51 protein-coding genes (1 of these 51 only partly in view) are annotated in these 57276 nt (G+C 64.2%); 19 read left to right on the top strand and 32 right to left on the bottom strand.

All coding sequences use genetic code 11. From position 1 onward, the window contains the following. The 3 genes in view from IEV62_RS13395 to IEV62_RS13385 are tightly spaced (at most 52 nt apart) and all read left to right on the top strand, a layout consistent with a single transcriptional unit that may run on beyond the window. Positions 1 to 246, top strand: partial view of an alpha/beta fold hydrolase gene (locus IEV62_RS13395; protein ID WP_188448306.1) — the 3' end only. It extends 822 nt beyond the left edge of the window; only the last 246 of its 1068 coding nucleotides appear in the window; its start codon lies off the left edge, out of view; it ends in the stop codon at positions 244 to 246. Then, positions 243 to 779: a GNAT family N-acetyltransferase gene (locus IEV62_RS13390; RefSeq protein ID WP_188448304.1), complete on the top strand. Its 537-nt coding sequence runs from the start codon at positions 243 to 245 to the stop codon at positions 777 to 779. The genes IEV62_RS13395 and IEV62_RS13390 overlap by 4 nt, the downstream gene beginning before the upstream one ends. 52 nt (positions 780 to 831) lie before the next feature. Next, the gene (locus tag IEV62_RS13385; RefSeq protein WP_188448302.1) at positions 832 to 1623 is read left to right on the top strand and encodes an esterase/lipase family protein; all 792 of its coding nucleotides are present in this window, start codon (positions 832 to 834) and stop codon (positions 1621 to 1623) included. A 455-nt stretch (positions 1624 to 2078) separates the two neighbouring features. Here IEV62_RS13385 and IEV62_RS13380 read toward each other — a convergent pair whose 3' ends face one another. From IEV62_RS13380 to IEV62_RS13360, 5 genes are all read right to left on the bottom strand, one after another. Continuing rightward, positions 2079 to 2522, bottom strand: coding sequence for an ExbD/TolR family protein (locus tag IEV62_RS13380; RefSeq protein WP_188448300.1), 444 nt, complete (start codon positions 2520 to 2522; stop codon positions 2079 to 2081). A gap of 93 nt (positions 2523 to 2615) precedes the next feature. Then, entirely contained in the window at positions 2616 to 3089 is a 474-nt protein-coding gene (locus tag IEV62_RS13375) for a phosphate-starvation-inducible protein PsiE (protein WP_229733133.1), read from the bottom strand. Positions 3090 to 3147: 58 nt separating this feature from the next. Continuing rightward, positions 3148 to 3477: a phasin family protein gene (locus tag IEV62_RS13370; protein WP_188448298.1), complete on the bottom strand. Its 330-nt coding sequence runs from the start codon at positions 3475 to 3477 to the stop codon at positions 3148 to 3150. Next, complete coding sequence (locus IEV62_RS13365) at positions 3474 to 4979, bottom strand: WS/DGAT/MGAT family O-acyltransferase (protein ID WP_188448296.1); 1506 nt, start codon at positions 4977 to 4979, stop codon at positions 3474 to 3476. The genes IEV62_RS13370 and IEV62_RS13365 overlap by 4 nt, the downstream gene beginning before the upstream one ends. 333 nt (positions 4980 to 5312) lie before the next feature. Further along, positions 5313 to 8519, bottom strand: a complete 3207-nt coding sequence (locus IEV62_RS13360; RefSeq protein WP_188448294.1) for a bifunctional cytochrome P450/NADPH--P450 reductase — start codon at positions 8517 to 8519, stop codon at positions 5313 to 5315. Between the two features lie 97 nt (positions 8520 to 8616). Between IEV62_RS13360 and IEV62_RS13355 the strand changes: the two genes are divergently transcribed. Together IEV62_RS13355 and IEV62_RS13350 are read left to right on the top strand one after the other, a co-directional pair. Beyond that, a complete protein-coding gene (locus IEV62_RS13355; protein WP_188448285.1) occupies positions 8617 to 9420 on the top strand; it encodes a hypothetical protein in 804 nt (267 codons plus the stop codon). A 73-nt stretch (positions 9421 to 9493) separates the two neighbouring features. After that, positions 9494 to 10000, top strand: coding sequence for a bactofilin family protein (locus IEV62_RS13350; RefSeq protein ID WP_188448283.1), 507 nt, complete (start codon positions 9494 to 9496; stop codon positions 9998 to 10000). A gap of 79 nt (positions 10001 to 10079) precedes the next feature. Here the strand turns inward: IEV62_RS13350 and IEV62_RS13345 are convergent, their stop codons facing one another. The 5 genes from IEV62_RS13345 to IEV62_RS13325 are packed head-to-tail and all read right to left on the bottom strand — an operon-like array spanning position 10080 to position 14859. Beyond that, complete coding sequence (locus IEV62_RS13345) at positions 10080 to 11495, bottom strand: hypothetical protein (protein WP_188448281.1); 1416 nt, start codon at positions 11493 to 11495, stop codon at positions 10080 to 10082. A gap of 40 nt (positions 11496 to 11535) precedes the next feature. Then, positions 11536 to 12930, bottom strand: a complete 1395-nt coding sequence (gene lpdA, locus IEV62_RS13340) for a dihydrolipoyl dehydrogenase (protein ID WP_188448279.1) — start codon at positions 12928 to 12930, stop codon at positions 11536 to 11538. A gap of 13 nt (positions 12931 to 12943) precedes the next feature. After that, positions 12944 to 13327, bottom strand: coding sequence for an acyl-CoA thioesterase (locus IEV62_RS13335; protein WP_188448278.1), 384 nt, complete (start codon positions 13325 to 13327; stop codon positions 12944 to 12946). Continuing rightward, on the bottom strand, positions 13320 to 13532 hold the full coding sequence (locus tag IEV62_RS13330) for a hypothetical protein (protein WP_188448276.1): 213 nt from the start codon (positions 13530 to 13532) through the stop codon (positions 13320 to 13322). Before IEV62_RS13330 ends, IEV62_RS13335 begins: the two co-directional genes overlap by 8 nt. Position 13533: 1 nt before the next feature. Beyond that, the gene (locus tag IEV62_RS13325; protein ID WP_188448275.1) at positions 13534 to 14859 is read right to left on the bottom strand and encodes a pyruvate dehydrogenase complex dihydrolipoamide acetyltransferase; all 1326 of its coding nucleotides are present in this window, start codon (positions 14857 to 14859) and stop codon (positions 13534 to 13536) included. Positions 14860 to 14994: 135 nt separating this feature from the next. Here IEV62_RS13325 and IEV62_RS13320 point away from each other — a divergent pair, with 135 nt between their 5' ends. After that, on the top strand, positions 14995 to 15450 hold the full coding sequence (locus IEV62_RS13320; RefSeq protein ID WP_188448273.1) for a universal stress protein: 456 nt from the start codon (positions 14995 to 14997) through the stop codon (positions 15448 to 15450). Positions 15451 to 16101: 651 nt separating this feature from the next. After that, positions 16102 to 17421 carry a M20/M25/M40 family metallo-hydrolase gene (locus IEV62_RS13315; protein WP_188448271.1) on the top strand — a complete coding sequence of 440 codons (1320 nt, stop codon included), beginning with the start codon at positions 16102 to 16104 and terminating at the stop codon, positions 17419 to 17421. A 108-nt stretch (positions 17422 to 17529) separates the two neighbouring features. Here the strand turns inward: IEV62_RS13315 and IEV62_RS13310 are convergent, their stop codons facing one another. Both IEV62_RS13310 and msrC read right to left on the bottom strand, forming a co-directional pair. Further along, positions 17530 to 18426 carry an RcnB family protein gene (locus IEV62_RS13310; RefSeq protein ID WP_229733130.1) on the bottom strand — a complete coding sequence of 299 codons (897 nt, stop codon included), beginning with the start codon at positions 18424 to 18426 and terminating at the stop codon, positions 17530 to 17532. A 142-nt stretch (positions 18427 to 18568) separates the two neighbouring features. Beyond that, positions 18569 to 19054, bottom strand: coding sequence for a free L-methionine (R)-S-oxide reductase MsrC (msrC, locus tag IEV62_RS13305; protein ID WP_188448267.1), 486 nt, complete (start codon positions 19052 to 19054; stop codon positions 18569 to 18571). Positions 19055 to 19117: 63 nt separating this feature from the next. Here msrC and arfB point away from each other — a divergent pair, with 63 nt between their 5' ends. Further along, positions 19118 to 19540, top strand: a complete 423-nt coding sequence (arfB, locus tag IEV62_RS13300) for an alternative ribosome rescue aminoacyl-tRNA hydrolase ArfB (protein ID WP_188448265.1) — start codon at positions 19118 to 19120, stop codon at positions 19538 to 19540. Positions 19541 to 19581: 41 nt separating this feature from the next. Here the strand turns inward: arfB and IEV62_RS13295 are convergent, their stop codons facing one another. Beyond that, positions 19582 to 20232 (bottom strand): RluA family pseudouridine synthase, encoded by a 651-nt coding sequence (locus IEV62_RS13295; RefSeq protein ID WP_188448263.1) that lies wholly within the window; start codon positions 20230 to 20232, stop codon positions 19582 to 19584. Between IEV62_RS13295 and IEV62_RS13290 the strand changes: the two genes are divergently transcribed. Beyond that, complete coding sequence (locus IEV62_RS13290) at positions 20223 to 21113, top strand: M15 family metallopeptidase (RefSeq protein ID WP_229733129.1); 891 nt, start codon at positions 20223 to 20225, stop codon at positions 21111 to 21113. The two genes, IEV62_RS13295 and IEV62_RS13290, sit on opposite strands and share 10 nt — an antisense overlap. On the opposite strand, the gene wrbA is transcribed toward IEV62_RS13290, so the two are convergent. Further along, positions 21103 to 21705, bottom strand: coding sequence for an NAD(P)H:quinone oxidoreductase (gene wrbA, locus IEV62_RS13285; protein WP_188448261.1), 603 nt, complete (start codon positions 21703 to 21705; stop codon positions 21103 to 21105). The two genes, IEV62_RS13290 and wrbA, sit on opposite strands and share 11 nt — an antisense overlap. Positions 21706 to 21835: 130 nt before the next feature. After that, entirely contained in the window at positions 21836 to 22534 is a 699-nt protein-coding gene (locus tag IEV62_RS13280; protein WP_188448259.1) for a pirin family protein, read from the bottom strand. 192 nt (positions 22535 to 22726) lie between these two features. Between IEV62_RS13280 and IEV62_RS13275 the strand changes: the two genes are divergently transcribed. Together IEV62_RS13275 and ctrA are read left to right on the top strand one after the other, a co-directional pair. Continuing rightward, positions 22727 to 23632, top strand: a complete 906-nt coding sequence (locus tag IEV62_RS13275; protein WP_188448257.1) for a LysR family transcriptional regulator — start codon at positions 22727 to 22729, stop codon at positions 23630 to 23632. A gap of 147 nt (positions 23633 to 23779) precedes the next feature. Then, on the top strand, positions 23780 to 24484 hold the full coding sequence (ctrA, locus tag IEV62_RS13270; RefSeq protein ID WP_188448255.1) for a response regulator transcription factor CtrA: 705 nt from the start codon (positions 23780 to 23782) through the stop codon (positions 24482 to 24484). An 892-nt stretch (positions 24485 to 25376) separates the two neighbouring features. On the opposite strand, the gene IEV62_RS13265 is transcribed toward ctrA, so the two are convergent. Beyond that, complete coding sequence (locus IEV62_RS13265) at positions 25377 to 27038, bottom strand: amidohydrolase (RefSeq protein WP_188448253.1); 1662 nt, start codon at positions 27036 to 27038, stop codon at positions 25377 to 25379. A 56-nt stretch (positions 27039 to 27094) separates the two neighbouring features. On the opposite strand from IEV62_RS13265, the gene IEV62_RS13260 reads away from it, so the two are divergent. Beyond that, positions 27095 to 28333, top strand: coding sequence for a threonine ammonia-lyase (locus IEV62_RS13260; protein ID WP_188448251.1), 1239 nt, complete (start codon positions 27095 to 27097; stop codon positions 28331 to 28333). Between the two features lie 231 nt (positions 28334 to 28564). Further along, a complete protein-coding gene (locus tag IEV62_RS13255) occupies positions 28565 to 29368 on the top strand; it encodes an arginyltransferase (RefSeq protein ID WP_188448249.1) in 804 nt (267 codons plus the stop codon). 111 nt (positions 29369 to 29479) lie between these two features. Here IEV62_RS13255 and IEV62_RS13250 read toward each other — a convergent pair whose 3' ends face one another. The 4 genes from IEV62_RS13250 to IEV62_RS13235 form a co-directional block, all read right to left on the bottom strand. After that, entirely contained in the window at positions 29480 to 30286 is an 807-nt protein-coding gene (locus tag IEV62_RS13250) for a transglutaminase family protein (RefSeq protein ID WP_188448247.1), read from the bottom strand. A gap of 27 nt (positions 30287 to 30313) precedes the next feature. Next, the gene (locus IEV62_RS13245; RefSeq protein WP_188448245.1) at positions 30314 to 31249 is read right to left on the bottom strand and encodes an alpha-E domain-containing protein; all 936 of its coding nucleotides are present in this window, start codon (positions 31247 to 31249) and stop codon (positions 30314 to 30316) included. Between the two features lie 4 nt (positions 31250 to 31253). Then, the gene (locus IEV62_RS13240; protein WP_229733127.1) at positions 31254 to 32801 is read right to left on the bottom strand and encodes a circularly permuted type 2 ATP-grasp protein; all 1548 of its coding nucleotides are present in this window, start codon (positions 32799 to 32801) and stop codon (positions 31254 to 31256) included. Positions 32802 to 32940: 139 nt separating this feature from the next. After that, the gene (locus tag IEV62_RS13235) at positions 32941 to 34992 is read right to left on the bottom strand and encodes a protein-disulfide reductase DsbD family protein (RefSeq protein WP_188448243.1); all 2052 of its coding nucleotides are present in this window, start codon (positions 34990 to 34992) and stop codon (positions 32941 to 32943) included. Positions 34993 to 35078: 86 nt separating this feature from the next. Between IEV62_RS13235 and IEV62_RS13230 the strand changes: the two genes are divergently transcribed. Beyond that, positions 35079 to 36734 carry an alkaline phosphatase family protein gene (locus IEV62_RS13230; protein ID WP_188448241.1) on the top strand — a complete coding sequence of 552 codons (1656 nt, stop codon included), beginning with the start codon at positions 35079 to 35081 and terminating at the stop codon, positions 36732 to 36734. Between the two features lie 178 nt (positions 36735 to 36912). Continuing rightward, positions 36913 to 37707, top strand: a complete 795-nt coding sequence (locus IEV62_RS13225; RefSeq protein ID WP_229733125.1) for a phytanoyl-CoA dioxygenase family protein — start codon at positions 36913 to 36915, stop codon at positions 37705 to 37707. A 4-nt stretch (positions 37708 to 37711) separates the two neighbouring features. Here IEV62_RS13225 and IEV62_RS13220 read toward each other — a convergent pair whose 3' ends face one another. The 5 genes from IEV62_RS13220 to IEV62_RS13200 form a co-directional block, all read right to left on the bottom strand. Then, complete coding sequence (locus tag IEV62_RS13220; protein WP_188448239.1) at positions 37712 to 38644, bottom strand: right-handed parallel beta-helix repeat-containing protein; 933 nt, start codon at positions 38642 to 38644, stop codon at positions 37712 to 37714. Positions 38645 to 38724: 80 nt separating this feature from the next. Continuing rightward, positions 38725 to 41319, bottom strand: coding sequence for a methionine synthase (gene metH / locus IEV62_RS13215; protein ID WP_188448237.1), 2595 nt, complete (start codon positions 41317 to 41319; stop codon positions 38725 to 38727). Between the two features lie 118 nt (positions 41320 to 41437). After that, positions 41438 to 42484 carry a homocysteine S-methyltransferase family protein gene (locus IEV62_RS13210; RefSeq protein WP_188448235.1) on the bottom strand — a complete coding sequence of 349 codons (1047 nt, stop codon included), beginning with the start codon at positions 42482 to 42484 and terminating at the stop codon, positions 41438 to 41440. Between the two features lie 115 nt (positions 42485 to 42599). Next, positions 42600 to 43547: a methylenetetrahydrofolate reductase [NAD(P)H] gene (metF, locus tag IEV62_RS13205; RefSeq protein ID WP_188448233.1), complete on the bottom strand. Its 948-nt coding sequence runs from the start codon at positions 43545 to 43547 to the stop codon at positions 42600 to 42602. Then, positions 43544 to 44503, bottom strand: a complete 960-nt coding sequence (locus IEV62_RS13200; protein ID WP_188448231.1) for an ArsR/SmtB family transcription factor — start codon at positions 44501 to 44503, stop codon at positions 43544 to 43546. The genes metF and IEV62_RS13200 overlap by 4 nt, the downstream gene beginning before the upstream one ends. A gap of 133 nt (positions 44504 to 44636) precedes the next feature. Here IEV62_RS13200 and IEV62_RS13195 point away from each other — a divergent pair, with 133 nt between their 5' ends. The 3 genes from IEV62_RS13195 to IEV62_RS13185 are packed head-to-tail and all read left to right on the top strand — an operon-like array spanning position 44637 to position 46056. Next, positions 44637 to 44915 (top strand): hypothetical protein, encoded by a 279-nt coding sequence (locus IEV62_RS13195; RefSeq protein ID WP_188448229.1) that lies wholly within the window; start codon positions 44637 to 44639, stop codon positions 44913 to 44915. Further along, positions 44912 to 45109: a hypothetical protein gene (locus IEV62_RS13190; protein ID WP_188448227.1), complete on the top strand. Its 198-nt coding sequence runs from the start codon at positions 44912 to 44914 to the stop codon at positions 45107 to 45109. The genes IEV62_RS13195 and IEV62_RS13190 overlap by 4 nt, the downstream gene beginning before the upstream one ends. Next, positions 45106 to 46056 (top strand): aldo/keto reductase, encoded by a 951-nt coding sequence (locus tag IEV62_RS13185; protein WP_188448225.1) that lies wholly within the window; start codon positions 45106 to 45108, stop codon positions 46054 to 46056. Before IEV62_RS13190 ends, IEV62_RS13185 begins: the two co-directional genes overlap by 4 nt. Here the strand turns inward: IEV62_RS13185 and IEV62_RS13180 are convergent. The 7 genes from IEV62_RS13180 to IEV62_RS13150 form a co-directional block, all read right to left on the bottom strand. Continuing rightward, a complete protein-coding gene (locus IEV62_RS13180; protein WP_188448223.1) occupies positions 46053 to 46913 on the bottom strand; it encodes an ATP-grasp fold amidoligase family protein in 861 nt (286 codons plus the stop codon). The genes IEV62_RS13185 and IEV62_RS13180 overlap by 4 nt on opposite strands. Positions 46914 to 47077: 164 nt before the next feature. After that, entirely contained in the window at positions 47078 to 48673 is a 1596-nt protein-coding gene (locus IEV62_RS13175; protein ID WP_188448221.1) for an isocitrate lyase, read from the bottom strand. A gap of 271 nt (positions 48674 to 48944) precedes the next feature. Beyond that, positions 48945 to 49766: a Crp/Fnr family transcriptional regulator gene (locus IEV62_RS13170; RefSeq protein WP_188448220.1), complete on the bottom strand. Its 822-nt coding sequence runs from the start codon at positions 49764 to 49766 to the stop codon at positions 48945 to 48947. 217 nt (positions 49767 to 49983) lie between these two features. Next, on the bottom strand, positions 49984 to 51369 hold the full coding sequence (locus IEV62_RS13165) for a helix-turn-helix domain-containing protein (RefSeq protein ID WP_188448218.1): 1386 nt from the start codon (positions 51367 to 51369) through the stop codon (positions 49984 to 49986). A gap of 295 nt (positions 51370 to 51664) precedes the next feature. Further along, a complete protein-coding gene (locus IEV62_RS13160) occupies positions 51665 to 51922 on the bottom strand; it encodes a CBU_0592 family membrane protein (RefSeq protein ID WP_188448217.1) in 258 nt (85 codons plus the stop codon). After that, positions 51919 to 54591 (bottom strand): aconitate hydratase AcnA, encoded by a 2673-nt coding sequence (acnA, locus tag IEV62_RS13155; RefSeq protein WP_188448215.1) that lies wholly within the window; start codon positions 54589 to 54591, stop codon positions 51919 to 51921. The genes IEV62_RS13160 and acnA overlap by 4 nt, the downstream gene beginning before the upstream one ends. 227 nt (positions 54592 to 54818) lie before the next feature. After that, positions 54819 to 55853, bottom strand: coding sequence for an O-methyltransferase (locus IEV62_RS13150; protein ID WP_229733140.1), 1035 nt, complete (start codon positions 55851 to 55853; stop codon positions 54819 to 54821). Positions 55854 to 55886: 33 nt separating this feature from the next. Between IEV62_RS13150 and IEV62_RS13145 the strand changes: the two genes are divergently transcribed. Next, positions 55887 to 57128: an ATP-binding protein gene (locus tag IEV62_RS13145; RefSeq protein ID WP_373868595.1), complete on the top strand. Its 1242-nt coding sequence runs from the start codon at positions 55887 to 55889 to the stop codon at positions 57126 to 57128. Positions 57129 to 57276: the final 148 nt, after the last annotated feature.

Raw genomic sequence — 57276 nt, 5'->3', positions numbered from 1 at the left:
ACGATGCACGTCGGCGGGCGCCGGGTCGATCTGGGCGCGATCACCGCGCCGTTCCTGCACGTCACCGCCGAGCATGATCACATCGTCCCCTCCGCCGCGTCCGCGCCGCTGATCGACATGGTCGGCAGCACGAGCAAGGAACAGGTGACATTGAAGGGCGGCCATGTCAGCCTCGTCGCCGGCGGCAATGCGATCAAGCGCTTGTGGCCGAAACTGGTCGACTGGCTCGGGGAGCGTTCGGAATGAGCCATCACATCCGCCGGTTCGAGGCCAAGGATGCAGCAGCGATGCTCGCCTTTGCGGAAACCCTGCCCGAGCATGATTTGCTCTTCCTCGGCCGCGACCTGAAGCATCCGCGCGTGATCGCGGCCTGGGTCGAGGCGATTGCTGAGGGTTGGATCGACAGCCTCATCGCCGAGGAAAATGGCCAGTTCGTCGGCACCGCTGCGTTGGTGCGCGATCCGCTCGGGTGGAGCGCGCATGTCGGCGAGGTGCGACTACTCGTATCCCCCTCGAAACGCGGCGCCGGGCTCGGGCGCGATTTGCTCGAGGGGATGTATTCGATCGCAATGGAGCGCGGCATCGCCAAGCTGACCGCGCAAATGACGCCCGATCAGGTCGGGTCGGTCATGCTGTTCGAAAGCCTCGGGTTCCGCGCCGAGGCGCTGCTGAAAGATCAGGTGCGCGATCGCGCCGGAAATGCCTTCGATCTCGCTATATTAAGCCATGATGTCGCGCGCGTCGCGGCGCAACACCGCGCGTTCGGGGTCGAGGATTGAAACATATTGCAATGCAGCACGTTTAGACTGCAATTCAAGGAAGGAACGCCCGATGCCCACCCCCCATGCGACGACACAGGTCGCCCCGCCCTCCGCGTTGCTGGCGCTGACCGAATTGCCGCGCGCGCTGGCGGAATTGTCGAGCCTCGGCATGGCGGCCCCCTTCCTCGCCAGCGCGCCGCGCGGCGACGGGCATCCGGTGATGGTCCTGCCGGGCTTCGTGACGAGCGACATTTCGACCACCGTCCTGCGCCGCTATCTGACGCAGATCGGCTATGATGCGCATACCTGGGATCTCGGGCGCAATCTCGGCCCCAAGGCGATCGGGATGCAGGGCGAGAAATTGATCGCGCGGTTGCACGCGATCCACGAGGCGACGGGACAGAAGGTCAGCTTGATCGGCTGGAGCCTCGGCGGCGTGATGGCGCGCCAGCTCGCGCGGCGCGCGCCCGATGCGGTGCGCCAGGTCATATCGCTCGGATCGCCCTTCACCGGCACGCCCAAGGCGACCAATGTCTGGCGCGCCTATGAAATGCTGACCGGCCAGAAGATCGACGATGCCGACGTGACCGAGCAACTCCGCGAAAGCGCCAGCCCGCCGCCCGTACCCTCGACCTCGATCTACACGCGCGAGGACGGCGTCGTCGCCTGGCAGAACTGCGTCGAGCCACGCTCGGCCGAGACCGACAATATCGAAGTCCATGGCAGCCATTGCGGCCTCGGCGTCAACCCGGCGGTGCTCTACGCGGTGGCCGACCGGCTGGCGCAAGCCGAGGGCGATTGGCACCCGTTCTCGCGCCGCGGGTTGCGCGCGTTGGTCTATCCGTTTGCGGGGCATGCCTGAGGGCGGCGCGTAAAGTCACTAAAGTTAGGGCATTGACGAACATTCGTACGGCCGATCGCTGACGTTCAGCGGTCGGCCGCTGTCGTTTGCGAGGGGGTGATCGACGGTGGAAAGAGCACGTCGAGGGTCTCGCAAATCAGGTGCGTGTAGGAAAGGCTTGTGCGTGACTAAAACCACCCACTCGCGCGCCTCGTTTGCAAACGTGGTTCGCTGTCACCCCGGCCTTGTGCCGGGGTCCACCGCGCGGCAAAATACTGCCCATGACGATCGATCGCGATTCGGCGTGGACTGATCTTGTACCTGGGTTCGGCCTACCGCCGCCGACTGTGCGATCGCGGCATGGTGGACCCCGGCACAAGGCCGGGGTGACGATTCTTACGTCCCCTGGGACCCGCCACTGCTCTTCGTTCAAGCACCGCCGTGGCGATCATACCGCCCAAAAGCTGAAAGGCTGCTTATTGCTTTGGCGGCAAGGTTGGTTGCGGATCGTATGCTTCGAAGGGCGGTCCGACATCGCCAATACGCCACCATCTCCCACTACCCTCTGCGCACTGACCGAACTTGCAATCTAGAGTGTCGGATACCAGCCGACGCAGCCGAGCCACTGCATCGCAATCAACGTCCGGCGCAAACCTGATCTGCACCACCGGCACGGGGTTCAGCGTCGCTGTTTCCTGTAGATAAGTTTTGAGCGTGGTGTCCGAAACGCTCTTACCGTTCCATTGTAATGAGCCGTCCGCGCGAACGGTGATAACGCTTAGAAGCGACATAATGCCCCGTCCATCACGCGGAGTTATCCAGTTCGAAGACAAACCACCACATCCCTTGGCGTAGGTCGTCTGGTGATGACAGCCGCCCAAGAACATCATCGCGATAAGGAAGAAACTGATGCGCTTCATAGCCAGAGCTAGTCCCGCTTTGACGGCTACGCCACAGCATCTGCTTTCCAACTTGTCCGGCCGTTCAGCGCCTCGCCCGACGCCCTGCCCCACTCACCCCACCTTCTCCCCCACCGCCCCCGGCCGACTGATCCGCGTAATCACCACCGCCGCGACCGCGAGCAGCAGGATCGCGCTCGCTTCGAACACGATATTCTCCGGCGCCATTTCCTTGCTTTGCAGCACGATCAGACGGGCGAGCGCGGTCATCGCGATGAAGATCGGGTAGATGAAGGTCGCGCCCTTGCCGGTGTAGAACACGCTGACCATGCCGATCACCTCGGTATAGAGGAACATCTGCAAGATGTCGGCGAGCGTAATCGAGCGCGTCTGGTAAATCCCGACAATCTCGGTCAGCGCGCCGCCGATCGTCATCAGCGCGACGAGGATCAGCAGGACGCGCTCGACCAGATGAAACGCCGCTGCGGCGACGACGTGTTCGGTGCCGCTGACCGTCGGCTTGAACGAACTGTCGGCGATCATGTCGTTCGCGGGCGGCGTCGGGTCGGGCGGGGTGGGTGCGTTCATCGTCAGGATCGTAGCATGCGGCGCGGATCGGCACGAGGGCCGGTCCGCGCATCCCTCGTTATTTCTCGCCGCGCACCGTGCTCACCGCGTCACGGCCGAATTGCATGATCAGCTCGCCGATTTCGCGCGCCTGGCCCATGCTGCGCGTGCCCTGTTCGCGGATGAAATCGCCCTGGATTTTCATCACTTCGGACAGGTCCTTGGCCCCGGCGGCGGCGCGCATCGCCTGGAACGCTTCGCGCGTATTGGCTTCGGCCTGATCGAGCATCTTGAGCCCGACGGTCGAGGTGGATTCGCTCATCTTGCTCCCGGCATCGCGGAGCGCTTCGCCGGCTTTCTTGACGGGGTCGGCCATTTTTTCGAACGTATCGCGGATCTTGTCGGTCATGCGGTCAGTTCCTTCTGCTTGGATGCCTTCGCCTTTTTGGGCGCAGGCGGGGGGGATTTGGGGGGCTTGGGCGCCACCGGTTTTGGAGCGGCGGCGGCGGCCTTCAACGCCTCGAACGCGGCGGTCAGCGCAGCAGCATAGGCCTCCGGATCGGGCATCATCGCGCGGTCGCTGGTGAAGCTGATCGCGATCGTATCGGTATAGGAGTAGATCGTGTTGATCAGGCCCATCCCGTCGAACACCGGCCCGGTGCCGTACATCGCGACCATCTTCGCCCCGCCGAAATAAAGCGGGATGCGGCTGCCCGGCACGTTCGTCACGACGCAATTGAACACCGGGGCGTGGGCATTCGCCGCGCCCACGCGGGTGTAAAGCCGCGCGGCGAGCCCGGCGAGGCCGGAGGGGATCAACTGGCTGTAATCGGTCAGCGTGCGCGCGCCGACCGCGCCGGTCATCGCCTTGGAATTGGCGGCCTCGCCATGGACGAAGCGCAGCCGTACGAGCGGGTCTTCGATCTGCGTCCCCAAGCCGACCACCATCGCCGAGACGAGGTTGCCGAGCGCGGCTTTCTCCCCCTCCCCGCGCACCGAAATCGGCGCCATCGCGGTCAGCGTGTCTTTGGGCAGTTCACCCTTGGCTTCGAGATATCCTCGGAGGCCGCCACCGACGATCGCGAGGATGACGTCGTTGACGGTGGCACCCGGCACTGCGTCCTTGATCGCGCGGATGTCGGCGAGTTTGAACGCGGCGGCATCGAACACGCGATGCGCCGAGACCTTGGCGTTGAAGCGCGTCTTCGGTGCGAGCTTGGTGCCGGCCAAGCTGACGTCGCCCTTGGTCACGCTGGCGGTGAGCTTGGCCATGCCGGGGAGCGAGCGCCCGATCGTCTCGACCACGCGCATCGGTTGCAGCAGCGAATTGAAATAGCTGCGCGTCAGCAGATCGGCGACACCCGGCATGTGCTCGGGCCGCCAGTCGTCGGTCGCGGTCGGCGGCGTCATGTTGGCGTCGATATCGTGGAGCGCCGCCGACATCTCGACCCCCGACATGCCGTCGATCGCGGCGTGGTGCACCTTGGCGATCAGCGCGAAACAGCCCGGCGGCAAACCTTCGACATTGTCGAGCCCTTCGAGAATGGTGAATTCCCACAGCGGCTTGCTGAGGTCCATCGGCCGCGCATGCAGCCGCGCGACCTGGATGCAGAGCTGCCGCCAGTCGCCCGGCTTGGGCAGCGCGATGTGGCGGACGTGGAATTCGATGTCGAATTCGGGGTCCTCGATCCAGTACGGATGATCAAGATCGAACGGCACGCGCACCAGCCGCTGCCGGAAACTCCGCGCGCCGCCGAGGCGGCTCTGGATGAAGCTCAAAATGTCCTTGAAGCGGACGAACCCGCCGGGTGCGGTGGACGGATCATAGATGCCGACCGAGCCGATATGCATCGGCGTATGCGGCGTTTCGAGGTAGACGAACGACGCGTCCTGCCCGCTGAGTTGTAGCATCGGTGGCTCTCCACTGCTGGGCGTCTTCGTGCGCCGCTGGGGAGATGGTGGACCGGCGACGCGAGCAAGGCAAGCCTTGCACATCACCGTCACCCCGGCCTTGTGGCGGGGTCCGCCGGGCCCCAAGCACTCCGTCGGGGCGCTAAGCCGAGTCGACCGCAAGATTCTTCCACGTCGGATGCTCATACTCGGTGAGATCGCTTTTCCAGTCTCGCCGACAGCGCTCCAACTGCTTTGCGCGCACTTGCTCCGCGGTGGACCCCGGAACAAGGCCGGGGTGACGGAAGATCGCTTGCAAATGACCTCGGCGGCATCGGCAATATCCGCCAAGCCCTACTTCCCAAACCCGAAGACGTCCTGATGGAAGCGCCCATCCTCGATCATCGCGTTGAGCCAGTCCGAGCCCTGCGCGTGTTCGTCGCCGACTTGCTGCATCTGGATGCGGATCAGCGTGTCGCGCACAGCCGGCGCCATGAACTTGCCGTCGCCGCACAGGAAGATGTGCGCGCCCGCCTCGATCGCCGCCCAGACGCGCTCCTGTTCGGCCCAGAGCGCGTCCTGCACGAACTTCCACGGATGGCTCGGGACGGCGGAGAAGGCGAGGTACGGGTCGACGATCCCCGCCGCCGCCCAGCGCTCCACCTCTTCGCGGCAGAACCAATCGTGGTCGGGGTGGCGGCAGCCGAAAAACAGCAGGCTCTTTGCGATCGCCTGGCCCGCTGCGGCTTGCGCGGCGCGTTCGGCGAGGAAGCCGCGTAGCGGGGCGAAGCCGGTGCCGGGGCCGATCAGGATCATCGGCACCGACGGGTCGGCGGGCGGCGCAAAAGGCGGGTTGGGGCGGCGGATATAGCCGAACACCTGATCGCCGGGCGCAACATGCTGCATATAGCCGCTCGCGAAACCGCGATGCTCGCCGAGGCCAGACCAGGCGGGTGCGGCCATCGTGCCGACGATCAGATCGGCGATGTGCGGGTCATCGAGCGGGCTCGACGCGATCGAATAAAAGCGCGGTGCGATCGCGGGCGAGAGTTCGACCAGACTGTCGAGCGACAGTTCTGCGGCGGGATGCTGTTCGAGCACATCGAGCAACGACAGGCGTTTGCCCGCGACCTCGGCGTCGTACGCCGCTTCCAGCGCGGCCAGCTTGCTCTTGGTATCCGGGCATCGCGTCTGCGCCGCCACCACCGCGAGCGCGCGTTTGGGGAGCGTGTCGGAAAGTTCGACGAAATCGGTGAGCAACTGCCGCACCGTCACCGTCTGCCCTAACGGAAGGTGATGGAAACGCCCGCCCTGCCCGTCGAGCCGTACCTGCGTGGCGCCCGCGAGCCCGAGCCGTTCGATCGCGCGCGTCACCAGTTCGGGCCGGTTGTGCGCGTAAATCGCGACATGGTCGCCGGTGTGATAGCGCTGCCCCTCGGGCAAGCGGATGCGGATGAAGCGGGTCGAGGGGCGCGGTGGCTCGATCGCGAAATCCCACAGCCCGTCGGCGGGCTGCACCATCTCGTCATTGGCGACGATTTCGAGCTGTTGCGCATGTTCGGGCAGCGCCTGCGCGCGGACGTCGGCGGTATCGACCAGGTGCAGCGACAGCGTGGATTTCGTGACGCTCGGCTCGGCGACGCTGCCCAGCGCCTTCCACAAATCGCGCACGAACTGCGCCACCGCGCCGTCGAAATCGCCCAGGCCATCGGCCTCGGCGCGCGGGAGCAGCCGCTCGGCGCCGGTCGCCTCCAGTGCTGCATCGACGCGCTTGGGGAAATGCTGGTAGTTCGGCCATTGCGAATTGCCGATGCCGAGCACCGCGAATTTTGCACCGACCCAATCGGCGTCCTTGAAGGTATCGGCATCCATCGCGCGTTCGAGCGCGATCGCGGTGTCGGGCGCGCGGCCGTTATAGGTCGCAGTGACGACGACGATCACCTTGTCCTCGGGCAAATGGCCCTGCAGCAGCGCCTCGTCCATCGATCGCACTGCGGTTTCGAACCCGTCGAGATTGGCGCGCTCGGCGATTTCCTCGGCAATGTCGCGCGCGGTGCCGAGCGATGAGCCATAGAGCACGGTAAAACGCTGGCCAGTGCCGGACACCGCCGCGACCGGCGCGTCCTCGGGCGTTGCGCCGGCCGACCCGAAGCGCATCCGCTCATGCTCGCCGCGCAGCCGGATGCGCATCGTGAAATCGTCGGGCTTGATCGACAGTGTCTCCTTGATCCGCAGCCGGTAACCGTGCGGATCGCTGATCGCGAAGTTTTGCAGGATCATCGCCAGCGCCATCTTCGCCTCGACCATTGCGAATTGCCGCCCGATGCACGCGCGCATCCCGTTGCCGAAGGGTTTGTAGGCATGCGGGTGGCGCGCCGCCTCGGCATCGGGCAGCCAGCGGTCGATGTCGAATTCGTCAGGGCTCGGCCACACCTGCGGGTTACGATGAAGTCCGGGTGAGAAGACGTTGATCGGACGGTCTTTCCGCAGCGTCCAGGTCCCGCCGACCAGCGTATCCTCATACGGCGCGAGGCTGAAGATCGGCGCGGTCGGCCACAGCCGCTGCGCCTCTTTCAGGATGCGTTCGATCACATCGAGTTGCGCAATATCGGCATAATCGGGGCGCTTGTCGCCGGGCAGGACGCGATCGACCTCGCCATAAGCCTGCGCCAGCACGTGCGGATGCCGCAGCAGCAAATGCTGCGCGAAGGTCAGCAGGCCGCTGGTCGTCTCATGCCCGGCGATCAGGAAAGTCAGCACCTGATAGCGGATGTTGAGATCGTCGAGTCCCTCCCCCGTCTCGGGATCGACCGCCGAGAGCATCAGATTGAGCAGATCCTTCCCGTCATTGGGGTTCGCGCGCCGTTCCGTGATGATCCCATCGACGAGGGCATTCATCTCGGCGATGTCGGCCTCGAACTGGCGCGCCGATTTCTTGGCAAAGCGCTGCTGCAGCGGCATGCGCGTGATCATGTTGAGCGATTCACCAAGCGCGCGGCCGAGTGCTTCGAGGAAGCTGTCCAATTCCTCACGCTCGAAACTGTCGAAGCGGTGCCCGAAGCCAGCGACCGCGATCGAATCGAGCGTGAAGCGCGTCATGTCGTCGGCGACGAGCACGTCGGTGCCCGACAGCCGCGACCATTTCGCCACCAACTGATCCGCCACTTCGAGCATCATCTCGAAATAGCCCTTCATCGCGCGCTGGCTGAAGGCCGGGAGCAGGATGCGGTGCGCCTTGCCCCAATTGGGCTCCTCGCTGAACGCGGTGAACAACCCGTCGCCAGCGAATTTGCGCACGACGCGCAGGCCCGGCCCCGGCATTTTGCGGAAGCGCGTCTCGTCGCACAATTCGGCGACGAGATCGGGATCGGTCACGAACACCGCGACGCGGCTGCCGAATTTGAGCTTGAAGATGCCTTGCGGAAAATCGCGGCTGACATGGAGCAAATGGCCGATCAGCCCAGCGCGCGCGATCTGGTGGAGATGGCCGACGACGGGCAGGCCCTTAGGCGCGGGGATTTGACCAGGAGTACCCGGCCGCTCGATCGCCGATGTCGCCATCCTCACCTCCTGTTTTTGCTGATCGATATCTGACCACAGCGCCGCGGCGCAAGCAACCTTAACGCCGCCGCAACCAGCAGCAGTGCAGGGAAGCGGGATGACCTTTGGTTTCCCCGCCAGCCGCGCCACCCGGCACGCTGCGTTACCGCTGCTGCTGGTGCCGTTCGGCCTTGTGCTTGGCGGCGCCTGGGTGTGGCCGATCGCCTGCCTGATGGCGGTGCTGGCGGCGACCGAGGACGATACCCGCGCGCTGCTGATCTGGTACGGAGTCGCTCTGGGCTGCGATCCGCAAGCGCTGCTGCTCGCCCCCTTTGTTCTTGCTTTGGCGATCCAACGACGGACGTCGCCGATGCTGCTGGCGTGCGCCGCGCTGGTTGCAGCGGCAATCCTGCTGGCGCGCGCTTTCGGTGGCGATGCCCCTGCATTCCCCTTCCCGCTCGATCTGCCGCTGTCGCGCGGCGCGCCGAACCTTTGGGTACTGGCGCAGGCTTTGCCGGGAATTGGTGCCTTGCCGCTGACCGGCCTCGCGCTCGCCGCGACCGTGGGGGCGGGCGCGGCCTATGCCGCGTGGTTTTCGGTGCGCAAACTGTATCGGCACACGGTGCCGGACGCCGCTTTGCTGTGCGCGCTGGTCATGGCGGCGGTGCTGCCGGGGGCAGATATCGCGGTCCTTGCCGTCGTTGACCTACTCGCGTTGATGCTCGCGATGGGCACCCGCCGCGATCCGGCGCGCTGGCGCGTCGCAGGATTGGCGCTGGGGGGCAGTACCATCGCGCTGTTCGCGACGCCGGACGCTGCGCCGCTCGCCGCTGCCGTGCTGGTCGTCGCGACGCTGCTGCAGGCGCGCGCGGTGCTGAAACCCGCCGCAAACGACAATCCCCTTATGGCACGCACGGCCTGACGAACTTCGCTGCGGCGGACGCGCGCGATATGCTACCCGGTGCTGCGAATCGGGCATGCGGGGAGCTGTCAAAATGTCGATGTTCAACAACGGGTCGCGCGGTGGGCGCGACGGCGGTAATTCGGGGCTGCCGTCCGCACCGCCAACGATGGCGCAGGCGTCGGGGGGCAAGCGCGGCATGTTTTCAGTCATCGGGTCCGACATGGTCATCACCGGCAATGTCGCCGCCACCGCCGATCTCCACATTGACGGCCGCGTCGAAGGCGACATTGCGTGCGGCAATTTCGTCCAGGGCAATGACAGCCACATCAAAGGCGCGGTCCGCGCGGAGAGCGCGCGGCTCGGCGGATCGATCGAGGGATCGGTCTCGGTCCGACAGCTAACGATCGAGCGCGCTGCCCGGATTACCGGCGATGTCGAATATGAATCGATCGCGATCGAAACCGGCGCGTCGATTGATGGGCGTCTGAAGCATATCGCGGCCGACTCCGGCGCGCGGACCTTCGATGGCCCTCCATCTGTTGCCGCGCACCGCGACGACGACGTGGTGCAGTTTACGACGGCACCAACTGCCGCCTGATCGACTTCCCCCGGCCCAAGCAACGCTATCCGAAGGCTTCGTTTGCTTGGCCGGGCGCCGTGATCATCCGCTGCGTTTCCTACCGCAGCAAATCGCGATGGCCGGTTGGCGGACTCGGCAGGGTCAGCCGCGCCACCGTTCCAGCGACCAGAACCACGGCAAGCGCCAGTCCGCCGATCCGCACGACGCGCTGACTCCGCCACCAGTCCCCCCACAACAAAACCGTCGCCAGCGCCGTCGCGACCATCGGCCACAAATGATAGCGCAAGTCCGAGGCGATGCTCAGCACGCCGAAGCTCAGCTCCAGCGTGATCGCCGACACCAACAGCGCCAGCGCGAGATCGCGCGGCGGGGCGCTTGCCCGGGGCGCTGCCGCCGCCAGCCCGATGATCGCGACGATGAGCCACACAACGGGCCACCCGAGCGGCGTTTCTGCCATCCACCCGGCTGTCACCTGCCACCCGCGCGCCGCCGCGCCGGGATTGCCCAAGCCAAGGCTGTTTGGCTCGCTCCGCGCCGGTGGAGCAGCCCCTGGTAAGCCAGCCAGCACGAGCCAGCGTTCGGTCGAATTGAAATGCGCCAGCCGATGCGCCGCATAGGCAAAGGGGTGTCGGACGATCGCAGCGACCAGCATTCGGTAGAGCTCGCCCGCAGGCCGGCTTCGCAGGCGCGCCATAATCGGCGCGCAGCGTGGTTCCTCACCTAGCGGATCCCAGAAATACGGTTTGACGCAATGCCCGCTCATCAACGCGCGTGCTTCAAACGGCGTAAAGCCAATCGCCGCATCGGGCGCACGGACCGCTATGCCAGCAAGATCGTAGAGCGCCTCGGTCCGCTCGACCCCGCTCGACGCCGCCCCCAGCGGCCCATGATTGAGGAGCGGCGCGACCATCAGCACCGCCGCCACCCCCGCCAGGCCGAGCGCGAGCCGCGTCCACCAGCGCCCCGAACCGAACAGCATCACCGCCAGCGGCACAGTTGCGAACACCGCGTTCGCGCGCAGCAGCGTGGCATAGGCCAGCAACGCCGCCACCGCGATCAAGGCCCAGACCGGCACGCGTGCAGCCCGGAGCCGCCACCACGCCATCGCGCCACAGGCCGCGAGCACCGCGCCCAGCATTTGCGTGTCCTTGAGCACTACCGCTTGCCAGCCAAGGAACAAGGGCAGCGCGCCGATTGCGAGCACGGCGGCTGCCGCACGCCTCCGCCCCAGCCGCGCGAGCGCCGCAGCGATCAGGCCGAATCCGGCCCAATACAGCGCCATCTGCAGCCCGAACATCGGCTCGCTCGTACCACCGACGGCAGCGTGGAGCCCGCTCCACGTCCGCGCCATTGCGGGCGGATGCCAATCTTCATACGCCCCGGCCAGCGCCTGCGCGAACTGGCGGACGCTATCGTACATGGCGATGCCCGGCCAGAACAGCGCCAGCGACCCCACCAGCAACATCAGCGTCACCCCGGCAACCGTCCAGATGCGGGGCAACTGAGTCGTCACATCGGTCGCCGACGTCCCGCGACTGACGGGCGAACCCCCATCAGATATGGATCGCGCGGCCATACGCGCCGAGCACGCTTTCGTGCATCATTTCGCTGAGCGTCGGGTGCGCGAAGATCGTTTCCATCAGTTCGGCCTCGGTCGTCTCGAGCTGGCGCGCGATGACATAGCCCTGGATCAGCTCGGTCACTTCCGCGCCGACCATATGCGCGCCGAGCAATTCGCCGGTTTTCGCGTCGAACACCGTCTTCACAAAACCCTCGGCCTCGCCCAGCGCGATCGCCTTGCCATTGCCGATGAAGGGGAATTTGCCGACCTTCAGCTCATGCCCGGCTTCTTTGGCCTTCGCTTCCGTCATACCGACCGAGGCGACTTGCGGGCGCGAATAGGTGCAGCCCGGGATATTCCACTTCTCGAATGGATGCGGGTTCAGCCCCGCGATCGCCTCGACACACACCACGCCCTCATGGCTCGCTTTGTGCGCCAGCCACGGCGCGCCGGTCACGTCGCCGATCGCGTAGATGCCCCCGACATTGGTGCGGGCATAGCCATCGACCTTGATATGGCCGCGCTCGGTCTCGATCCCCAGCGCTTCGAGGCCGATATTCTCAGTATTGGGCACGATGCCGATCGCGACGATGACGTGGCTGAACTCTTCGGACGTGACCTTGCCGTCCTTGCCCTTGATCTTCGCGGTCACGCCCTTCGCGGTCGCATCGAGCGCTTCCAACCCGGTCGCGGTGCGCAGCGTGATCCCTTGCTTGGTCAGCGCCTTGTCCATGAACGCGCTGACCTCCTCATCCTCCACCGGAAGGATGCGCGGCAGCATCTCCACAATCGTAACATCCGCGCCCATATCATTGTAGAAGCTCGCGAATTCTACCCCGATCGCGCCCGATCCGATGACGAGCAGCTTGGTCGGCATTTCGGTCGGCACCATCGCGTGGCGATAGGTCAAAATCCGCGCGCCATCGGCCTTGGCAAAGGGCAGATCGCGCGCGCGGGCGCCGGTGGCGATGATGATGTGCTTGGCTTCGAGGTCGCTGGTCTTGTCGCCTTGCGTGACCGTCACCTTGCCCGCTGCGGTAATCGTGCCGGTGCCTTCGAACACGGTCACCTTGTTCTTCTTCATCAGGCCCTTGACGCCCATGTTGAGCTGGCCTGCGACCTTGCGGCTGCGCTCGACCACTTTGGTCAAGTCGAAGCCGACGTTATCGGCGCTAAGGCCATAATCGGCGGCATGCTGCATGTAATGATAGATTTCCGACGTGCGCAGCAGCGCCTTGGTCGGAATGCAGCCCCAATTGAGGCAGATACCGCCCAGCCGCTCGCGCTCGATGATCGCGGTCTTGAGCCCGAGCTGCGCCGCACGGATCGCGGCGACATAGCCGCCGGGGCCCGAACCGAGGATGACGAGGTTAAAAGTGTCGGCCACTGGGGAGTTCCTTCTATACCAGCTCTTGCAAGAGCCGCGGTCGATCGTCCGCGCCCATCGAAACCAACGTGAAGCGCCCGTTCGCGGCAAGTTCGGTGCCCTCACCGTGCCGGTCGCGCCGCCACACGGCCACCGCGACCGTCATCGAGCTGCGCCCGGTGCCGACGATCTCGGCGTAGAACGACACTTCATCGCCGATGCTCACGGGCGCGGTGAAGCTGAAGCCGTCCGCGGCGACGACCGGCGCGCGCGCGCCGCAATGCCGCGACGCGACCGATCCGGCGGCCAGCGCCATCTGCCCCATCAGCCAACCGACGAAAATCTTGCCGTACGGATTGGCATCGCGCGCCATCGCGGTCGCGCGGATCGCGGGCATGGCTTCGGGGGCATCATGCATCGGTCGAGCGACGGTCTGCTTTTGCCGCCGCGGCGATTGGCCGCAGACTCATCGCCACCACCACCGCCATGACGCCGTAGGTGACGGCCCAGATCGTATCGTGGGCATGCGGCAGCGACCACACCGCGCCATAGGCAAGCACCGCGGCCCCGGCGATTCCGATCACCAGATGCAACACCTCGACAAGAGTGCGCCGCCCCAGCATGTCAGGCCAGCATCGCCAGCGGCGCTTCGACCAGCGCCTTGAACACTTGCATCAATTCGGCACCGTCCGCCCCGTCGATCGCGCGGTGATCGAAGCTGCCCGTCGCCGACATCACCGTCGCCACGCCGAGCGCATCGTCGATGATATAGGGCCGCTTCTCGCCCGCGCCGATCGCCAGGATCATGCCCTGTGGCGGGTTGATGACGGCGTCGAACTGCTTGATGCCGTACATGCCCATGTTGCTGACGCTAGCGGTGCCGCCCTGATATTCTTCCGGCTTGAGCTTCCCGTCGCGCGCCCGCGCGGCCAAGTCCTTCATCTCGGTCGAGATCGCGGCCACGCCCTTGCTGTCGGCCCCGACGATGATCGGCGTGATCAGGCCGCTCGGCGTCGAAACCGCGACCGAAATGTCGGCACGGCTGAAGCTGATGAGCTGATCCGGCGTGAACATCACGTTGCACTTCGGCACTTGAATCAGGCTGACCGCGAGCGCCTTGATGATCAGATCGTTGACCGACAGCTTCACGCCCCGCGCGGCGAGCCCGACGTTCAGCTCGCCGCGCAGCTTGAGCAGCGCATCGAGCCGGATATCGACCGTCAGATAGATATGCGGGACGGTCTGCTTCGATTCGGTCAGGCGGCGCGCGATCGTCTTGCGCACGTTGGAGAGCTTGGTCGCTTCGTGCGGGATGTCGGGGATTGCGGCGGGCTTCGGTGCGGGCGCTGGTGCTGCCGCAGCTTCCTCCTGCTTCGCCGGCGTCGGCCGCGGCCCAGTATCGATGGCCTGCGTAACCGGCGATGCATCGAGATCCGCCTTGACGATCCGCCCGTTGGGGCCGGAACCGGTCAGCGTGGCAAGATCGATGCTCTTCTCCGCCGCAATCCGCCGCGCGAGGGGGCTGGCCTTGATGCGTTCGCCCTTCTCCCTCTCCCCGCTTGCGGGGAGAGGGGCAGTGGGAGCGGGCGCCACCGGGGTCGGGGCGGGTGGAGACGTCCCCTCTCCCCGACCCTCTCCCCGCGGGGGAGAGGGAGAAGAAGGTGCAGGTGCAGCTTCAGCTTCAGCAGCCGGGGAAGAAGCCTCCTCCCCCTCCATCAGCAACGTCGCGATCACCGTGCCGACCTTCACATTATCGGTGCCCTCGGCGACGAGAATCTTGCCGATCACGCCTTCGTCGACCGCTTCGAATTCCATCGTGGCTTTGTCGGTCTCGATCTCGGCCATCAAGTCGCCGGACTTTACGGTGTCGCCCTCTTTCACCAGCCATTTCGCCAGCGTGCCTTCCTCCATCGTCGGGGAAAGCGCTGGCATCTTGATCTCGACCGGCATCAACACGTCCTTATTTGTCCGAATCCGTAGCGTGTCTCTCGCCCCCGCGCTGCCGCGGGTCAAGACCACGACTTGCGCGCAGGCACGCTTGGCCTCACGATGTAGGGCATAATCTCCATGGAGGGGAGAGCCCGCATGCGCATCTATCTGGTGGTCGTCGACGAGACGCCCGAAAGCGGCATCGCCTTGCGCTTTGCCGCACGCCGCGCGGTGAAGACCGGCGGCGGCGTCGAAATCCTCGCGCTCGTACCCCCGACCGAATTCACCACCTTCGGCGGCGTACAAGCGACGATCGAGGAAGAGGCGCGGCTCCATGCCGAGGGGCTGGTGACGGGCGCGGCGGGTACGCTGGTCGAGGAATCGGGGCTGAAACCGATCATTACAGTGCGGCAAGGCGAAGGCCCCAAGGTGATCCGCGAGATGATCGCCGCCAATCCCGACATCGCCGCGCTCGTGCTGGCAGCGGCGGCGAGCGGCGCGCCGGGGCCGCTGGTCACACACTTTGCCGGGACGGATGCCGGGTGTTTGCCGATTCCGTTGATGATCGTGCCGGGGAGTTTGGATCGGGAGGCGATTGATCGGTTGAGTTGAGGGGGCGGGATGAGTGTATCCTCGATTATTGCTCTCACCGTCGCTTTATTCATCGTTATGATTGTGGCGGCCGGGTTCGCGAGCGGAAATATGCCCAACAGTCTGAGCGGATTAGATGCTCGCCGGGACACAGCGCCGTTTGCCTTTTGGTTGTTTACAACTGTCTACCTCCTAGGCGCTTGCCTTTTCACAACCCTCGCAATCGCAGGGCGGGGCAATTGATTGTCCTTTGCCACAACCCGTCACCCCGGCCTTGTGCCGGGGTCCACCAAGCGGCTTGATGCACCGGTAGCAATGGTGCGGCGGCGGTGCGGTTGTGGCGCGGTGGGCCCCGGCTCAAGGCCGGGGTGACGAAGGGGGGGCGTAAGCGCAGACCTCGACAATCCTCCCCCGCCAGGGGGAGGTGGCGCCGAAGGCGACGGAGGGGGCGGTTAGCGGCTAACTATCAAACTTTCTCGGTGGCGCAGTTGCGACAGCCACGACTCGCTGTTCGCGTTGCATCTGCCGCTTGCTCGACCTTCCAAGCGTTTCGCCGACCTCCCCCTCCGTCACGCTTCGCGTGCCACCTCCCCCTGGCGGGGGAGGATCTACCGAGACCGAAGGGGCATCGAACCCCTTGAACCCCCGCGCCTTCCCCGCCACGATGCCGGAATGCGCACCCTCCCCCCGCTCGCCCTCGCTCTTGCGATCATCGCCACCCCCGTTTTCGCCAAGGATGCGCCCAAGCCCGCACCCGACCCAACGCGGCTGAAAGCAACCGTCGAAAAGCTCGTCAGCTTCGGCACACGCCACACGCTGTCGTCGCCCGATCACCCGACGCGCGGGATCGGGGCGGCGCGCGGCTGGGTCGGGGGCGAACTGACCCGGATCGCCGATGCGTGCGATGGCTGCATCACCGTCGCCAATATCGCGCGCACCTTCACCAATGCGCGCGCGCCAAACGGGGTCAATGTGGTCGACGTGCTCGGCTTCCAGCAGGGGCTCGACCCCAAGCGCGTGATCATCGTCGGCGCGCATATCGACAGCCGGATCAGCGACGGCATGGATTTCACGCACGATGCGCCCGGCGCGAATGACGATGGGTCGGGCGTCGCGCTCGTGCTCGAAGCCGCGCGCATCCTGTCGAAGGAGAAATTCCGCGCGACGATCGTCTATGCGATCTTCTCCGGCGAGGAGCAGGGGCTGTTCGGCGGCACGCTGCTGGCCGAAACCGCGAAGCAGCGCGGCTGGACGATCTCGGCGATGCTCAACAACGATATCGTCGGCAATACGATGGGGCAGAATGGCGTGCGTGTCGCCGACCGCGTCCGGGTCTTTTCGGAAGGCATTCGCGAGAGCGAGGAGTTACCGGCGCAGATCGCGCGGCGCGGCAATGGCGGCGAGGATGACGGCCCGAGCCGCGCGCTCGCCAAGACGATCGACGGCGTCGCGGCGGGCCTTCCCGGCGGGCTCGACGTGTTCGTCGATCGCCGCCCCGATCGCTTCGGGCGCGGCGGCGATCACGAGCCGTTTCTGAAACTTGGCTATCCCGCGGTGCGCTTTTCGGTCGGTGCAGAGAATTGGACGCAGCAGCATCAGGATCTCCGCGTCGAGAATGGCATTCCGTATGGCGATACCGTCGACAAGATGGACTTCGCCTATCTGGCGAAGGTCACCGCGATCAACGTAGCCACAATCCGCCGCCTCGCCACCGCGCCTGCCGCGCCCGAGGGCGTGACGATCGCAGGCGCGCTCAGCTTCGACACGACGGTCAAATGGAAGCCGGTCGAGGGCGCCACCGCCTACCGCATCCACTGGCGCCGCACCGATACGGCAGACTGGCAGAAATCGCTCGACGTCCCCGCCACCACGACGAGCAGCGTGCTGAAGGACATCAGTGTCGACGATCACTTCGTCGGCGTCGGCGCAGTCGCGGCGGACGGGTCGGAGAGCGTCGTCACCTTCGCGGGGCCGGAACCGCGCGGGGGTTAGGCGCTCCGCTTCCCTGTTCTCCCGCGAAAGCGGGAGTCCAGGGGCCGCTAGCCGTTACGCTCCAAATCCTGGGCTCCTGCTTTCGCAGGAGACCAGCGCACGACCCGATCAGCTCCCCATCACCGGCTTCTCCACCACCACCGCGCGGCGGCAGACACATCGCGGGCGATACACTTTCTTCTTTGCGCGATAGACGCGGCGCGGCGCGACATAGCGCGTGCGGGTTTCCTCGATATATTCGGTCGTGGTTGTCGTGACGCTGGGCGCGCCCATGATCGTCACCACCGTCGTCGTCGCGCCGGGGTAATAATATCCGCCGCTGGCATAGCCGCCCGCGCTGTAGCCGTTGCTGGTCGAATAGGTCGTTACGCCGCCATTTTGCACGACCGGCGGGAGCGTCTGATAGCTATACCCCTGCCCGCCGGCCCCGCCTTGGGCATAGCCATACTCGACCGACGAATAGCCGCCCTGTGCAGAGCCGTCGCCATAGCCACCGGAACCGCCGTCCCAATCCAAACCGTAGACCGAATCACGCACGCGGCCGCGGCTGTCGACCAGCACCGCGTCGTCATAATAACGCTGCCAGCCATAGCCCTGCGGCGGGGCATAGAGGCCGTATCCGCCAAAATCGCCGATGAAGAAATTCGGGGAAACCCAATAGCTCGGCAGACGATAGCCGCGCGACGGGCGCCGATAAGCGTTCCAGCCGCCCGGCGCATTCATTCCGCCCGACCACTGTCCCTGATACGATCCGCCCCAGCGCGATCCGCCACCATTGTGCACCGGGCGCGGACCGGGATTCGGGCGCTGCGGGTTCATCTGGCCGGGGTACGGACGCGGCATCGTGTTGATCTGCGGCGGCGGCGGCAAGGTTACGGGTCCGCCCCCGCCGGGCTGCTGCATCGCGGGCATGCTCCCCGGCACCGGATAGGATGCGCCGGGATAGGATCGACCACCCCCGAGTCGTTGCGCATCGGCCGCGGTCGCCCCGAAAACGGTAACCATCGTGAGGACCGAAAGAGCTAGAGTTCGCATGGTAAACACTCCCGTCGCGGCACTGTGCGCGGATGCACGCCGTCACATCATTAACGGCTAAGTTACCCTTTTCCCCGGTTTTACTCTAGGTTAACGAGTGTCCCGAAACGGATCAGCCGGCGACGCGTGGCGCGAGCAGCGCGACCAGCGCCTCGCATCCGACGGCATCGGCGGCATCGAAGCGCGCTGGCGTCGGACTGTCGAGATCGAGCACGCCGATCAACCGCCCGGCGTGCACGATCGGCACGACCAGCTCCGAGCGGCTCACCGCATCGCACGCAATATGGCCGGGAAAGGCGTGGACGTCCTCGACCCGCTGCGTCTCGCGCGTCGCCGCCGCCGCACCACACACCCCGTCGCCAAACGCGATGCGGATGCAAGCGGGCTTGCCGAGGAACGGCCCGACCACCAGTTCGCCGCCGACGTTCCGGTAAAATCCCGCCCAGTTGAGATCGGGCAGATATTGCCAGATCAGCGCGGCGGCATTCGCCATATTGGCGATCGCATCGCTTTCTCCGTCGGTCAGCGCACCGAGCGCCGAATGGAGGTCGCGGTAAAGCTCGGCCTTGGAGCTTTGGTCGATCGTGAAGTCGTACATGGCGGTCGATGTATCCGCTCCCGCCCCCTCGCGAAAGCCGCTGGCTTGATTTATGGGCGGGCGATGGCCGCGATCCCCATCACCCGCACGATCAGCATCGACAGCGACGAGCTGTCGGAGAGCTTCACGCGCGCCGGCGGCCCCGGCGGGCAGCATGTCAACACCACCGACAGCGCAGTGATGCTGCGTTTCGACGTCGGCAATTCGCCGTCCTTGCCGCTGGCGGTGAAGAACCGGCTCGCGGTGCTGGCCGGGTCACGCCTGACGCGCGACGGCGTGTTGGTGCTGCGCAGCGAAGGCGCGCGCTCGCAATTGCTCAACCGGCAGGAGGTGCGCGAACGGCTGGTCGACCTGATCCGCGAAGCGACAATCGTCCCCAAACGCCGCCGCCCGACCAAGCCGAGCAAGGCCGCGAAAGCAAAGCGGGTGGATGGGAAGACCAAGCGATCGGTGGTGAAATCGCTCAGGGGGCGGGTGACGGATTAGCCTTGCCTTCTCCCCTCCCTTTCAGGGAGGGGAGAAGTGCCTCACCCCTCCCCAAACCCCGCCGCCGCGAAGCGCGCGGGCAGCGGCGCTTTTGCCACGATCGGCTCCTTGCCCTCGCGCGGGATCGTCAATTCGGCGGCGTGGAGCAGCGATTCCTTGCCCCCGCTCCCGTAAACCGGATCGCCCACCACCGGCGCGCCGAGCGCTTCGGCGGCATGGACGCGAATCTGGTGCGTGCGCCCCGTCTCCGGGATGAACTCGACGAAGCTACGGCCGTCTTTTACTTCGATCACGCGCCAGGCGGTGCGCGACGGTTTTCCTTTCGGATCGCCGACCATCCGCCAGCCGGTCTCCTCCGTGCTGACCTTCGCCAGCGCGAGATCGATCAGTCCGCTCTCGCCCTCGACCACGCCCTCGAGCACGGCGAGATAGCGTTTGCGCACCAGCCCCTGCTCGAAGGCCTGGTGCAGCTTGGCATGCGCCTTCGGGTTGCGCGACAGCAGCAGGCACCCCGACGTATCGCGGTCGAGCCGGTGCACCGGCACCGGCCAGCGTTTGAACCCGAAAGTCAGCCCATCGAGATGGTTTTCAAGGGAGATCGAGCCATCGCGCGGACGGTCGACCGGGAGCCCGGCGGGCTTGTCGATAACGAGCGCTTCGCCGTCGAGAAAAAGAACATGATTTGCCAGCATCGACGACCCTTGCCACCGCCAGCGCCGACATGCCAGAGCCGTTACCTGTGGCGGCGCGACGGAAATGGGCGATTCAGGTCGCATCGGGCTGGGTTGCCCTGCTATTTGCCGTGTCGCCGATCACCGCGGACGCTGCGCAGAGCGATTTGCCGCCGCCGATGCAAGACGGGCGCATGTTCGGCCATTTGCCTTATGCCGAGGCGGCGCGGACCGACCTGCTCGCAGCACCGCCCGGCTTTTCGATCGGCCTGCCGTGCCTCGTCCACCGCGACGCCGCGCCCGATCTCACGCGGATGCTCGCTGCCGCCGCCGCGACGCCGGGGGTCGGTAAAGCGCTCCACGGCGTGTCGTGTTTCCGCAAGATCGCGCATCAGCGCGCGGTTTTCTGCCGCAATTATACTCCCGGCATTTGTCCAGACCCGGTTTCTCGCGCGCGCTTTGTCGGGCCGCCGGGCTATAGCGAGCATGCAACGGGATATTCTATCGACTTTGGCGTGCGACCTGCGCCTGGATGTCCCGATGTCGACGCTTGCATGGCCGCAACCCCGGCTGGACGCTGGCTCCTGACACACGCGCCGGATTACGGGTTCGAACTGTCCTTTCCCGCCGGCAATGCGCAGGGCGTGACGTGGGAGCCGTGGCATTGGCGCTGGGTTGGCGCAAACGTGAACGCGCTGGGCGCGGCGCGCGCACGCCTGACCTTTTCGCGCGCGCGCTCAAGCTACCCCGGCAGCCCGAAGGTCGCCGACGTGTCCGACGCGTGGCTGTCGCCGCCCGCCGTCGTGCCGACCGTTCTTCCGCCTCCGCTCCGCCCCCCGACGGTGCTACCGCCGCCGATCCTTGGCCCGGTAGCACCGCGGGTGCCCGAGGTCAGGCACTGAGCTTGGCGGCCGTCTCGGCAATGCGCTTGCCCTGATAGCGCGCGCCGGCGAGTTCCTCTTCGCCCGGCTGGCGGCTGCCATCGCCACCTGCAATCGTCGTCGCACCATAAGGCGATCCGCCACGGATCTTGTCGACCCCCATCTGATCCTGAAAGCCATAATCGAGGCCGACGATGGTCATGCCGTGGTGGAGCAGATTGGTGATGATCGAGAACAAGGTCGTCTCTTGCCCGCCATGCTGGCTCGCGGTCGAGGTGAACGCACCGCCAACCTTGCCGATCAGCTTTCCGGTGAACCACAGGCCGCCGGTGGTATCCCAAAACGACGCCATCTGGCTCGGCATCCGGCCGAAGCGCGTCGGCGCGCCGACGATGATCGCGTCATAATTGGCCAGCGCATCGGGGCTTTCGATCAGCGGGTGGGCGGTATCTGTCTTGAAATGCGCAGCTTCGATCACCGCTTGCGGCGCGGTCTCGGCGACACGGCGGATCTCGACTTCGGCACCGGCGGAGCGCGCGCCCTCGGCGACGGCGTCGGCCATTTGTTCGATATGGCCGTAAGAGGAGTAATAGAGCACGAGAACTTTGGTCATGGGATCAGTCCTTCTGTTTGCTCCCCTCCCGCCTGCGGGAGGGGTTGGGGGAGGGAATGTTCGGGGAGGCACTGCGTGCGGACACGCTCTCCCCTGACCCCTCCCGCAAGCGGGAGGGGGATTTTACCGGTTACTCAGAATCAACCAGCACCAGCTCGGCATCTTCGAGCGCGGTGATCGTGACGGTCTGGCCGCCATCGATCGCCGCGCCGTCGCGCGCTTCGAACGTTTGGCCGGCAATCTCGATCCGCCCGGTCGCGGGGACGAGATAGGCATGGCGGCCAGCCGCAACCTCGTGCGTGATCGTCTCGCCCGCCCGCACCATCGCCGCCAGCACGCGCGCATCGGCGCGGATCGGCAGTGCATCGCTATCCTCGGCAAACCCACTGGCGAGCGTCACGAACTTGCCCGACCGATCATCCTTCGGGAACGGCTTGGCGCCCCAGGAGGGCGCACCGCCGGTACGCGTCGGTTCGATCCAGATCTGGAAGATCCGGGTCTGTTCGGCTTCCAGATTATATTCGGCATGGCGCACGCCGGTGCCGGCACTCATCACCTGCACATCGCCAGCGCCGGTGCGGCCCTGATTGCCGAGCGAATCTTTATGCGTGATCGCACCAGAGCGGACATAAGTGATGATCTCCATGTCGCGGTGCGGATGCGGCGGGAAGCCGCTGTTCGCGGCGATCTCGTCATCGTTCCACACGCGGATCGCGCCCCAGCCCATCCGGGCGGGTTCGTAATAATCGGCGAACGAAAAATGGTGGCGGGCGTTCAGCCAGCCGTGATCGGCATGGCCCAGGCTTTCGAACGATCTCTTCTCGATCATTGGGTGTCTCCTCATGTTGCCGCTAAGATAGGGATTTCGATCATGCGGTAAATGGAAACACTGGAAACGGATTGTTTCATATAATCTCCCCTCCCGCTTGCGGGAGGGGCTGGGGGTGGGCAATATTCAACGCTCGCAGTGACTCCCCTCCCCCAACCCCTCCCACAAGCGGGAGGGGAGAAAGTTGGTCCCATGCGCCTGCCCGATCTCGAAGCCTGGGCGATTTTCGCCTGTGTCGTCGAACACCGCTCGTTCAGCGGCGCAGCCGACGCGATCGGCGTGTCCAAGGCGACCGTTTCGAAGGCGATCACCCGGCTCGAGACGCATCTCGGCCAGTCGCTGTTCCACCGCACATCGCGCCGCCTCAGCCTCACCGAAAATGGCAAGGCCCTTGCGGAACATGCCGCGCGCATTCTGGCCGAGGCCACTGCGGCCGAAGAAGCCGCGCTCGACGCCGCGACCGCGCCGACCGGCCTGGTCCGCGTCGCCGCGCCAATGTCGCTCGGCCTGATCGCGATCGCCCCCGTCATTGCCGATTTCCTCGTCGCGCATCCGGGCATCGAGATCGACCTGCATCTGTCCGATGCACGCGTCGACATCGTCGCCGAAGGCTTCGACATCGCGCTGAGGATCGCCGCTTTGCCCGATTCCTCGCTGCGCGCGCGCAAACTCGCCGATATGCGGATGTATCTGGTCGCCGCGCCGGAATATCTCGCGCAGGCCGGCACCCCGACGCATCCCGGCCAACTCGGCGAGCATCGCTGCTTTGCCTATACCAACGTCACGACGCCATGGCGCTTTGTTGGGCCGGATGGGACCGAAGTCTCGGTGCGGCTGCGTGGCCCGCTTGCGACCAATAGCGGCGAGGCGATGCTGCCGGCGCTGCGCCGTGGCCTCGGCATCGCGATGCTACCCGATTTCATCGTCGGCGACGATGTTGCGGCGGGGCGGCTGGTGCCGATCCTGTCGGAGTGGATTCCGCATGGCGGCGCGCTGCATCTGATGACCTCGCCCGGAACGCTCCGTCCGGCGCGGGTCGAGGTGTTGATTGCCTATCTCAGCGAGCATCTGAAATCGCTCTGCGCGCTGCAGCGCTAAGTATAATCCCTTGCGACTCGTGGATTCAGGCCGATTAATTTGAAATTAACCTTTTGCGTTCATCACTGAAGAGGTTAATGGTTTGGTTCAGGCAAGTCGGGCCGCCGGGGGTGCCGAACGCCTGATGAAAGAGTGGGGAACGCCCAGATGCGCGTATTGCTGATCGAGGACGAGCCGACGACCGCCAAGGCGATCGAGCTCATGCTGACCACCGAAGGTTTCAATGTCTATAAGACCGATCTCGGCGAAGAAGGCCTCGATCTGGGCAAGCTGTATGATTACGACATCATCCTGCTCGATCTCAATTTGCCCGATATGCACGGGTACGATGTGCTCAAGCGGCTCCGTGTCGCCCGCGTCCAGACTCCGGTGCTGATCCTGTCGGGCATTAACGAGATGGACAGCAAGGTTCGCTCGTTCGGCTTCGGCGCCGACGATTACGTCACCAAGCCCTTCCACCGCGAAGAACTCACCGCCCGCATCCACGCCGTGGTGCGCCGCTCGAAGGGCCACAGCCAGTCGGTCATCCGCACCGGCAAGCTTGCGGTCAATCTCGATGCGAAGACGGTCGAAGTCGATGGCGCGCGCGTCCATCTGACCGGCAAGGAATATGCGATGCTCGAGCTGCTCTCGCTGCGCAAGGGCACGACGCTGACCAAGGAAATGTTCCTCAACCACCTGTACGGCGGCATGGACGAACCCGAACTCAAGATCATCGACGTGTTCATTTGCAAACTTCGCAAGAAGCTGTCGATGGCGTGCGAAGGCGAAAACTACATCGAAACCGTCTGGGGCCGCGGTTACGTCCTGCGCGAACCCGAAGACGTGATGGTCCCCGCCGCCGTCGCCTGATTTTCAAAGACGTACCGCTCCCCAGTACCCGGGAGCAGGCCGCGGCATCGGGGGGTGCCGCGGCCTTTTTTGTCTGGGGGGTGGGGTGGCTGGAAGCGCCCACTTGCGGTCATTCATCTCGCGCTCGGCGGCAGGCATTTCAGTTTGAGGGCCTGCTGTATCCAGGGACGTGCGAAAGCCGCTGCCCGAGTCCTCGCAACATCCAGGTTGAGGGGACGCCCCTCTTTCGCGGCGACCTTTTCCTCTTCGTATGTATACGCCTGCTGGCAATAATCCGCCGCAGATAGCCCAGCGTCGACGTACGGCGAGCCCCTCGCTGCGATCTCATAAGAGATGCGGATCAGGCATTCTTTTGTTCTCTTTCGCTGTACGGCGAGTTTGGGTGCCCAATACCCCTTCGACGCCGGATAGTAGCAGCTTTTCCCCGGCACATTTTGCGCTACGGCTCCCTGAGAGGCCCACAGGTAGGCAAAGCCAAATGCTATGAGCGACTTTCTCATTCGGGCAAATTAGCCAAGAGTTGTTACCTCTGTCTGAATGACGGCTTGCAACCAACTGTCGACGTTCCTGCGGCGCGTCAGTCGCTTGTATCACCACCGCGGTGATCCCGACGTTTGCGAGGCGACCGCACTCTGTTTACACTCCACTTCCTTTGGATCGGTAGGCTTCAGGCCATGTCCTACACGCCCCCGCTCTGCCATACTCATGATCCGGGCTCCCGGCCCGTCGCTCTTTGACCTCGCTGCGCCATCAAATCGCCGCTCGGCCCCGAAGGACCGCGCGAAACGAACCGTTTTACGCCTAACCTTAGCCTAAACTTCCGCGCGCAAAGACGGCCCGATCGTGTCACCTTTGCGACTTTAGCCGGAAAAATGGGCCGTATCGAAAGCCGCTACTTTCGCACCCACACCTTCTCGCCCCCGACCCAGGTCTGCTCGACCTTAGTCGCACGCAGGTCGCTGGGGGATGCCAGCAGCGGGTCACGATCGACGATCACGAAATCGGCGCGTTGCCCGACGCCCAGCCGCCCGAACTTCTCCTCGGCGAAGCCGGCATAGGCCGCCGCGCCAGTGAACGCCCACCACGCTTGCTCGCGCGAGACACGTTCCTCGGGGCGCCAGCCGCCATAGGGCTCGCCATCGGCACCCTGCCGCGTGAAAGCCGCGGCCCAGCCCGCGAACGGATCGGGCTTTTCGACCGGATAGTCCGACCCGAACGCGAGTGTCGCGCCGTTCTTCAGCATCGACGCCCAGGCATAGGCCCCCGCCAGCCGATCCGGCCCCAAGCGCGCCTCGGCCATCGTCCGGTCGCTGGTCTGGTGCGTCGGCTGCATCGAGGCGATGATACCATTCTTGCCGAAGCGCGGAAGATCGGCCGGATCGACGATCTGCGCATGTTCGATCCGCCAGCGCCGATCACCCTTATACGTACCGACCATATCGTCGATCGCGTCGAGTACTTCGGCATTGGCGCGGTCGCCGATTGCGTGGACCGCGACCTGAAAATGGTCGAGCGCAGCGCGGCTCATCAAGTTGCGGATCACATCGTCCGACATGAAGCCCGCGCCCGATTGGCCCGGCGCATCGCGATACGGCTTCTTCAACCACGCCCCGCGCGACCCGAGCGCACCATCGGCATAGAGCTTCACGCCCCCCATGCGGAGCTTGTCAGCATAGAGCCACGGCGTCGGCCCGGTCCCGCCGACGCGTACCGCGGTATCGACCCCGAAGGCGTAGGACATGATCCGCACGCGCAAGGCTCCGGCATCCCCCGCCCGGCGGTAAGCGAGCCAATCGTCGAGGCTGCTGCCCATATCGGCAGTGGCGGTGATGCCATAGCCGAGCAGAATTTCCTGCGCTTTCTGAAACGCATAATCGCGTTCCTTGGGCAGCGGCTGCGGCACGACCTTCTCGACCAAAGCTTGCGCGGCATCGACGAACACGCCGCTCGGCTCCGCGCCGCTCTTCTCGATCCGCCCACCGGCGGGCGAGACGGATTTGGCGGTGACCCCCGCTGCCTTCAACGCCGCGCTATTGCCCCAGCTGGCATGGCCGTCGGCGCGCGCCAGCCACACCGGGCGATCACCCACCACCGCATCGAGATCGGCCGCAGTCGGGAAGCGGCCGAGCCCCCAAACCTCCTGGTTCCACCCGCCACCGACGATCCATTTCCGCTCGGGATTGGCGGTGGCATAAGCGGCGATCGCGGTCTTGGCCTCGTCCAGCGTCTTCGTCCCCGACAAATCGAGTTCGAGCGCGCGGAAACCCAATTCCATCACATGGCCATGCGCATCGATGAATCCGGGCAGCAGAACCTTGCCGTGCTGATCAGAGCGCCAGTCGAGCTTTGCCGGGCGTTTGTCATTCTCGGCCAGCAGCTTGACCACCTTGCCCTCGGGCGAGATCAACAGCCCGGTGAAGCGGACGACCTTGCCGTCCTGATCGAGCGCGATGCCGTTGACGTTATCGACCAGCGCATCGGCGACGGCGGCGGTGGGGAGCAGGAGCGCGGCGAGCAGGCAGGCGGCGCGAGCGACGAAAGGTGAGCTTTGCATGACCCACGCGATAAGCAATGTTCCCCCGCCGCGCCAGATGGTCTAGGCGGCGCGATATGGCTACCCATCCCCGCCCCGCGCCCGAAACCCTCCCCGTCACGCTTGCCGACGTGCAGGCGGCGCACGCGCGGATCGCCGCGCAGATCGTGCGCACGCCGTTCTTCATCAGCCGCACGCTGAGCGAGCTGACTGGCGCGACGGTCTATCTCAAGTTCGAGAATCTGCAATTTACCGCAGCCTATAAGGAACGTGGCGCGCTCAATACGCTGCTACAATTGCCGGCGGGGACCAGCGGCGTGATCGCCGCATCGGCCGGCAACCATGCGCAGGGCCTCGCCTATCACGCCAACCGGCTGGGCATTCCCGCGACGATCGTGATGCCGACCAACACCCCAACCGTGAAGGTGACGCAGACCGAGGGCCACGGCGCGACCGTCGTGCTGCACGGTGACACGTTCGACGCCGCCTATGCCCACGCTCGAGAGTTAGAGGCAACCGGTGGCCTCACCTTCGTCCACCCGTTCGACGACGCGCGCGTCATCGCCGGGCAAGGCACCGTCGCGATCGAGATGCTCGCTGACGTACCGGCGATCGATACTTTCCTAACGCCGATCGGCGGGGGCGGGCTAATCTCGGGCATGGCGGTGGTCGCCGCCGCATCGGATCATCCGATCGAAGTGATCGGAGTCGAGGCCGAGCTCTTTCCGTCGATGTACAACCGAATCAAGGGCACCGACATGCCCTGCGCGGGCGATACGCTTGCCGAGGGCATCGCGGTCAAGGAGCCGGGCGCGATCACCTCCAAGATGGTCGCGGCATTGGTCGACGACATCGTCCTGGTCAGCGAACGCAGCCTGGAACAAGCGGTCAGCCTGTTGCTGCAGATCGAAAAGACCGTGGTTGAAGGGGCCGGGGCAGCGGGCCTCGCCGCGCTGCTGCAACATCCCGAACGCTTTGCCGGCAAGACCGTCGGCGTCGTGCTATGCGGCGGCAATATCGATACGCGCTTGCTCGCCAATGTGCTGCTGCGTGACTTGGCACGCTCGGGCCGGCTCGCCCGGTTGCGCGTCCGCTTGCAGGATCAGCCGGGCGCGCTGTTCAACGTCGCGCGGATCTTCGAACAGCAGCGCGTCAACATCCTCGAACTCGCGCACCAGCGGATTTTCACAAATCTCCCCGCCAAGGGCCTCAGCCTCGAAGTCGAGTGCGAAACCCGCGACAAGGCGCATCTCGATCGCCTGCTCGCCGCACTGCGCGCGAGCGATTACGATGTGAGCACCATCGAACTGGCATAGTCCCAAGAGTGTGACGAGTGGAATCTCGCGCGCGGCGAACCGAGTCGCGCGACCCTTTTCGACGCGCGCAAAACCGGGCATCATTCTTAAGTGCTAGAAATCGTTTGATCGCGGTCTGCGTTAACCACCAATCATGGTAAAGCGGCTTTTCATCACGTTCCCGCTGATTCATAACACGCCTCAGCAGTCGGCATCGGGGCGGCGCGGACAGACTTGAGGAAACCTTTCACGGTGACTGCACCCTTTCGGTTTCCCAGGTTCTTCGTCACCAGCCCTTCGCCCTGCCCGTATTTGCCCGGTCGGCAGGAGCGCAAGGTCTTCACCGAATTGCGCGGCGACCAAGCATCGGATTTGAACGACGCGCTTGGCCGGATCGGTTTCCGCCGAAGCCAATCGGTCGCGTATCGGCCGAGCTGCGCGGGCTGTACCGCGTGCGTGTCGGTGCGGGTCGTCACCGCCGATTTTGTGCCGAATGCGACACAGCGCCGCCAAGTGAAGCGCAACGCCGATCTCGAAGTGTCCGCCTGCCGCCCGTGGGCGACCGACGAGCAGTTCCAGTTGCTCCGTCGCTATCTCGCCTCGCGCCACCCCGGCGGCGGCATGGCAGAGATGGATGAGGGCGACTATGCCGACATGGTCGAGCATTCGCCCGTCAACAGCTTCATCGTCGAATATCGCGAACCGTCGCTGCACGGCGAGCGCGGCAAGCTCGTCGGAGCCTGTCTGACCGATCAACAAGCCGATGGGCTGTCGATGATCTACAGCTTCTTCGATGCCGACAATGAACAGCGTCGTGGTCTGGGCAGCCAGATCATCATGGACCACATCCTGCGCGCGCGCAGCGTCGGCCTGCCTTATGTCTACCTCGGTTATTGGGTGAAGGGATCGCCGCGTATGGACTATAAGATCCGCTATCGCCCGATCGAAGTGCTCGGCCCGAAAGGCTGGAGCCTGTTGGTCGACGAGGACGCGAGCTATGCGCCGCCGGCCGAGAAATACGCCATCATGGCCGAGCAATTGGTGGGGACAAGGTAGGCAATCTAGATTTTGCGGTGCTCCTGCGAACGCAGGAGCACCGAGCAACAATCGGCAGCCCTCGGAACACTGGGCTCCTGCGTTCGCAGAAGACCTGAGCTTTGATTGGGTTTACTGCCCAGCCCGATCCACGTGCAGATCGACGTCGAGCGCCTCCTCGCCCTCCCCCAGCCGCGAGCCGGCGACCGGAGCCGCTCCCGCCGAATCCAGAGCGACCGCGACCCGCACATAGGCTTCATCGGCACAAAGTCCGGTGCACGAGTCGAACGCGACCCAGCCCAGCCCGATAACATGCGCCTCAGCCCAGCCATGTGGCGCGGGGCTGGCATCGTCGCCGAAACATGCCGGGCTGTAGCCCGAGACATAGCGCGCCGGAATCCCGAGCGAACGCGCCGCCGCGATGAACATTTGCGCCAGGTCGCGCGGCGTGGCGGTCGGGTGCTGAAAGGCGGTGGCGGCGCTCTGGCCAGCAGCCGGGCGCCCGTGATCGAGGGCGAAACGCCGGTGCACCGCACCATTCAGCGCGTGGAGCGCCGCCAGCGGCTCGCCGAGGCCGACGTCGCGCGCGAAATCACGCATGTCGAGGTCTGCCATCGTCAGCACCGTCTCGCGCAGGAACAAGGCGGGCGGGAGCGGCTCATGCGCGCCGTGGACGATACCGTTGGACGGATTGGTCAGCACCTCTCCCGATACGGTGATTTCGATGCTGTCGACCGGTCCATCGACATACAGCATCGTCGTGCTGTTTCCGAAGCCGTCGCGCCCGCGGCGGAAGCGCGCGTCACAATCGACGTGCACGTTCCAGCTGGCGACCGACTGATCGTGCGTGTCCTCGGGATTGACGCGCAGCAATTGGATCAAGCGCGCCTGCGGGGCGGTAAAGCGATACGTCGTGCGGTGATCGACGATCAGTCTCATTGGGGCGATCTCATTGGGGCAACCGCATCAAGTGAACTTGAACTGTCGACCGACCGCCCGGTGCAACTCGTCATTCTCGGCGATGAAGCCTTGCAGATATTGGTGAAGCCCGCGCGAAATCACCGCGCCCGACGCCATCTTGGCCAGCCGCATATGGCGATTGCGCGCCATGCGGTCGGCCTCGCCGTGCAGCCCGGTGCGCTTGGCGAGCAGGTTGAGGATATCGACCGCTTCCTCGACCGACGCCGCCAGACTGCGCGGTAATTCGGGCCGTGCAATCAACAAGTCGATGACATTGGCGGGCTTCAGCCCTTCCGAATAGAGCCAGCGATAGGCGGTGACGGCGGACACCGTCTGTAAAATCGTCGTCCATTGGTCGCGATCGACCACACCACCGACGCGTTCGCCCTCGGGCAGCAGGATGTGGTACTTCACGTCGAGCAGCCGCGCGGTATTGTCGGCCCGCTCGATCGCTTGCCCCAATCGGATGAACCATGTCGCTTGATTGCGCAGCATGCGGTGCACCGCGCCCTCGAACCCGCGCGTCTCGGCCTTAACCGCTTCGACCAGATTGAGCGTTGCCATCGCGCCACCGGGGCTCGAACGGTTGTCGAACAACAACCAGGCGCGGTTAATCCCGGTCCACGCTTCCTTAGTAAGCGCGGTACGCACCGCGCGCGCATTATTGCGCGCCATGTCGAGCGAGCGGACGATCGAACCGGAGTGGCTTGAATCGACCGTCAGAAAGCGCGCGACATTGTTTTGCGTGACGCTTTGACCGGTCTTGGCGAAGGCGCTGTCGGTCTCGCTAACCGCGAGCGCGCTGGCCCACGCCGCCTCCCCCGCCGGACGCGGCGACAGCACGTCGAGCCGCACCGTCGCCTCGACCAGGCGTGCGATGAAATCGGTCCGCTCGACATAGCGGCCGAGCCAGTAGAGCGAAGATGCGGTGCGCGAGAGCATTTTTCTATTCCGCCCCCGCAGGGGGAGGACGACCATTTGCCTCTTCCGGCAAATGGTGGAGGGGCAGTTCCGGGCGCAGCGCCTGCGACTGCCCCTGCGACTGGCGCTGCCCGCGCGCCGCGCCATTATCCATCAGCACGAAGCTGTCCTTCGTCCCGCCGCCCTGCGAGGAATTGACCACCAGCGACCCCTCTTTCAAAGCCACCCGCGTCAGTCCGCCAGGCACGACTTGCACGCCCTTCGATCCGGTCAGCACGAACGGCCGGAAATCGACGTGGCGCGGCGCCAGACCCGCATCCGCCAGCGTCGGCACGGTCGACAGCGCGAGCGTCGGTTGCGCGATGTAGCGGTGCGGTTTGGCGATCAGCGCGGCGCGAAACGTCTCGATCTCGGCCTTGGTCGCGGTCGGCCCGACCAGCATCCCGTACCCGCCCGATCCGTCGACGAGCTTGACCACGACGTCCTTCAAATTGTCGAGCACATACTTCAGCGCCTGCGGCTCGCGGCAGCGCCACGTCTCGACATTGGGCAGCTTCGCCTCGCCGCCCGAATAGAAGCGCACGATTTCGGGCATGTACGAATAGATCGCCTTATCATCGGCAATGCCATTGCCCGGCGCGTTGATCAGCGCGACGTTGCCGGCGGCATAGGCCGCGATCAGCCCGGGCACGCCGAGCATCGAATCCGGACGGAAGACGAGCGGATCGAGATAATCGTCGTCGATCCGGCGATAGATGACATCGACCTTCACCCGCCCCGCGATCGTGCGCATCCACACCACATCGTCATCGACGACGAGATCGGCCGCCTCGACCAACTCAACCCCCATCGAATCCGCGAGGAAGCTATGCTCGTAATAAGCCGAGTTGTAATGGCCCGGCGTCAGCACGACGCAGACCGGCGCGGCGACGCCTTCGGGCGCGACCGATTTCATCGTTTCGAGCAATCGATCAGGATAGCTGTCGACCGCCGCCACCCGGAAATCGCGGAACAGTTCAGGGCACAGCCGCAGCATCGCCTCGCGATTTTCGAGCATATAGCTGACGCCCGATGGCGTGCGCGCATTATCCTCGAGCACGAAGAAATCGTCTGGGCCGGTGCGCACCAGATCGATCCCGCAGATATGCGCCCAAATGTCGTGAGGTGGACGGATCCCGGCGATTTCGGGCCGGAACTGCGCGTTGCCGAAGATCAGATCGGGCGGCAGCACGCCCGCATCAAGGATTTTGCGCTCGCCGTAAATGTCGACCAGAAAAGCATTGATCGCCTCGACCCGCTGAACCAGCCCAGCCGAGAGCCGCGCCCATTCATCGGCGAGGAAGACGCGTGGCACGATATCGAACGGAATGATCCGCTCGCTCGCATCGCTATCGCCATACACCGCAAAGGTAATACCGAGTTGCCGGAAGGTCGCCTCGGCCGATTGTTGGCGACGGCGCAATTCTGCGTCGGGCGTCTCGTCGATCCAAGCGCCGAGCGCGGCGAGTTCGGGCCGCGCCACGGTCGAACCGGCTTGCCCCATAATCTCGTCGAACGCCGGTCTTGTCGCCATTGAAACGGTAAAGCCCCCAAACGCCTGTCAGTTCCATGCTGCGACGAATTGCTGCGTTGCACAAGCATTGCCGAACAGAAAAGTGCCGGGGGCACTTTTCCGGCAATGCTCGGCGGAGCGAAGCGCAGCCGCAGCCGCGCTACGCCCCGAGCCCCGCCAACAAAGCTGGCGTCAAAACCTGCGGCAAGACCTGCGGTTCAGCCGCGCCCGGTGCGTAATACAAATAGAGCGGCACGCCCGCGCGGTTATGCGCTTCGATGAAGCGTCCCATCACGGGATCGCCATTGGTCCAGTCGCCGACCAGCACCGCAACCTTGTGATCGGCAAAGCTTTTGCGCGTTGCATCGGTGTCGATCGCGATTTTCTCATTGACCTTGCACGTCAGGCACCAATCGGCGGTGAAATACACGAACACCGGACGGTTGGCTTTCCGCAGGGCGTCGAGCTTGGCTTCGGTGAACACCTCGCTTCCGGCTTCCGCCACAACCGCGCCAGCAGGAGCACGGCTCACCAGCGTGGCGCCGCCGACCGTCACCACTGCCAGGGCACCCAGCGCAACCCAGCCGAACGCCAGCCCGCGTGCCTGACGCCGACCACCAATCCACAAGGCGAACCCTGCGAAGAGCGCGGCGCCAAGCCCAAGCGTCAGCCCGTCAACCCCGGCTTGCCGCCCCAGCACCCACGCCAGCGCCAGCGCGGTCAGCCACATCGGCACCGACAATATGTGGCGGAACGTCTCCATCCACGCGCCGGGCTTGGGCAAGCGCTTGCGCAAAGACGGCACGAAACCAAGCAACAGGAACGGAATCGCCAGCCCTAGTCCAAGCCCCGCAAACACCGCGAGCGCGGCGGGCCATGGCAGCACCAGCGCCGCGCCCAGCGCGGCCCCCATGAACGGGCCGGTGCACGGCGTCGCGATGAACGCCGCGAGCGCGCCGGTCGCAAACGCACCGCCCGCGCCGCCCGAGCGGTTGACGAATTGCGGCGTCGGAATCTCGAACAGTCCGCCAAGGTTGAGCGACAGCGCCACCGTCAGCAGCAACAGCACGACGATCGCACGCGGGTCCTGCAGCTGGAACGCCCAGCCGACGGCCGTGCCCCCGGCTCGCAGCGCGAGGATCGCGCCGCCCAATCCCACACACACCGCCACCACGCCGGCCGTATAGGCGAGCGCCTCGCGTCGTGCCGCGCCCTCGTCGAGATGCCCACGCGCCAGACTCAGCGCTTTCAGGCTCAGGATCGGAAAGACGCACGGCATGACGTTGAGGATCAAGCCGCCGAGCATCGCGCCGCCAAAGGCGATCAACGTCGCGAGCAGAACGCCCCCGGCGACACCCGACGCGGCGCGCGTCGCCGCCGCTACCGTCCCGGCATTGGCGGTCACGACCAGCCCCTGTTGCTGACCGATCTGCAACACGCCCGAAAGCGGCCCGGTGCCACCCGCGCCGCCCGCTTTGGTTTCGATCACCAGCCGGTCTCCATCCTGCGCAACCGTTTGCGGCGCGGAATAATCGACCAGTCCGGTCGTGATCGGGTAGAAATACACCTGCTTCGGCAGCGCCGCGCCTGCGGGATAGGGGATCGCGATGCGGACGCGGCCGCCACTTGTTTGAAACATGCCCTTTGCGTCGAGCGGCTTGGGCACCGCGCGCCGCCACGCGTCGAAGCGACTCTGCGCTTCTGTCGATACGGCGCCGTCGCCGACCGTCAGCACCGTCGCCACATCGGCGGATTCGGGCACGCACACTTCGGGCGAACAAACCAGATAAGTGGTGTGCAGCTTGACCGGCAGCTGCGTCCCCGCCGCCAGCCCGGCCGGAATTGTCAGCGTCACCAGCGGGGCATAGGGCTTGTCGAATACATAGTTCATCAAATCCGCGACGATCAGCCGACCCGGCACAGGATAAGCTGGCGCGCTCGCCGTCACGCCCTTGGGCAGCGTCCAGTCGAGCTTCGCTGCAAATCCAGCATCGCCCGGATTCTGCCAATAACCGTGCCAGCCCGGCTGCGGCACCGTCGCCAGCGCGAGCGTGACGGTCGATCCGGCGGCAGGGCGCTCAGTTTCGGCGACCAGCGTCATCGTCAGGTGCGGGCCCTTGCCATAGGGGTCTGGTGCCACGCCTTGGGCATGCGCGCCGCTGGCCGCGAGAAACGCCAGCAAAGTCACCGTGATGTAATGAAACCAGCGCATCGCTCATCCTTGTTGGCCAGCTTGTCGGCCTAGCCCCGACGCGCCATAGCGGCACAATCGGTCCGCCGCCAATTCGGAGAAGTCGAATGAATCGATACGCGTCTGTCACTGCTCTCGCGCTCGCCCTGCTTTCCGCACCGGTCCGGGCCGATACCGCACCGCCAGCACCCACAGCCTTGAGCGCACCTGTGACGCCCCCCAAGCTGATCGTGGTCATCTCGGTCGATCAATTTTCCGCCGATTTGTTCGGCGAATATCGCAGCTCCTTCACCGGCGGCCTCGCGCGGCTCCAGCGGGGCGGCGTGTTTTCGAGCGGTTATCAAAGCCATGCCGCGACCGAGACCTGCCCCGGCCATTCGACGATCCTGACCGGCTTCCGACCCGAACATACTGGCATTATCGCCAATAACTGGACCGACCTCTCGGTCGCGCGCGCCGACAAGCAAATGTATTGCGCCGAAGATGAGACGGTACCCGGATCGACCTCTTCCAATTACACCGTCTCCGACAAACATTTGCTCGTGCCCACGCTCGGGGAGCGGATGAAGGCGGCAATCCCGGCGACGCGAGTCGTTTCGGTCGCGGGGAAAGATCGCGCCGCGGTGATGATGGGCGGCCATAACGTCGACGAGCTGTGGTGGTGGAACGGCAAAGCTTTTGTCAGCTATGCCGGCCGCGCAACGCCAGCCGTCGTTGCGCGGGCAAACGCCGCCACCGCCGCCAACATCGCCGCGCCGCAGGCCGCGCTTGAGGTTCCCGATATCTGCAAGCCGCACGATCGCGCCACGTCGGTGGGGGGCGGCAAGAGCGTCGGCGATGGCCATTTCGAACGCGCCGCCGGCAATGTCTCGGCGTTCCGCGCCTCGCCCGCGTTTGACGGCGCGATCGTCGCGCTCGCGGCCGGGCTGGTGCAGGACATGAAGCTCGGCACCGGGCCGACCACCGACATCATCGCGATCGGCGCGTCGGCGACCGATTATATCGGCCATACCTACGGCACCGAGGGGGCCGAGATGTGCATCCAGCTCCAGCAGCTCGATGCCACGCTCGGTTCGTTCTTCAGCGTGCTCGATACGACTGGCGTCGATTATGCAGTCGTGCTGACCGCCGATCATGGCGGCAACGACATCCCCGAACGCGAAGTTTCCGCTGGCCTGCCCGATGCACAGCGCGCGAAGGTCGAACTTGCGCCGTCCGTGGTCGGCAAGCAGATCATGGCGAAGCGCGCGATCACCACGCCAGTGCTGTTCGGCGACATTCCGAACGGCGATGTCTATGTCGCACGCGACCTGACCCCCGCGCTGCGCAAGACCGTGACCGCCGACGCGCTGGCTTACTACAAAGCGAACCCGCAAGTGGCTGCGGTGTTCACCGGCGCGCAACTCGCGGCAACCCCCGCGCCAAAGGGCGATCCGGTGAAATGGACGATCGCGCAGCGCGCGCGTGCATCCTATTATCCGGGTCGGTCGGGCGACTTGCTGGTCTATCTGAAGCCACGCGTCACGCCGATCCCCGATCCGACGCGGGGCTATGTCGCCACACACGGCAGCCCGTACGATTATGACCGCCGCGTGCCGATCCTGTTCTGGCGCAAGGGGATGGCGGGGTTCGAACATCGCGGCAGCATCGAAACCGTGGACATCATGCCGACGCTCGCGCGGCAGATCGGCTTGCGGATCACCGGCGCGAAGATCGACGGCAAGTGCCTCGACGTGACGAAAGCAGGTGCGGTCTGCCAGTGATCGAAGCGCTCGCGCATATTCGCGGGGCCGAGGCGTATCTTGATCGGCTGAGCGGACGAGCGCAGGAGCGCTTGCCCGAACATCAGTGGCGGATGCTGCTCGACACACTCGGCCTCGGGATCGAGCAGGCAATGCAGCAGATCGGGCGGACGCTGCCCGATCCCGCGACCTTTGCCGAATGGGTCATCGCGACGGCGGGACAGCCGATGCCGAGCGGGTGGCGCGCTATCACGCCGCGCTGGACGGTGCGCCGCTGCCCGCCGCCACCGCCGCGCGGCTCGCGGCAATTGACGCAATGCCGCCGGTGCTGGATGCGGCCGATCTCGCGCATTGGGACGAGCACGGCTTTGTCATCGTGCGCGCCGCGATCGACCCGGCACTGGTGCACGATACCGCCGCGCTGGTGTGGCGCATCGTCGGCGCGACCCCGGATGATCCCGACAGCTGGTACGGCAAGTCGCACAACGGTATTATGGTGCAGCATTTCCAGAGTGCGCAGCAGGATACGATCCGGCGCGCCGCGCGCATCCACAAGGCCTTTGCGCAGCTGTGGGGGACAACCGATCTGTGGATGAACACCGACCGGCTCGGTTTCAACCCGCCGGCGCGCGGCGACTGGAACTTCGCCGGTCAGCCGCTGCATTGGGACGACAGTCTGATCCGCCCGATCCCCTTCGGAACGCAGGGCATTCTCTATTTGACCGACACTGCCGCCGAACAGGGCGCGCTGCGGCTGATCCCCGGTTTCCACCACCGGCTCGATGCGTGGCTCGACAGCCTTGGCGACCGCGATCCGCGGCTGGTCGATCTGACCGCACAGGCGGTGCCGATTGCGGCCAATGCCGGTGATCTGATCATCTGGCGTTCGGAATTGCCGCACGGTGCCACCACCAATCATGGCCGCGCGCCGCGTCTCGTCCAGTATATGGCGATGTACCCGCCGACGCCGATCGTGGAGCGCGATTGGCTTTAGGCGTTTAGCGGACCTCGTACATCCGGATACCCGGCCCGAGCCGGTTCGCGCCGACCGCAAGTTGATCACCGCTCATATTGGCGACGAAGGCTGGGTTGGTCGGCGCATTGGGCGCGAGCGTCGCGTGATTGCCCTCGACGCGCAGACCGGTCGCGCGATACGTCTTCGCCTCGGCCGAGACCACGATCAGCCCCGAGTGGTTCTCCTTGCCTGCGCCTTGGACAAAGGTGTTGCGCGTGATCAGCCCGGTCGATCCTTCGGGCAAGTCGATCATGTAATTGGTCTTGCTGCCCCTGGTATCGTCGAAGCTGTTATCGGTGATCGTCACGGTTGGGACACGCAGCTTGACATAATGCCCGCCCGTCCCGCGTTCGAAGCGCGAATTGGTGATCGTCACCGAGCCCTGATTGGCGAGGTAGATGCTATGCGAGCAGTTCGGATTTTCCTCACACCCGCCCAGCCCGGCAAAGGTCGAATGGTCGATCGTGATTTTCTGTCCCGACGGATGCCCGCCAAGAATGCCCTCCTGGCTATCCAGAAAGGTCGAGTCGCGCACGATCAGATCGCCGATCTCGGTGCGGATGCCCGCACCATTGCCATCGGCGACGCGCATTCCGCGGAACACCAGACCATCGACGGTCGAGCCTTGCCCGCGCAGCACGAACGCCGCCTTGCCCTCGCACGTCGTCCCCTCGAAGATCGCAGTGCCCGGCTGCACCGCCTTGAACGTAATCACCCCGCCCGCCTGCACGGTGCATTGGTGATAGACTCCCGGCGCGATCAGGATCGTCGCGGTGCCCATGCGCACCGACTGCACCGCATCGTCGATCGTCTGGAAACCCTGCCCGGTTTCGGCGATGGTAAACGGCGCTCGCCCCTGCTGCGCGGCGGCGGGGACGGCGAGCGCAAGCACGAGCAGCGGGAGACTGTGACGCATGAGGACACTCCTTTGCGGAGTGAAATGCGTCGCTTAACGCGGCTTGTGAAGGCAAATTGAGGGTTAACCGTGCCCCGCGATCAATCGAGATTGGGCCGCAGCCAGCGTTGCGCTTGCTCCAGGCTGACCCCGCGCCGTGCCGCATAGTCTGCGACCTGATCCGGCCCGACCCGGGCGACGCCGAAATACTCGGCTTGCGGGTGTCCGAAATAGAAGCCGGAGACCGCTGCCGTCGGCAACATCGCGAAGCTTTCGGTCAGCGTGATGCCGGTCGCCGCGGTCGCATCGAGCAGTTCGAACAACATCGGCTTTTCGCTGTGATCCGGGCACGCGGGATAGCCCGGTGCGGGGCGGATGCCGCGATATTGTTCGCGGATCAGCGCCTCGTTGGTGAGCTGCTCGCCCGCGGCATAGCCCCACAACGTCATGCGGACATGCTGATGGAGGCGCTCGGCGAAAGCCTCGGCAAGGCGATCGGCGAGCGCCTTCAGCAGGATGTCCGAATAATCGTCATTGTCGGCTTTGAAGCGCGCGAGGTGCGAGTCGATGCCGTGCCCGGTGGTTACCGCGAAGCCGCCGATCCAATCGCCTGCGGGATCGATGAAGTCGGCAAGGCACATGTTAGCGCGTCCCTCGCGCTTGGAGATCTGCTGACGGAGGAAGGGTATGCGCACCTCTTCTCCTGCTGCGATGACGACATCATCGCCCTCGCGCCGGCACGGCCACAACCCGGCCACGCCCTTCGCCGTCAGCCACTTCTCGGCGATGATTTGGTCGAGCATTTTCTGCGCATCCTCGAACAGGTTGCGCGCGCTTTCACCGACGATTTCGTCTTGCAGGATCGCCGGGTAATTTCCCGCCAATTCCCAGGCGCGGAAGAACGGAGTCCAATCGATCACCTCGCGCAGATCGGCCAGATCCCAATCGTCGAACACATGCACGCCCGGCGAGACTGGGGCACCCGGCTTCAACGCCATGTCCGCGACAAAACCATTTGCGCGCGCCGCCTCGATCGGGACGAGCGCGCTTTGCCCCTTATTGGCGCGCGCCACGCGAACCGCTTCATACTCATCGGCAGTCTTGCGGACGAACTCGTCGCGGATCGTGTCGCTGACGAGCGTCGAGGCGACCCCGACCGCGCGGCTCGCGTCGAGCACATGCACCACCGGCCCCTTATAGGCCGGCGCGATGCGCAGCGCGGTGTGGACTTTCGAGGTCGTTGCCCCGCCGATCAGCAGCGGCATCGTCATGCCCGCACGCTGCATTTCCTCGGCGACCGTTACCATCTCATCGAGCGAGGGCGTGATCAGCCCCGACAGACCGATCATGTCGGCATCATTCTCGTTCGCGGCCTTGAGGATATCCGACCAAGGCACCATCACCCCCATGTCGACCACATCGAAGCCGTTGCACTGGAGCACGACACCGACGATGTTCTTGCCGATATCATGCACGTCGCCCTTGACGGTCGCCATGATGATCTTGCCCTTGCCGCGCGCACCGGGCTCCTTCGCCGCCTCGATGAAGGGGAGCAAATGCGCCACCGCCTTCTTCATCACGCGCGCCGACTTCACCACTTGCGGCAGGAACATCTTGCCCGATCCGAACAAGTCGCCGACGACGTTCATGCCGTCCATCAACGGCCCTTCGATCACTTCGATCGGTCGCGCGAAGCCCTGACGGGCTTCCTCGGTATCCTCGACCACGTGCAAGTCGATGCCCTTGACCAGCGCATATTCGAGCCGCTTGTTGACCGGCAAGCTGCGCCATTCGGCTGCGGCTTTCTCGGCCACCGCATCGGTGCCCTTGAAGCTCTCGGCCATCGCGATCAGCCGTTCGGTCGCGCCGTCATCGGTGTTGAGGATGACGTCTTCGCAGGCCTGGCGCAGCTTGGGATCGATCGCGTCGTAAATATCGAGTTGCCCGGCATTGACGATCGCCATGTCGAGCCCGGCGGGGATCGCGTAATACAGAAACACCGAGTGCATCGCGCGGCGCACCGGCTCATTGCCGCGGAAGCTGAACGACAGGTTGGAGAGGCCGCCCGAGATATGCGCATGCGGGCAGCGCGCCTTGATGTCCTTGCAGGCTTCGATGAAATCGACTGCGTAATTGTTATGCTCCTCGATCCCCGTCGCGACCGCGAAGATGTTGGGATCGAAGATGATGTCCTCGGGCGGAAAGCCGATCCCCATCATCAAATCATAGGCGCGTCCGCAAATCTCCACTTTCCGAGCGCGCGTATCGGCCTGGCCGACGGTGTCGAACGCCATCACCACTACGGCGGCGCCGTAGTTCATGACCTTCTTGGCCTGGGCGAGGAATTGCTCCTCGCCCTCCTTCATGCTGATCGAATTGACGATCGGCTTGCCGCTGACGCACTTCAGCCCGGCCTCGATCACGCTCCATTTCGAGCTATCGACCATGAACGGGATGCGCGCGATGTCAGGCTCGGCGGCGATCAGCTTGAGGAAGGTGACCATGGCATATTCGGCGTCGAGCAAGCCCTCGTCCATATTGACGTCGAGCACTTGCGCGCCGCTCTCGACTTGCTGGCGCGCGACTTCGACCGCCGCGGGATAATCCCCCGCCATGATGAGCTTTTTGAACTTGGCCGAGCCGGTGACGTTGGTGCGTTCACCGATGTTGACGAATTGTGCGGTCGAGGTGGTCATGGGTTTCTACTTCCCCCCTCCCGCTTGCGGGAGGGGTTGGGGGAGGGGATGTCATTCAAACGGGCGGCGCGTGGGAGGACAGGCCCTCCCCCAGCCCCTCCCGCAAGCGGGAAGGGAGTTATGCCGCCATCGTCATCGGCTCCAGCCCGGCGAGGCGGGTGACGATCGGCGGCATCGGCACCGCGCGCGGGGCGAGGCCAGCCACGCCGTCGGCAATCGCCTTGATATGTGCCGGCGTCGAGCCACAACAACCGCCGAGCACATTGACTTGGCCCGCCTGCGCCCATTCGCCGACCAGCCCCGCAGTCGTATACGGGGCCTCGTCATATTCACCCAATTCATTGGGCAGGCCAGCGTTGGGATAGACCATGATCAACGTATCGCAAATCTGCGACAGCGTGCGCACGTGAGGACGCAACTGCTCGGCACCGAACGAGCAATTCAGCCCGATCGTCACTGGCCGCGCATGGCGCACCGCGTGCCAAAACGCCTCGACGGTATGCCCCGAGAGGTTGCGCCCGGAGAGGTCGGTCAGCGTCATCGACAGCATGATCGGCACGTCGCGCCCGAGTGCGTCGCCCGCCTCGAGCACGGCCATGATCCCGGCCTTGGCGTTCAAGGTGTCGAACACGGTCTCGATCAGGATGAAATCCGCACCGCCTTCCAGCAACGCATTGATCTGTTCGCGATACACGTCCTTCAGATAATCAAAGTCGATTTCGCGAAAGCCGGGATCGTTGACATCGGGCGAAAGCGACAGCGTCTTGTTGGTCGGCCCCACCGCCCCAGCGACGAAGCGCGGACGCCCGTCCTTGGCCTGATATTCGTCGGCAATCCGGCGTGCCAGCCGCGCACTTTCGAGGTTGATCTCGCGCACCAGCCCTTCAGCGGCATAATCGGCCTGGCTGATGCGGTTGGCGGAGAAGGTGTTTGTCTCGGCAATGTCGGCGCCTGCCTCAAAATAGGCGCGGTGGATCGTCTCGGGCACTTCGGGCTTGGTCAGCGCGAGGATGTCATTATTGCCCTTCTGGTCCTTGGCGAGGCCGAGCGACCCGGCATAGTCCGCCTCGGACAATTTCCAATTCTGGATCTCGGTCCCGAACGCGCCGTCGGTGATGAGGATGCGCTTGGCAGCTTCGGCGAGGAATGTTTCGCGGATGGTCATTGTCTTGTCCTTCTCCCCTCCCGCTTGCGGGAGGGGTCGGGGGAGGGAATGTCTCGGGAGCCGCCTCGTTACAGGCCCTCCCCTAACCCCTCCCGCAAGCGGGAGGGGAATTAGATTACGCCGCTTCGGCTCGCGCAGGCACCGGAACCTTCGCCCGGATCCCCAGCAAATGGCAGATCGCATAGCTCAGCTCGGCGCGGTTGAGCGTGTAGAAATGCAGGTCGCGTACCCCACCGGCGTAGAGCCGACGACACAGCTCGGCAGCGATCGTCGCCGACACAAGCTGTCGCGCGGCAGGATGGTCGTCGAGCCCTTCGAACAGCGTACCCATCCATGGCGGCACGACCGTGCCGCACATCGCCGACATCCGCTGCACCGCCCCGAAATTCACGATCGGCATAATCCCTGGCACGATCTCGGCCGTTACGCCGGCCTTGGTCGCGACATCGCGAAAGCGGAAAAAGGTCTCCGCCTCATGGAAGAATTGCGTGATCGCGCGCGTGGCACCCGCATCCAACTTGCGCTTAAGATTGTCGATATCCGCCGCCGCATCGACCGAATCCGGATGGCATTCGGGATAGGCAGAAACCGAAATCTCAAACGGGTGAAGTTTGCGCAGACCCTCGACCAGTTCGACCGCATTGGCATAGCCACCAACCGGCGACTGGAATTTTTCCCCCGGCACCGGCGAATCACCGCGCAGCGCGACGATATGCCGCACCCCCGCCTGCCAATAGGCATCGGCGACGGCATCGATCTCGTCGCGCGTCGCTGCAACGCAGGTCAAATGCGCCGCCGCCGGAATAGCGGTATCGCGCGCGACCCGCGCGACCGTCGCATGCGTCCGCTCGCGCGTGGTGCCGCCCGCGCCATAGGTCACCGACACGAAACGGGGGCCAAGCGGTGAGAGCGTCTGCAGCGATTGCCACAGCGTCTCTTCCATCTTCTCGGTCTTGGGCGGGAAGAATTCGAAGCTGACCCGCGCATCGCCCGCCAGATCGGCGAACAGCGGCGTCGCCAGTGCGTGGCGCGCTTCCTCCATTTGCCTCACTGAAACCGTCATGCCGCCCTCACTTCGTTCATTATACGTCCCACTTTGCGCGCGAGCCACAATTTCACCGTCAATTCGCCACCGCCCAGCGTCTCGATCCGCAACGCGGCGAGCCCCGCCGCTGCAAACCACGTCGCCATCTGATCGTCGGTAAACCCAAGCCGGGTATGACCGTCCTTGGTGCGCAATTCCTCGCGATCATGCGCGGCGAAATCCGCGATGAGCAAACGCCCGCCAGCGGTCAGCACGCGCGCCGCCTCGGCGATCGCGGCGCCTGGCTGCTGCGCGAAATGCAGAACATGGTGGATGATTGCGACATCCGCCGCGTCATCGCCGAGCGGCAGCGCGTACAAATCGGCCTGCCGCAGCTCGGTATTGGCGAGTCCGCGCTCCGATAGCTTCGCGCGTGCCAGCCGCAGCATTTCCGAGCTACGGTCGATTCCTAAGGCGTGATCGGCCCGGCCAGCGAACAATTCGAGCATCCGCCCGGTGCCAGTACCGATATCGATCAACTGCCCGATCGGCGCATCGCCGAGCACCGCCGAGATCGCCGCCTCGACTTCGCTTTCGGCAATATGAAGCGAACGAATCGCATCCCATTGACCGGCATTCGCCTCGAACCAATTGGCCGCCGACGCCGCCCGGTCGGCGCGCACCGCCGCCAGACGTGCAGCATCGGCCACCGCCCAATGATCGGGCTCGATCGCGGCCCATTGGTCGAGCGCGCCGATCACCGGGCCGACCGTCGCGCCGCTGCCAAGCGCCACGAACACCCAGCTGCCCTCCTTGCGGCGTTCCGCAATCCCGGCGTCGCACAGGATTTTCACATGGCGGCTGACGCGCGGCTGGCTTTGCCCGAGCACTTGCGCAAGCTCGCCGACCGACAGCTCCATCGTGCGCAGCAATGCCAGGATGCGAAGACGCGTCGCGTCGGCGAGCGCGCGGAAGACATCAAGGGCAATGGTCACGGCGTTTTCATTCTGCCAACGACATATAAAGATATCTTTATATGTCGTCAACGCACTTGGCGTGGACCCGGAAGCGATTGCGCGGGTTCTAACCCTCCGATACCGTCGTGCCAGCCATCAGGAGAGCCATTTCATGAAAACCGTCCGCATCCTGCCGCTTTTCGCGCTTACCGCCCTCGCCCTCGCCGCGTGCAGCCCCAAGGCGCAGAACGAAGTCGCGGAAGCCGCCAATGCTGTCGAAGCCGATGCGAATGCGACCACGGCCGAAGCGGTCTCGGATACCGACGCGGCGTTGGGTGCGGCCGAATCGCGGATCGACAAGGCGGGGGACGTGCTCGGTAACAAGGCCGACCGCGTCGCCGACAAGACCGGCGCGGCCTTGAAGGATCTGGGCAACGAGATTCAGGAATGAAGCAAGCCGGGGTCCTCGCACTGCTGTTGACGCTTGCGGCTTGCTCGGGCGCGACCTCCTCGACCGGCGCGCCACCGGGCGAGGAACAGGCCCTCAACGAAGCCGCAGCTTCGCTCGATGCCAATACGATGAACACCAACGCCGCCGAAATCGTCGATGAAGACGGCGGCGGCAATGAAAGCCAGCCGCAATGACGACTCTTCGCCGCTTGGGCGCGACCGATCTCCACATCGCGCCGCTGGTGCTGGGCGGCAACGTCTTCGGCTGGACCGCGGACGAGGCGACCAGTTTCGCCGTGCTCGACGCGTTCGTCGCGGGTGGCGGGACGATGATCGACACCGCCGATGTCTATTCGGCTTGGGTCCCCGGCCATAAGGGCGGGGAGTCCGAAAGCGTAATCGGCGCGTGGCTCAAACAATCGGGCAAGCGCGACCGGGTGCAGATTGCGACCAAGGTTGGCATGCTGCCCGGCGACGGCGGCGAAAAACTCGCGCCCAAGCGGATTGCGGCGGCGTGCGACGCCTCGCTGCAACGGCTCGGCATCGACACGATCGACCTGTATTTCGCGCATCAGGATGACGATGCCGTAGCGCAGGAGGATGCGCTTGCCGCATTTTCGAAGCTGATCGACGCGGGCAAGGTCCGCGCGATCGGGGCGTCAAATTTCCACGCCGCGCGGCTGAAATCGGCGAACGATGCCGCGCGCATCCATGGTTTGCCGCATTACCACGTGCTGCAACCTGAATATAACCTCGTCAGCCGCCACAAATTCGAGGGCGAACTGCAGAATTATTGCGTCGAGCACAATATCGGCGCGGTGCCGTATTACGGCATCGCCTCGGGCTACCTCACCGGCAAATATCGCAGCGCCGCTGACTTCGGCAAAAGCGTACGCGGTGGGCGAATGCAGGCGTTCATGGACGGCACAGGACCCGCGGTGCTGGCTGCGATGGATTCGGCCGCCGAGGAAACCGGCGCGACACTCGCGCAAATCGCGCTCGCCTGGCTTGCCGCGCAACCTGCGATCACCGCGCCGATCGCAAGCGCGACGAGCGTGGCGCAGATCGAGGAATTGCTCGGGTCGGTGGATTTGGTGCTGACGGCCGAGCAACTCGATCGGCTGACCGTGGCGGGCGTCTAGGCCGCCGCCCGTTCGGGCTCCTGCGCCAGCGCGCGGAGCCAATGCGCGCCAAGCCGATGGTCGAGCGCGACCGGATCGAACCGGTCGAGCCCAGACCCGGGATAGAACGTCATCTCGCCGAACAACGGTCGCCCGCCAATCTCGTACAGATCGACGCGGAGGAAATCGGTCGCTTTGGCGAGCACCTCGGCCGCCACAATCATGCGCGCAAGCGATGCGGGCGCGACCGGGTCGGGATCGGCGCTCGCGGCTGAGACCCGGTGCCAGTTGCGGTCGAGCAGAATCCAGCGATGCCGCCCGCCGCGCCCGAGATGCACCTGCACATATTCGACGCGGCCTGCGAACACGTAGAATTTGTAATCGATCGGCAGCGCGGGGGGCGGCCCCATAAACGGCTCGACGATCAACCCACGCGGGATCCGCGCGTATAAATCCTCGTCGAGCCAATACCCATAATCCGACGCCATCCAGCGTTTGCCACGCGCCCGTGCGGCATCCCAATCGGCCGCGTCGTTCAGGACAAACGTAGTCTGGTTGCAGCCGTGCCGCGCCTTGACCACGAACGGCGTCGGCCAGACAGGCCGATCGGGCAGCTCGGTCCCGTGCCACAGCGTTGGGATCAGCCAGTCCGAGCCCAATTGCGCGGCCACGATCGCCTTGGCGGCAACCTTGTCCGCCATCCGCGCCATCGCCGCATTGGCCCCGGCAAGTTTGCGCGCCTGCACCAACTCGGTGAAGGTGCGCGGGTCGTCGAGATCGGGCCAGCGCCCGTGCCGCCACCAATAGGTCAGTTTAATGCGCCAGCGCGCGCGGGCATGGGTCAGGCGCGGGGTTATTGCGGGGAAAGCAGCTTGCATCGGGGCAGAAGCTGCGGGGAGCGGGTTTTGTTCCGGGGGTGAAATTAGTGGTCGGACCGGCGCGGCAAAGCCGCACGTCAACGGCGGGTCAGGTGACCCGCCGTCGACCGGGCGTGATGCGGGCGTGATGCGGGCGTGCCGCAGCTTACGCTTCGGCTACTGCATCACGCCGCGAACTGGTTCATCGTGTTGTGCGCGCCGCCGGCCTTGAGCGCCGCCTCGCCCGCAAAATACTCTTTATGGTCGTCGCCCATATCCGAGCCGGACATGTTCTGATGCTTGACGCAAGCGATCCCCTCGCGGATTTCCTTGCGCTGCACGCCCTTCACATAGCCGAGCATCCCCGCCGCGCCGAAATATTCCTTGGCGAGATTATCGGTCGACAGCGCCGCGGTGTGATAGGTCGGCAGCGTGATCAGGTGGTGGAAAATCCCCGCCCGCGCCGCCGCATCCCGCTGAAAGGTGCGAATGCGCTCATCGGCTTCGTCGCCCAGCGGCGTGCCGTCATAATCGACCGACATCAGCTTCGCGCGGTCATAGGCTGACACGTCGGCACCCGCCGCAACCCACGCATCATAGACTTGCTGACGAAAGTTGAGCGTCCAATTGAAGCTTGGCGAATTGTTGTAGACCAGCTTGGCGTTGGGGATAACCTCACGAATACGGTCGACCATGCCGGCGATCTGATCGATGTGCGGCTTCTCGGTTTCGATCCACAACAGGTCGGCGCCGTTTTGCAGCGACGCGATGCAGTCCATCACGCAGCGATCCTCGCCAGTGCCAGCGCGGAACTGGAACAGGTTCGATGGCAGCCGCTTAGGCTTCATCAGCGTGCCGCCACGGTTGATCACCACGTCACCGTTGATCGTCGAAAGGTCGGTCACTTCCTCGCAATCGAGATAGCTATTATATTGGTCACCCAGATCGCCCGCTTCCTTCGATACGGCGATCTGTTTGGTCAGGCCGGCCCCCAAGGAGTCGGTGCGCGTGACGATGATGCCGTCCTCGACGCCGAGTTCCAGAAAGGCGTAACGGCACGCGCGCACCTTCGCGAGGAAGTCCTCGTGCGGCACCGTGACTTTGCCATCCTGATGCCCGCACTGCTTTTCGTCGCTGACCTGATTTTCGATCTGAAGCGCGCAGGCCCCCGCTTCGATCATCTTCTTGGCGAGCAGATACGTCGCCTCGGCATTGCCGAAGCCCGCATCGATATCAGCGATGATCGGCACGACATGCGTCTGATACCCGTCGATCGCGTTGAGCAGGCGTTGTTCCTCAATCGCATTGCCGGCGGCGCGCGCCGCGTCGAGATCGCGAAACATCATGCCCAATTCCCGCGCATCGGCCTGGCGCAGGAAGGTATAGAGCTCCTCGATCAACGCGGGGACGCTGGTCTTCTCATGCATCGATTGATCGGGCAACGGCCCGAATTCGCTGCGGAGCGCCGCCACCATCCAGCCGGACAGGTACAGGTAGCGCCGCTCGGTCGATCCGAAATGCTTCTTGATGCTGATCATCTTCTGCTGACCGATGAACCCGTGCCAGCACCCCAATGACTGCGTGTATTTCGCAGAATCGGCATCATAGGCCGCCATATCGCGGCGCATGATCGCGGCGGTGTAACGCGCGATGTCGAGCCCGGTTTGGAAGCGGTTCTGGACGCGCATGCGTGCGACGCTTTCGGCGTCGATGCCGTCCCAAGTGCCGTTATAGCTTTGGATCAGGCTGGCGGTCTGCGTGATGTCGGTCTGGTAGGTCATGGCGCAATTCCTCATTGGCATGCCCTCCCAGTATCGATATTTACACGTTATCTCCCGAGATATCGGTCAATGTTAGCGTTTAGCGGTCAATTATCGCTGTGATGGCTTGAAATATTGCAACTTATTTACACAGCATCTGCGCAACGCGGCGCGTTGCGTCACCAAGCGCGCCTCGGCGGGCGTCGCCGCCCCGTAGGCCGCCTTCGCAGAGACGATCAGATCAGGTGGCGCCCGATATTCCGCGTTCGTCACGGACCGAGCGATCGGATCCTCAGACGCAGCGCTCGAAACGGCCGTCGAGATCGTTGCTTTGGGGCGTACCCTCGGGTGCGTTTCGCTCGAGATGGCCGCCGAAATCGTTGCTTTCGCGCATTCCCTCAGGGTGAAGATAGCGCGGGTCGAATCCCGCCAGGGCGGTAAGGGCCGCCCTGTTTTCGATCGTGATGGACCGGGCATGCGTTCGAATCAGCCGGTCCCGTCGTAGCGATTGCAGCACGCGGTTGAGGTGGATCGCGGTCATTCCCAAAGCATCCGAAAGGTCGCTCTGGGTAATGGGAAATTCGAATGTATCATCCTCGGCTAATCCGGCTCGCTCATAGAGCGCTGCCATTTCGAGGATCAGATGCGCGGTGCGCTCATGCGATTTGCGCCGTCCGAGATTGATCGTCCATTCTCGAAAAATCGCTGCGTCGCTGAGCGTGTCGAACCAAAATGCCCGCCCGAGCTCGGGGTAATTCGCGGCCGCGCGAAGGACGTCGGCATGGGCAACCGTAACGATCCGCGTAGCGCAATGCGTGCGCACGCCATGGTCTGCGATCACGACCAAGGCCGATTGCAGGTCCACCAAGTCACCCGCAATGTGGAACGACATGATCTGCCGTTCACCACCGCGCAATGTCTGATACCGGCTCACCAGCCCGCTTTCGACAAAGGAAGCCAAATGCGGGCGTTCCCCCTCCTTGATGACATCGCGATAGGCGGCAAAGTCCTGGCTCTCTGCGGGCATCGACAAGAACGCTTCGCGCGCGGGGGGCGAAAGCGGCACGCGCCGCTCAATCTTCGCCAGATACTTCGTAAGGGTTAGTTTTGACATCATGCTCCCATCGAGGGGGAGCACGAGTGTCTCTCAGCCGCCGAAACCCAGTGGCTGATCGACGATGCGGTCGCAGTACACTGTTTGAGACAAAAGTTTAATCGAAGTTACAAAGATTGTTACGAAAGCGTTCAATAGGTTGCCCTGTAACCGACCCGCGAGCGGCCGGACCGACCTTTCATGACATCGCACGCGCGTGGGACGACTCCGCACAACCTCAATCGCCACCGAAGGTAAATGCACTCACCCCGCGTTCGCGTTCGTTCAACACCAGCGCGCGACCGGCGGGCGGGAGCGAGCGTTGCGGGCAGTTACCGCGTCCACACGCGCGGCAGCCCAGACCGACCGGGGTCGCCTCGCCCTTCAAATCGAGTCCGCGCGCCACCGCCATCGTGCCGCCTAATGCGGCCGCGACGCCAAGCCCGACCGCGAACTCGGCTGGCACCGCACCATAGCGCCGCCCCTGCGGGGTAACGGTGCGCGCGATCGTCAGCCAGCGCGTCTCGTCCTCCAGTTCCACGATTTGCACGGCAAGCGCGCCGGGACGGTCGAACGCGGTGTGCAACCGCCACAGCGGGCAGCGACCTTCCGCCTCGGCGAGTGGCGATCCGCTCGCGCCCGAAAAGCGTTTCGACGCCTGCCCTGCCCGATCGATCCGCACCAGAAAGAAGGGAAGCCCGCGCGCGCCAATCCGTTGGAGCGTCGTCAAGCGGTGCGCGACCTGCTCGAACCCCGCGCCGAAACGGCGCTGGAGCAGTTCGATATCATAGCCGGTCGCCTCACATGCCCGTAGGAAGCGCGCATACGGCATCATCACGGCTGCGGCGAAATAGCTCGCGAGATGACGGCGATACAGCCGTTCGGACGCGCGATCGGTAAACCCTGCCCCCTTGGCCAGCCCATCGATTTCGCCGCGCGCCTCGATCTGCGCGAGCTGAAACGCAACCGCAAAGGTGCGCGACGCCGGATCGAGCGTTTCGGACAATTGCAATTGCCGCGCGTGGAGATCGGTGCGCCGCAACATGTCGGGCATGACGTCGACCGGCAGCACGCGGATCGTCAGTTGATGTTTGACACGCAACCGCTCGGCAATTGCGCCGTACAGGTCGCCCGCACCGAGGCGGAGCTCGTCGGCCAGCGTCTCCGCCATCGCATCGAGATCGGCGAAATGCCCCCGCCACCGCTCGATTTCGCGGCGCACTTCGCTGACCGGATCGCTCGCCGCGCTTGCATCGACGCTCCCTGCTCCGATCCGGTCAAAGGCTCGCGCGAAGGCTTCAGCGCCGCCTGGTGCACCCGCCAGCCATTCCTCAAGCTCGTTACGGTCGATTTCGAGATCGGCGAACATCGGATCGGCGAGCCGACGCCGCAACGCCGCCTCGCCCCCGCCCGGCTCGCCCGCGGCCAGCGCGCGCGGATCGAAATCGAAGCTTTCGGCGAGCTTGACGATCAGCGAGGCCGATAACGGCCGCTGGTTCTTCTCGACCAGATTGAGGTAGCTCGGGCTGATCGTCAGCACCTCGGCCATCGCGGCTTGCGTCAACCCCGCCTGCCGCCGCATTCGGCGAATGGCATGTCCGGCAAACAGCTTGCGGTCGGCCATGTCCTGTCCCCTTTTCCGTCATGACTTCGCGCGCGCGAACGGGCGCCGATTGGGTTATGGCCTGTTTGTGATGTTTTTTACAATACTACAAGGTGATCGAGTGCGGACCGCACAGAACGACTTTGCTGAAGCGCTAATTTGGCTGGTAGGTGACGCCAATATAGCGGACTTCGCCCACGACCGGATTGGCTCTGGAGCAGACTTTGTAAATCTGCGACCAAGCAAACAGGCGTTGAAAGTTTCCTGGGGAGGAAAGGATGCCCGCCGCGATTCACCCTCGCGGCGGGCATTTCCGTTAGCGCGTCGGCGCGATGCGACCGCGCGCGATCCGCCACAGCGTGACCAACCCGATCGCCGCCCATGCGATGTTGAGCGTCGTCGAGGGCCATGCTGCGTGCCAGCCGCTATTGACGATAAACCCCGCGGCACCGCCGACATTCATCCATTGAAACGTTGCCGACTGACCCGAGAGCTTGCCGGTCGAGACCAGCAGGTACGAGGCCAGGATGAGCAGCGCGGCTGCCCATCCAATCACCTCGACCGCCAACGTCATGCCGCCAGCTTGCGCAATACGTATTGCAGAATGCCGCCGTTGAGGAAATATTCCAGCTCGTTGACGGTATCGATCCGGCAGCGGGTGAGGAAAATTTCGACCGTGCCATCGGCGCGGGTGAGCGTGACCTCGACATCCTGACGCGGGCGGATTTCGGCGACCTTCATGATCGTGAAGCTCTCAGAACCGTCCAATTTCAACGTCTTGCGATCGACTCCTTCGGCAAACTGCAACGGTAGGACGCCCATACCGACCAGATTCGAGCGATGAATCCGCTCGAAGCTTTCGGTGATGACCGCCCGCACGCCGAGCAAATTGGTGCCCTTGGCTGCCCAGTCGCGCGACGAGCCGGTGCCATATTCCTTGCCCGCGATGACCACCAGCGGCGTGCCGTCGGCCTTGAAGCGCATTGCAGCGTCGTAGATCGGCATGGTCTCGCCCTTGTACGACGACATGCCGCCTTCGACGCCCGGAACCATCTCATTCTTGATGCGAATATTCGCGAAGGTGCCCCGGACCATGACGTTGTCATTGCCGCGGCGAGCGCCGTAACTATTGAAATCTCCACGAGAAACTTGCCGATCAAGCAGCCACGCACCCGCCGGGGAATCGGCTTTGATCGAGCCTGCCGGGGAGATGTGATCGGTGGTGATCGAATCGCCGAGGATCGCCAGCGGGCGTGCCTCGATGATGTCCTGCACCGGCGCGGGAGTCATTGACATTCCATCGAAATACGGCGGATTGGCGATATAGGTCGAGGCTGGCGGCCAAGCGTAGGTGTCCGATCCTTCGATCGCGATGGCCTGCCATTTGGCGTCGCCTAGGAAGACGCTCGAATAGCGCGATTGGAACATTTCACGGTCGATGTTCGAATCCATGACCGCGCGGATCTCCGCATTCGTGGGCCAGAGGTCCTTGAGATACACGTCGGTGCCATCGGTCGCCTGACCGATCGGCGTGGTCGTGAAATCTTCGGTCACGGTGCCCTTCAACGCATAAGCGACGACCAAGGGCGGCGACGCCAGGAAGTTGGCGCGCACGTCGGGCGAGACGCGGCCTTCGAAATTTCGGTTGCCCGAGAGGACCGACGCCGCGACGATGTCGTTTTCGTTGATCGCAGCCGAGATTGCCGGCGCCAACGGCCCCGAATTGCCGATGCAAGTGGTGCAGCCATAACCCACGAGGTTGAAGCCGACCGCGTTCAAATCCGCGGTCAGCCCGGCCTTGTCGAGATAGTCGGTCACCACCTGGCTACCCGGCGCGAGCGAGGTCTTGACCCAGGGCTTGGGCTTGAGACCGAACGCATTGGCCTTCCGCGCAACCAGACCGGCCGCAACCAGCACCGAGGGGTTCGAGGTGTTGGTGCAACTGGTGATCGCGGCGATCACCACGTCGCCGTCGCCAATGTCATGGTCGCGGCCCTCGACAGGCACGCGCTTGGCCGTGGCGTGGTGATAGACCTTCGCCAGATCGGCGTTGAACGTGTCGTCGACCTCGGTGAGGATGACCTTGTCCTGCGGGCGCTTGGGGCCGGCGAGCGAGGGGACGACATTGGCCATGTCGAGTTCGAGCGTGTCGGTGAACACCGGATCGGGCGCATCGGCCAGCCGCCACATGCCCTGCGCGCGCGCATAGGCCTCGACCAGCGCGATGTTCTCCTCGGTCCGGCCGGTGAGGCGCAGATAGGTGAGCGTCGCGTCGTCGATCGGGAAGAAGCCGCAGGTCGCGCCATATTCGGGCGCCATATTGGCAATCGTCGCGCGATCGGCGAGCGCCAGCGCATCGAGGCCGGGGCCGTAGAACTCGACGAAACGGCCGACCACACCCTTGGCGCGCAGCATTTGCGTGACCGTCAGCACGAGATCGGTCGCGGTGATGCCCTCGGCGAGGCTGCCGTGGAGCTTGAAGCCGACGACTTCGGGGATGAGCATCGAGACGGGCTGGCCGAGCATCGCGGCCTCGGCCTCGATCCCGCCGACGCCCCAGCCGAGCACGCCGAGGCCGTTGACCATCGTGGTGTGGCTGTCGGTGCCGACGCAGGTGTCGGGATAGGCGATCGTGGTCCCGTCGGGCGCGACCGAGGACCACACCGTCTGGGCGAGGTTCTCAAGGTTCACTTGATGGCAAATCCCCGTCCCCGGCGGCACGACCTTGAAATTGTCGAGCGCCTTCGACCCCCATTTGAGGAACTCGTAGCGCTCATTATTGCGCTGATATTCGAGCTCGACGTTATCGGCGAACGCCTTGGGCGTGCCGAATTCGTCGACCATCACCGAGTGATCGATCACGAGGTGGACGGGGACGAGCGGATTGATCTTCGCGGCATCGCCGCCGAGCTTGGTGATCGCATCGCGCATCGCCGCGAGATCGACCACGCAGGGGACGCCGGTGAAATCCTGCATCAGCACGCGTGCGGGACGATATTGCACTTCGCGGTCGGACTTGCGCTCCTGCTGCCAGTCGATGATCGCCTGCACATCCGCGGTCGTAACGGTGACGCCGTCCTCGAAACGCAGCAGATTTTCGAGCAGCACCTTCATCGAGAAGGGCAACCGGCTGATATCGCCCAGCTTCGCCGCGGCGGTGGCGAGGCTGTAATAATCGTAGCGCGCGCCGTTCACGTCGAGCGTGGCGCGGGTGCCGAGCGTATCCTGGCCGATGGCAGTCATGCGGGTCCTTTCCAAATGGCCTCTCGAGCGCGGCGGGGAGGCGGCAGCATGCCGCGCGGGCGCGCCCGGGGTGGGCGGAAGCGAGAGTCGTGGCGGGCCTTAGCGCGGGTGGGGGTTTGGGGGAAGTGGGGGGTGGAGACGGGCTGCGAGCAGATTGTCTGCTTTCGGATGGCGGGTTGTGAAAAACGGACCTTCGTTAGGTTGGCGAATTGCCGCCACGCCACTCACTAAATTTCAGATGCCAGCAGATTGGGATAGAAGCGATAATAGTGCTCATAGTCGTTCAAGAACGCTTCTCCGACCTCCAAAGCGCCAAAGTCGAAGCCGAGATGTTTCTTTATATCTGGTAAAGCAGTGGTTCCAATGGCGCGCTCTAGAAAAAGCCTTTCTCGTATTGTCAGATCGGGCACGGTCAAAAGGCGCACTTCGCTCCAATCTCTTGAGGCGAAACGCCACGATGGGAGGTCCAACTTATCCCTCATTTCTGCTTCTTGGTCTCGTGGAACGACGATTCCTGTGAGCGAGAGCATCTGCTGACCATCGGCATAGCGCACGATGGAAAGCGGTGCGAAGGTATTGGCCCCTGACGTGGGGAAGGCCTTCAGCGCAGCAGCGCCAACAGCCCTGCTAAGCACCGCGGGAAGCAGTTCGTCCGTCATCATCTCCGCTTCTGCATCGGCGGGAAGGTAGTCACCTATCCGTTCGCTCAGTTTCTCGAATCTGACCTTCCGAACCTCCTCGCCGGGCATCGTCGGCACGCCCTTCTCTGGCTTGGGTGAAAAGAGTGAGCTAGCATTCGCGTTGACGGTAATGCGCACCACGTCGCCAAGCTTGAGCTTGTCCAGCAACGTTACGAACTCGCGGATTTGCTCGCCGAGTTCCGCGGGCGAGGTATAATCCAACCAAACGATCAAATTCGATGCATCTGCATAGCCGGCATCGGCGAGAACCGCGTCGAGATTGGCGACCAGATCGCCGGACGAGTGGCACACGCATTTACAAGTATCGATCGGACGATTGAACACCTGTCGTTTGACGATTTCAGGATCATAATCAAACGCAATCAACTTTCGCAGACCCAGCATGCGGTGGATCAGTTTGTGATCTTCGAGGGGGTACGCCCCCATGCTGATATAGGTGGCGTTGGTAAGCGGGTGCCAGCGTTCGCATCTCGTCAGCAAATCGACGAACAGTCGTCGATCAACTGGGATCTGTTGGATAATTGCGTCGATGGCATCCTTCGCAGCATTGGTGAGGTCCAAGGCGATACGCCCTACACTGGCTACAGGGCCACTATGACCTTCGACGCCAATTACTTCATTATCGAGGACAATTGCGGCGGCATTCCGAAGAGTGTCGCCGAGAAGTACGCTTTCTCGATGGGCCGTCCGCCTGACGAGGATGTCGAGCAGTTGGCCGCTGCGGCCACAGTCGGTATGTACGGCATCGGCATGAAGCGGGCGATCTTCAAGCTGGGGACGGACGCGCTCGTGGAGTCACGCCATGATGAAGGCTTCACCGTAGAGTTCAGCCCAGAATGGATGAGTGATCGCGGGTGGACTGATCTGCCAATGTTTCCGCTAAAGGATGGCGAACTTGTTGATGGCGGTACGCGCATAACCGTCTTTCAGCTTCATGATGAATGCAAAAAGGCCTTCGCTGAGAAAACGTGGATCGAGTCTTTTAGAAACAGCATCTCTCGCCACTACGCGATCATCATCAGCAAGGGGTTCGAGGTTCGCGTCGGCACGGAAGAGGAAATCGTGGCGGGAGCCGAGCCGATCGCCGGAGCCGGATTCCGGCTGCTGGAGACCGATGCGCTACCTGACGGCAGCCGAGTCCAGCCGTTCACCTATTTCGGGGTACTCGATGGGGTGAAGGTTGAAATATATGCTGGCCTCTACCGCAAGCTCCTCACAGAAGAGGAAGCCGATCGAGAAGAGCAAACCAGAGGTGTCAAAGACGACGCTGGTTGGACCGTCGCCTGCAATGATCGCGTCGTGATCTGGAAGGATACCACTCGGCTGACCGGCTGGGGCGAGGCCACCGTTCCCAACTATCATGGGCAGTTCATTGCGATCACCGGCTTGGTGCTTCTGCACTCGGACGATCCGTCAAAGTTGCCCCTAACGACTACCAAGCGGGGAATCGACGCGGCCTCGAATGTCTATGCCGAAGTCAAAGACCTCATGCGAGAGGCAACCAAAAATCTCACGAGCTTCACCTACAGGTGGAAGAAGCACGAGAGAGATTTGGACAGCATTTACCAGAATAGCCGATACGTCGAATTGTCGGCGCTGCGTACGATGGCTCAGGAGGTATCGACGGGTCAGGTTCGGAAATTCGCCACGATGAAGCGGTCGGAAGTCAAATTACCCGTACCTGTGAACGAAACCCGAACTGCGCGCGTCAGCTTTACCGCCGACAAGGACGATATTGCAAAGCTGAAAAAACACTATTTCGACGATCAACAGGCGACGAACTCCGAGGTCGGCGACGCCGCATTCTACGACGCACTGAAACGCATTAAGAAATGAGCGGCTCGTCTATTCCGTATCACCTGCGCCCTCACAAGGCAGTTGATCGGCTTTGTTGCATAACGTCGCGAGAGCATAACCGCGCTTTTACTTGAAGATGTTATGAGAGGCGGACGGTCACCGGTGTTCCTATTTCGGAGAAGCGATT

It is taken from the genome of Sphingomonas psychrolutea (assembly GCF_014636175.1).
In the GTDB taxonomy this organism is placed as follows: Bacteria; Pseudomonadota; Alphaproteobacteria; order Sphingomonadales; family Sphingomonadaceae; genus Sphingomonas; species Sphingomonas psychrolutea.
The sequence above is the reverse complement of the archived record's forward strand: the minus strand, read 5'-3'. Positions and strand labels throughout refer to the sequence as shown.

Excerpts from the sequence above, each read along its gene's own strand:
- IEV62_RS13390 (WP_188448304.1), top strand. The coding sequence starts at position 243 with ATGAGCCATCACATCCGCCGGTTCGAGGCCAAGGATGCAGCAGCGATG.
- IEV62_RS13385 (WP_188448302.1), top strand. The coding sequence starts at position 832 with ATGCCCACCCCCCATGCGACGACACAGGTCGCCCCGCCCTCCGCGTTG.
- IEV62_RS13380 (WP_188448300.1), bottom strand. The coding sequence starts at position 2,522 with ATGAAGCGCATCAGTTTCTTCCTTATCGCGATGATGTTCTTGGGCGGC.
- IEV62_RS13375 (WP_229733133.1), bottom strand. The coding sequence starts at position 3,089 with ATGAACGCACCCACCCCGCCCGACCCGACGCCGCCCGCGAACGACATG.
- IEV62_RS13370 (WP_188448298.1), bottom strand. The coding sequence starts at position 3,477 with ATGACCGACAAGATCCGCGATACGTTCGAAAAAATGGCCGACCCCGTC.
- IEV62_RS13365 (WP_188448296.1), bottom strand. The coding sequence starts at position 4,979 with ATGCTACAACTCAGCGGGCAGGACGCGTCGTTCGTCTACCTCGAAACG.
- IEV62_RS13360 (WP_188448294.1), bottom strand. The coding sequence starts at position 8,519 with ATGGCGACATCGGCGATCGAGCGGCCGGGTACTCCTGGTCAAATCCCC.
- IEV62_RS13355 (WP_188448285.1), top strand. The coding sequence starts at position 8,617 with ATGACCTTTGGTTTCCCCGCCAGCCGCGCCACCCGGCACGCTGCGTTA.
- IEV62_RS13350 (WP_188448283.1), top strand. The coding sequence starts at position 9,494 with ATGTCGATGTTCAACAACGGGTCGCGCGGTGGGCGCGACGGCGGTAAT.
- IEV62_RS13335 (WP_188448278.1), bottom strand. The coding sequence starts at position 13,327 with ATGCATGATGCCCCCGAAGCCATGCCCGCGATCCGCGCGACCGCGATG.
- IEV62_RS13330 (WP_188448276.1), bottom strand. The coding sequence starts at position 13,532 with ATGCTGGGGCGGCGCACTCTTGTCGAGGTGTTGCATCTGGTGATCGGA.
- IEV62_RS13325 (WP_188448275.1), bottom strand. The coding sequence starts at position 14,859 with ATGCCGGTCGAGATCAAGATGCCAGCGCTTTCCCCGACGATGGAGGAA.
- IEV62_RS13320 (WP_188448273.1), top strand. The coding sequence starts at position 14,995 with ATGCGCATCTATCTGGTGGTCGTCGACGAGACGCCCGAAAGCGGCATC.
- IEV62_RS13315 (WP_188448271.1), top strand. The coding sequence starts at position 16,102 with ATGCGCACCCTCCCCCCGCTCGCCCTCGCTCTTGCGATCATCGCCACC.
- IEV62_RS13310 (WP_229733130.1), bottom strand. The coding sequence starts at position 18,426 with ATGGTTACCGTTTTCGGGGCGACCGCGGCCGATGCGCAACGACTCGGG.
- msrC (WP_188448267.1), bottom strand. The coding sequence starts at position 19,054 with ATGTACGACTTCACGATCGACCAAAGCTCCAAGGCCGAGCTTTACCGC.
- arfB (WP_188448265.1), top strand. The coding sequence starts at position 19,118 with ATGGCCGCGATCCCCATCACCCGCACGATCAGCATCGACAGCGACGAG.
- IEV62_RS13295 (WP_188448263.1), bottom strand. The coding sequence starts at position 20,232 with ATGCTGGCAAATCATGTTCTTTTTCTCGACGGCGAAGCGCTCGTTATC.
- wrbA (WP_188448261.1), bottom strand. The coding sequence starts at position 21,705 with ATGACCAAAGTTCTCGTGCTCTATTACTCCTCTTACGGCCATATCGAA.
- IEV62_RS13280 (WP_188448259.1), bottom strand. The coding sequence starts at position 22,534 with ATGATCGAGAAGAGATCGTTCGAAAGCCTGGGCCATGCCGATCACGGC.
- IEV62_RS13275 (WP_188448257.1), top strand. The coding sequence starts at position 22,727 with ATGCGCCTGCCCGATCTCGAAGCCTGGGCGATTTTCGCCTGTGTCGTC.
- ctrA (WP_188448255.1), top strand. The coding sequence starts at position 23,780 with ATGCGCGTATTGCTGATCGAGGACGAGCCGACGACCGCCAAGGCGATC.
- IEV62_RS13265 (WP_188448253.1), bottom strand. The coding sequence starts at position 27,038 with ATGCAAAGCTCACCTTTCGTCGCTCGCGCCGCCTGCCTGCTCGCCGCG.
- IEV62_RS13260 (WP_188448251.1), top strand. The coding sequence starts at position 27,095 with ATGGCTACCCATCCCCGCCCCGCGCCCGAAACCCTCCCCGTCACGCTT.
- IEV62_RS13250 (WP_188448247.1), bottom strand. The coding sequence starts at position 30,286 with ATGAGACTGATCGTCGATCACCGCACGACGTATCGCTTTACCGCCCCG.
- IEV62_RS13245 (WP_188448245.1), bottom strand. The coding sequence starts at position 31,249 with ATGCTCTCGCGCACCGCATCTTCGCTCTACTGGCTCGGCCGCTATGTC.
- IEV62_RS13240 (WP_229733127.1), bottom strand. The coding sequence starts at position 32,801 with ATGGCGACAAGACCGGCGTTCGACGAGATTATGGGGCAAGCCGGTTCG.
- IEV62_RS13235 (WP_188448243.1), bottom strand. The coding sequence starts at position 34,992 with ATGCGCTGGTTTCATTACATCACGGTGACTTTGCTGGCGTTTCTCGCG.
- IEV62_RS13230 (WP_188448241.1), top strand. The coding sequence starts at position 35,079 with ATGAATCGATACGCGTCTGTCACTGCTCTCGCGCTCGCCCTGCTTTCC.
- IEV62_RS13225 (WP_229733125.1), top strand. The coding sequence starts at position 36,913 with ATGGGTCATCGCGACGGCGGGACAGCCGATGCCGAGCGGGTGGCGCGC.
- IEV62_RS13220 (WP_188448239.1), bottom strand. The coding sequence starts at position 38,644 with ATGCGTCACAGTCTCCCGCTGCTCGTGCTTGCGCTCGCCGTCCCCGCC.
- metH (WP_188448237.1), bottom strand. The coding sequence starts at position 41,319 with ATGACCACCTCGACCGCACAATTCGTCAACATCGGTGAACGCACCAAC.
- IEV62_RS13210 (WP_188448235.1), bottom strand. The coding sequence starts at position 42,484 with ATGACCATCCGCGAAACATTCCTCGCCGAAGCTGCCAAGCGCATCCTC.
- metF (WP_188448233.1), bottom strand. The coding sequence starts at position 43,547 with ATGACGGTTTCAGTGAGGCAAATGGAGGAAGCGCGCCACGCACTGGCG.
- IEV62_RS13195 (WP_188448229.1), top strand. The coding sequence starts at position 44,637 with ATGAAAACCGTCCGCATCCTGCCGCTTTTCGCGCTTACCGCCCTCGCC.
- IEV62_RS13190 (WP_188448227.1), top strand. The coding sequence starts at position 44,912 with ATGAAGCAAGCCGGGGTCCTCGCACTGCTGTTGACGCTTGCGGCTTGC.
- IEV62_RS13185 (WP_188448225.1), top strand. The coding sequence starts at position 45,106 with ATGACGACTCTTCGCCGCTTGGGCGCGACCGATCTCCACATCGCGCCG.
- IEV62_RS13180 (WP_188448223.1), bottom strand. The coding sequence starts at position 46,913 with ATGCAAGCTGCTTTCCCCGCAATAACCCCGCGCCTGACCCATGCCCGC.
- IEV62_RS13175 (WP_188448221.1), bottom strand. The coding sequence starts at position 48,673 with ATGACCTACCAGACCGACATCACGCAGACCGCCAGCCTGATCCAAAGC.
- IEV62_RS13170 (WP_188448220.1), bottom strand. The coding sequence starts at position 49,766 with ATGTCAAAACTAACCCTTACGAAGTATCTGGCGAAGATTGAGCGGCGC.
- IEV62_RS13165 (WP_188448218.1), bottom strand. The coding sequence starts at position 51,369 with ATGGCCGACCGCAAGCTGTTTGCCGGACATGCCATTCGCCGAATGCGG.
- IEV62_RS13160 (WP_188448217.1), bottom strand. The coding sequence starts at position 51,922 with ATGACGTTGGCGGTCGAGGTGATTGGATGGGCAGCCGCGCTGCTCATC.
- acnA (WP_188448215.1), bottom strand. The coding sequence starts at position 54,591 with ATGACTGCCATCGGCCAGGATACGCTCGGCACCCGCGCCACGCTCGAC.
- IEV62_RS13145 (WP_373868595.1), top strand. The coding sequence starts at position 55,887 with ATGACCTTCGACGCCAATTACTTCATTATCGAGGACAATTGCGGCGGC.